Below are 42,920 nucleotides of genomic sequence, written 5' to 3'. Positions count from 1 at the left end.
AGGTGCCACTCCTCGCCGTTCACCTCGGCGCGCGCGAGCACGTACTCCTCCTCGGGGTGCACGGCGACGGCCAGGTTGGCCGGCAGGGTCCAGGGCGTGGTCGTCCAGATCAGCAGGGCGGCGTTGTCGGGCAGGTCCACCCCGGCCTCCGAGTCGTCCTCGACGGGGAACAGGACGAAGATGGAGGGGTCCTCGATCTCCTTGTACTCGACCTCGTGGTCGGCGAGCGCGGTCTCGCACCGGGGGCACCAGTTGACGATGCGCACGTCGCGGGCGAGGAGGCCGCGCTCGTGGGCGCGCTTGAGCGTGTACCAGGCGCCCTCGATGTACTCGTTGTCCAGGGTCATGTACGGGTGGTCCCAATCCATCAGGACGCCGAGACGCTTGAACTGCCTCGTCATGATCTCGACGTGCTTGAGGGCGAACTCCTTGCACTTCTCAACGAACCGGTCGACGCCGACCTTCTCCTCGATGTCCTTCTTGCACTCGATCTCGTCCGAGAGGACCTCCTGCTCAACCTTCACCTCGATCGGGAGGCCGTGGCAGTCCCAGCCGGGCTGTAGGCGGACCCGGTACCCGCGCATGAGCCGGTACCGGTTGACGGCGTCCTTGATGATCTTGTTCCAGGCGGTGCCCAGGTGGATCGAGCCGCTGGCGTACGGGGGCCCGTCCAGGAAGTAAAAGATGGGCCCGTCCCGGTTCCTCTCGCGGACCTTACCCAGCAGGTCCTCCCGCTCCCAGCGCTTCTGGATCTCGCGCTCCAGCTCGGGGCCGGGCTCCAACCCCAGACCCCCGTCGGGGGCGGTCCCGGTGGTCGTCGGGTCGGAGCTGCTGGACCTGATGCGGCGCGCCCACGAGGTGGCCCGAAAAAGGTTCGGTAACGTGGTCTCCTACTCGAAGAACGTGTTCGTACCGCTGACGAGGCTCTGCCGGAACCGGTGCCGGTACTGCACGTTCCGGCGGGAGCCGGACGAGGTGGAGTCCCCCTACCTCTCCCCGGAGGAGGTTTTCAAGATAGTGGAGGCGGGCCGGCGCGCCGGCTGCAAGGAGGTCCTGTTCACGTTCGGGGAGCGGCCCGAGGAGCGGTACGACGAGGCGCTGGAGTGGCTGGAGGAGCACGGGTACTCGAGCACGATCGAGTACCTGGTCGACCTGTGCCGGCGGTGCGTGGAGGAGTACCGCATGCTCCCTCACAGCAACCCCGGGGTGATCACCCGGTCGGAGATGCGGAAGCTGCGCCGGTGGAACGCGAGCCTGGGGCTGATGATGGAGATCCTCTCGGACCGGCTGTGCGGGGAGGGTGGGCCGCACGAGCGCTCGCCGGGCAAGCGGCCGGAGGAGCGGCTGCGGGTGCTCAAGCACGCGGGGCGGTTGAAGGTCCCGTTCACCACCGGGATCCTCATCGGGATCGGGGAGACGTGGGAGGAGCGGGTGGAGACGCTGGAGAGGATCCGCGAGCTGCACGAGCGGTACGGGCACGTGCAGGAGGTGATCGTCCAGAATTTCCGGGCCAAGCCGGAGATCCCGATGGAGGATCACCCGGAGCCGACGCCGGCGGACCTGCTCAGGACGGTGGCGTGGGCGCGGCTCACGCTCCCGGACGTGCCGGTGCAGGTGCCGCCCAACCTGAACCGGGAGACCGGGCAGCTGGCGCTGCTGGCGGGGGCCAACGACTGGGGCGGCGTCTCCCCGGTCACGAAGGATTACGTGAATCCCGAGGCCCCGTGGCCGGAGATTGAAGAGCTGAAAAGACTCACCGAGGAGGTGGGACTACGGCTACGGGAGCGCCTGCCCATATACCCGGAGTACGTGCGTAGGGGCTGGTACCATGCGAACCTCGCGGACCTCATCGAGGAGCTCGCGGACGAGGAGGGGTTCGCGGCGGGAGGATGAGGACGACGTGAGCGTGGACGAGCTGGTCAACATGGCGGTGTCGGGCGGGATCGACGAGGGGACCGCGCTGCGGGCGCTGGAGGGGAAGATCAACCCGTACAAGGTGCTGGAGGCCGCGCACGAGGCCCGGCTGAGGCTGGTCGGGGAGCAGGTTACGTTCGTTGTGAATCGAAACATTAACTTCACCAACGTGTGCATTAACCGGTGCAGGTTCTGCGCGTTCCGGCGGGACCCGGACGACCCGGACGCCTACATGATGTCGCCCGAGGAGGTGGGGGAGCGGGCGGCCGAGGCCCGGGACCGGGGGGCGACGGAGGTCTGCGTGCAGGGCGCGCTGCACCCTGACGCCACGTTCGAGTACTACCTGGAGATCCTGGAGGAGATCAAGTCGCAGGCCCCGGACATTCACATTCACGGTTACTCTCCGATGGAGGTCAAGTACTGCTGCCGGCTGGCCGGTGAGGAGCTCGAGGAGGTGCTACGGGAGCTGAAGCGGGCCGGGCTGGACTCGATGCCGGGCACGGCGGCGGAGATCTTCTCCCCCCGGGTTCGCAGGCGGATCTGCCCGGACAAGATCGACGCGGACGAGTGGGAGCGGATCGTTCGGACGGCGCACGAGATGGGCATCCCGACCACCTGCACGATGATGTACGGCCACGTGGACTCCCCGCGCGACTGGATCGATCACCTTAAGCGGCTTCGGAGCATCCAGGAGGACACGGGCGGGTTCACGGAGTTTGTCCCGCTCTCGTTCGTGCACGCGAACTCGCCGCTGTATCGGGAGGGTCAAGCCCGGCCCGGCGTCTCCGGGATGACCGACTTGCTAGTGCACGCCGTCGCGCGCCTGTACCTGGGACCCGTGATCCCGAACGTCCAGGCCTCGTGGGTCAAGCTGGGGGTCAAGCTCGCCCAGGCCGCCCTGCACGCGGGCGCGAACGACCTGGGTGGGACGCTCATGGAGGAGAACATCTCGCGGGAGGCGGGGGCGACCGAGGGCGAGCGTCTCGAGCCCGAGGAGATGGTTGAGATCATCCGCGAGGCGGGGTTCACCCCCGTGCAGCGCACCACGCTCTACGAGCCCGTGAAGGTGTACTAGCGGAGGTGCATCCCGTCATGACGAAGGTTGGGGAGTTCGTCCGAGTCCTGGACAAGGTGCTGAGCTCGGGCCCCGGCCGGAAGCTGATGAAGATGGGCGTCAAGCGGTGCGAGTCGTGTGGGGACGTGCGCATCAAGGTCGCGCTGGACGTGGCCTACGGCGACCGGGAGGACGCGTGCTGGAAGTGCAGGACCGCGGCCCGGCTGGTGCGGAAGTTCCTGGAGAAGACGGCCGGAGCGGTCGGCGTAGGGGAGGAGCGGCTCCGGGAGATGCTATCGGCGGACTCGTACCGGCGCGGGATCGCGGTGACGCTGCTGGGCATCTACCGGTACGGGGTCCGGAAACCCTTCGTCCCCTCCGCCCCGTACATGGCGATCTGGGACGTGACAGGGCTGTGCAACCTGCGCTGCAAGCACTGCTACTCGAACGCGGGCCGACCCGCGCCCGGGGAGCTGAACACCGAGAGGGCCCTTGAGGTCATCGAGCGGCTCTCTGGGTGGAACGTGCCAGGACTGGCGTTCTCCGGCGGCGAGCCCCTGATGCGGGATGACTTCTTCGAGCTGGCGGAGGCCTCCGCCGACGAGGGCATGTTCACGGCCCTCGCCACGAACGGGACCCTCATCGACCGGGACACGGCGGAGCGGCTGGAGGCCGCCGGCGTGGAGTACGTGGAGATCAGCCTGGACGGGGCCGATCCCGAGACGCACGACCGGTTTCGCGGCGTGAAGGGTGCCTGGGAGCGCGCGGTGGAAGGCATCCGCCACTGCGTCGAGACGGACATGATGACCGTCATCGCCTTCACCGTGCACCGAAACAACGTGAGCGAGATCCCAAGGCTGCTGGACCTGGCCGAGGACCTCGGGGTCGACGGCGTGGCCGTGTTCAACTTCATCCCCACGGGGCAGGGTCGATTCCGACGGGAGCTGGACCTGCCGCCGGAGCTGCGGGAGGAGGTGCTCCGCACGCTCGTCCGGGAGGCCTCCGATCGGGACATCCTGATCTACTCCACCGCGCCGCAGATGGCCCGCGTGAGCCTGGAGATGAACGAGGCGGGCGACTCGGAGATTCTCTACGGCACGCACTTCGCGTACGCGGGGAAGGGTAGGTGGATCGAGCCGCTGCTGGAGTTCCTGGGCGGGTGCGGGGCCGGTCGGTTCCTGATGGCCATCCGACCGAACGGCGACGTGCAGCCGTGCGTGTTCCTGCCGGTCAAGGTGGGGAACATCCTGGAGGACGACCCGGAGGATCTGTGGGATCACGAGGTCTTCTGGGCGTGCCGGGACCGCGACGGGCTGAAGGACCCGTGCGGTGAGTGCGAGTTCCGGTACGTGTGCGGCGGGTGCAGGGCCCGCGCCTACGCGATCACGGGCGACGTGCGCGGCCCGGACCCCGGATGCATCGTGACCGGGGGATCCGAGGAATGAAGGTGCTGCTCGTTCAGCCGCCGTTCGAGGACAACATCGCCCGGGTGCTCGGGGTCTCCTCGTTCCCGCTCGGGCTGGTGCACCTGGCCGCCAAGCTCGAGGAAGAGGGGTTCCACGTGGACATCCTGGACTGCCCCGCCGAGGGCGTCGGCATGGAGGACTTGCCCGGCGTGCTGAAGAAGTACGACGCGATCGGCATCACGGCCACCACCCCGGTGGCCCCGTCCGCCTACCGGGTCGCCAGGCTGGCGAAGGAGCTGGGTAAGTTCGTGTTCCTGGGCGGGCCGCACCCCACCTTCATGGACCGGGAGGCCCTGAGGGAGGGTCGAGCCGACGTGGTCATCCGGGGCGAGGGGGAGACGACGACCACCCGGGTGCTGGAGGAGGTGGACGGGTGGGGCGAGCCCGACTTTTCCGACATCGAGGGCGTCACGTACCGGGACGGCTCCCGGATCGTGCGGAACCCGGACCGAAGGAAGCCGGAGGACCTAGACCGACTGCCGATTCCGGCGTACGATAAGGTGAACCTGGATAACTACGCGGCGGATGGAGTCAGGTTCGCCCCGGTGATTACGAGCCGCGGGTGCCCGTTCCGGTGCATCTTCTGCGCCTCGTCCCGACTCTTCGGGCCGAGGTGGAGGGGGAAGAGCCCGGAGCTCGTGGTGGAAGAGCTGCGCTACCTGGTGGAGGAGCTCAAGGTGGACAGGATCGAGTTCGTGGACGACGTGTTCACCGTGTACAAGCGCCGGCTGAAGGAGATCTGCGAGGGAATGCGGGAGGAGGGGATCGACGTCCCCTGGGACTGCGGCGCGCGGGCGGACCTGCTCACGCCCGAGGTCGCCAAAATCCTGCGTGATCACGGGTGCACCGCGGTTTACGTGGGGGCGGAGTCGGCCAGCGATGAGACGCTGAAGAAAATTAACAAAGGGATCACGGTTCGAGATATTATTGGATGTAGAAAGGTGGCGAAGCGGTACGGATTAGAGATACTACTGTCGTTCATACTGGGGTTTCCATGGGAGGATAGGGAGGACGTTCTAAGGACGATTAAGTTCGCTCACCGAGTTAGACCAGACTACGTACAGTTCACGGTATGCACGCCTTACCCGGGCACCCCGTTGTACGATATAGCCGAGGAGAAGGGGCTAATCGAGGTGCGAGACTGGTCCAAGTACACCACGCTGGATCCGGTGATGAGGACCGAGCACCTGAGCCGGGAGGAGTTGGGTCGGCTGCTGCAGCGGGCGTACATTTCGTACTACCTCAACCCCAGGTACCTGCTGGATGCCCTGCGCGAGGGCAAGCTGTTCCTGTTCAAGCGGATAATCACGTCCGGGGCCCGGGCGGTGATAACGTACCTGCGGCGGCTCCTGTGAGGGGGTGTCAGCTCCCCGAAAATTCATCACGCGTCAGGCGCGGTCCGCGGTCATCATCCGAACGTTACGGTCTCACCACGGCGATGATCCTGGTGAGGCTTCGGTGCACGCGGTCCCGAACCTCCGCTTCCACCCGGGAGACGCCCTCCCTCACCTCCTCCCAGGCCTCCTCGGGGACCGTCAGGGCGATCTTGCCCTCGACGACCTCGGAGAGTGCGTCCAGGGTGTTCAGTAGCAGCCGCTCGACCGGGCCCCCCTCGATGTACGAGGACCGACCGTACGGTGGGTCCACGGCGGCGGCCTGCACGGGTTCTTCCAGGATCTCGTCCACCTCCTCCGCCCGTCCCGCGTGCAGCTCGTACTCCTCGATTCCGTAGTGCCTTAGGTTACGCTCCGCCCGCCTCACGAGTTCCCTTCGGACCTCCACGCCCACGGGCACGCAGCCGATCAGGCCGGCCTCGATGAGGATCCCACCCACGTTGCACATGGGATCGAGCAGCCTTTCCCCGCGCCGCGCCTCGGCCAGGTTGACCAGGGCGCGGGCGAGGAACGGTTCCGTGGAGTCGGGCATGAACTCGGGGCGTTTGTGCGGTTTGCGGTCCGAGAGCTTCTCGCGGCGGGCGAGCGGTCGGGCCGGGTGGACTTCGTCCCCCACCTTGAGCCTCCGCTCTCCTTCCCCCAGCCGGTAGACCGCGTGGGATCGCGCGAGTCGGCGGATGACGCGGCGCGCCTCCCCGTCGGTGAGTCCCCTCACCACCGCGACCCGGTCCCGAACCTCAATTTTCCCCTCGCCCACCTCCGCCCGGAGCGCGCCCTTTAATTCCATTAACGCCAGCTCGACGTTGTCCCCCGCCAGCAGGAACGCGTGCACGGGGGGTCCCCCTTGGGCAGGTACTTCGGGACGTCCGGGATCCGGGGTAAGGTGGGCGAGTTCCTGACGCCGGAGCTCGCGTTGCGGGCCGGCCGGGCGCTGGGTGAGTACCTGGGCGGTGGCGAGGTGGCCGTGGGCCGGGACGCTCGGGTGCACGGTCAGGCCATCGCCTCGGCGGTGATCGCGGGCCTGCTCTCTCAGGGTTGTCGGGTCGTGGACGTGGGCGTGGTCTGCACGCCCACGCTGGGCTGTTACGTGGTCGAGGAGGGGCTGGACGCGGGCGTGATGGTCACGGCCTCGCACAATCCCCCGGAGTACAACGGGATCAAGTTCTGGAACGAGGATGGGATGGCCTTCACCCCGGATCAGGAGCGCGAGATCGAGGAGCTCATGGACGGCGAGCTGAGCTACCCAGGGTGGCGGGAGTTTCGGGAGGCTGAGGGGGATGGAAGCGCGCCCCGCGTGCACGTGGAGCGGATCCTGGAGGAGGTGGGCGCGGACGGTGAGGGCCTGCGCGTGGTGGTGGACTGCGCGAACGGCCCGTCGGCCCTGGTCACCCCGGTGGTGCTGCGGGAGATGGGGTGCGAGGTGATCACGCTCAACGCGCACCTGGACGGGCACTTTCCGGGCCGGCACCCGGAGCCCCGGCCGGAGCACCTGGAGGACCTCATGCGGGCGGTGCGGTCGGTCGGCGCCGACCTCGGGATCGCGCACGATGGGGACGCGGATCGGGTCGTGTTCGTGACGGAGGAGGGCGAGTTCGCCGGGTACGACGAGGTGCTGGCGCTCGTGTGTCGTAGGATCCTGGAGGAGAAGGGCGCGGGCAAGGTGGCGGTCAACGTGGACGCCTCGATGGTGGTGGACGAGGTCGTGCGGGAGCTGGGCGGTGAGGTGGTCCGGACGAGGGTGGGCGACGTGTACGTGGCGGAGGCGATCAAGCGGGAGGGCTGCGTGTTCGGTGGGGAGCCGAACGGGACGTGGATTCACCCGGACGTGCACCTGTGCCCGGACGGCCCGCTCTCCGCGGCCTGGATGGTGAGTCTGCTCGTGGAGGAGGGTCGGCCGCTGTCCGAGCTGTTGGAGGAGGTGCCTCGGTACCCGACGCTGAGGGAGAGCGTGGAGTGCCCGGAGGAGCTTAAGCCTAAGGTGATGGAGTGCGTCGAGCGGCGCGTGCGGGAGGAGTACGATCGGATCGACACGGTGGACGGGGTTCGGGTTGAGCTGGAGGATGGGTGGGCCCTGGTTCGGCCGTCCGGGACCGAGCCGCTGGTCCGGGTCACGGTGGAGGCGGAGTCGAGGGAGCGTGCGGAGGAGTTGAGGGATGAGTTCGTACGGCTGGTGAGGGAGTGCCTGAGGGAGGTGGGAGGATGATCGGCGTCGTGCTCGCCGCCGGTGAGGGAACGCGGATGCGGCCACTGACGCGGACTCGACCTAAGGTGCTGCTGCCGGTGGCGGACCGCAGGCTGATCGATTTCTCCATCGAGGCGCTGGTGGGTGTGGGCGTGGAGCGGCTGGTGGTGGTTACGGAGTACCGGGCGGAGGAGGTGGAGCGGTACGTGGAGGATCGGTGGGGTGGCGAGGTCGAGCTCTCGTTCGTTCGGCAGGGGGAGCCGCTGGGGACGGCGCACGCCGTGTACGTGGCGTGGCGGGAGGTGGATCCGGACGAGCCCGTGCTCGTGACGAACGGTGACCTGGTGTTCGATCCCGCGCTCGTGGAGCGGACGGTGGAGGAGCACGAGGGTATCGCCTCGATGGCCCTGGTGGAGGTGGACGACCCCTCCGAGTTCGGCGTGGTGAGGCTGGAGGACGGGTACGTGCGGGAGCTGGTGGAGAAGCCAGATCCGGGGGAGGCGCCCTCGAACCTGGCGAACGCGGGCGTGTACGTGCTGGAGCCGGAGTTCGGGCGGTACCTGGAGGAGGTGAGGCTGTCCCCGAGGGGCGAGTTCGAGCTCACGGACGCGCTGCTGGCGGCGGCGCGGGAGGAGGGGGTCAAGGGCGTTCCGCAGGACGTGTACTGGCTGGACGTGGGTCGGCCGTGGGACCTGCTGGACGCGAACGAGTGGGCGCTCAGGAACGTCATGGGCCGGCCGGAGGTGGAGGGGGTCGTGGAGGAGGGCGTCGAGCTCCGGGGCCCGGTGTGGGTGGCGGAGGGCGCCGTGCTCAGGCCGGGCACGGTAGTGGAGGGGCCCGCGTACATCGGGCCGGGGTGCGAGCTGGGTCCCAACTGCTACGTGCGGCCCGCCACGACGCTGGTCGGGAACGTGCGCGTGGGGCAGGCGGTGGAGATCAAGAACTCGATCGTCATGGAGGGCACGAACGTGAGTCACCTCTCCTACGTCGGGGACAGCGTCATCGGGGCCGAGTGCAACCTGGGTGCCGGCACGGTGATCGCCAACCTCCGGCACGACGAGCGGAACGTGAGGGTGGTCGTGAAGGGCGAGCTGGAAGATACGGGTCGCCGGAAGTTCGGGGCGGTGCTCGGGGACGGGGTGAAGACAGGGATCAACACCTCGATCCTCCCGGGTCGGAAGCTCGGTCCGTACGCGGCCACGGCCCCGGGCGCGGTCGTGCGTAAGAACGTCCCGGAGGGTAAGATGCTGGTGGACGGCGTGCTCGTGGACTGGGACGGGCGCGGATGACGACGTCCCGCGCTGCTGATCGATGATGACGATTGGACCGCGGACGCGCCCCTAGCTCATCGCCCACCGGAGCAGCCTCTTCCCCCAGACCGTCAGCGAGCCGCGTAGCTCGCTCCCGTGCGCCCGGGAGACCGTTACGAGCTCCCGAAGCCACTCCATCGTTCCGCTCCAGATCCTGGAGAGGAGCTCGGCCAGCCAGGTGACCCGGACCCGGTACTCCGGGTTCACCTCCATCATCGCCAGGTGGAACTCCACCACGGCTCGGAGGATCAGCACGAGTCCGGACGCGGCCAGGACCGCCAGGAACCAGCGTCGGTCGATGAGGAACAGCGGGATCAGCACGGCGGCCGCCAGGAGGGGGTTCGGGTACCGGAGTCGGGCCAGGTTCACCAGCAGCAGCGCCAGTAGGCCCGCCCCTCGGATCGTCGCCGAGATGGGGGAGAGGGTCCGGTACGTGGACACCCCTATCACGAGCGAGGTCGTCAGCAGCAGCAGTAGGGTGGGTACCGCCCCCAGGGTTGCGATCGACAGGGCCACCAGGCCCAGGATCCAGGCGGCGCCCATCCCCACCGCAAACGAGTTCCAGAGCTGCTTCAACATCCCGGCCGGCACTCCCCGGAGGGGGTTTAATTGCTCGGGGGCTCGTTCTTAGGACTGCTAGCCGGCGTGCTCTCCGGGTACGTTCCGGGGCTGCACCCGAACACGTTCTTCTCGGAGTACGACCCGGGCCCGATGGGTCGCGACGACCTGTTATCGTTTGCCGTGACGGCTTCCGCGATCAACGCCCCGGTATCCAAGCTTGAAAGCATGTTTCTGGGCGTGCCGGACGATCAGACGACGACGGCCGTGCTGGTTCCGTTTCAGCGGTACGCGCTCGCCGGCCGGGCGGAGGAGGCCGCCCGGCTCTCCGCCCTGGGCACCCTGTCGACGGCCCTGATCACCGCACCGCTCGTGCTGGCGCTGTCCGGGGTGGCACCCAAGGTTTACGGGGCGCTCCGTCCGGCGGTGCCCGCGCTCGTGCTCGCGGTGATCGGGGTCCAGGCGGTGGACAACGGGCTGGACGGGCTGGTGGTCTCCGGGGCCAGCGCGGGCGTGGGTTGCCTGGCCCTGCTGTGGGGCTCGATGAACGTTCCGGGGCCGATCGAGTCGATGCTGACCGGGTTTTACGCGGTCGGTCCCGGGCTCTCCTGCGCGCTGAACCGGCCCGAGATCCCGGGGCAGGGTCGGGCGAGGCCGCGCGTCTCCGGCGTTGACCTGCTCCGCTGCGGCGTTCTGGGGACGCTCACCGGGGTGGTGCTAGGACTGCTGCCCGGGTTGGGGCCGGCGAACGTGGTGTCCCTCCTGCGGCGGCTGGGGATCCGGCGGGCGGACGAGTACATCATGGTGGTCTCCGGGGTGGACGCCTCCGACAACCTCACCTCCATCGTCGCGCTCTACGCGCTGGGCAACCCTCGGAGCGGGGCCTCGGTGTTCCTGCAGGAGCACCTGGGCGGGATGACGTGGGGAGAGGCGTTGGAGGCCGCCGGCCTGTACGCCGCGACCCTGCCGGTCGGGACGTGGTTGCTGGTGCGCTCCTCGCGGGTCTTCGGGGCGGTGCTGACCGGGGCCCGCGCCCAGGTGGCGACCGTGGTCGTGACCCTGGCGCTCCTGGCGCTGTCGGCGGGCCGGGGACCGGGCGCGCTGGGGCTCTGCCTGGTCTGCTCGGGAATAGGGATTTACGCGCTGAGGAGGGGCGTGGATCCGTCGGTGTGCAGCGCCGCGCTCGCCGTGCCCACGGCGCTGAGGCTCGCGGGGGTGTGGGGTTGAGCGAGCTCCCGGAGGAGGTGGACCTGGAGCGGCTGCTGGAGCACATCGAGGAGACGAACTTCTGCCGACGGCTGTTCCGGGAGGGCCCGGAGGAGTGGGAGGTGCTCCTGGGCCCGCTGCAGGGGGACGATGCGACGGTCCTGGAGGTGGGCGGCGAGCGCCTGGTTATCAACATGGAGGGGCCGTACCCGGCGAAGATCGGGCGGAAGACGGCGATCATTCACTCGGCCGCGGACGTGGTGGTGACGGGTGGGGAGCCACTGGTGGCCTTCGACTCCGTGCAGGCGGAGGACGAGGAGCAGGCGGAGGAGATCCTCGAGGACCTGCACCGGCAGGCGGAGGGGCTGGGGATCCGGATCCTGGGCGGGAACACGCAGTCCCATCCGGAGCTCGTCCCGTGCGTGTCCGTGACCGTGATCGGCCGCCTCGTCGCCGAGGAGCCGGTTCCGGACGGGACGGCGCGACCGGGTGACAAGCTGGTCTTCCTGGGCGAGCCGGTGCGCGGGGAGGTGGGGGAGCGGGTACGGCGGGCCCGGGTGAAGTTCAACGCCTTCCTAAGGTTCCTCCGGGAGGGGCTCGACATCAGCGCGGCCAAGGACGCCAGTCGGGGCGGGATCCTGGGTAACCTGTTGGAGATGCTGGGTAAGGCCCGCCGCGGGGTCGTGCTGAGGTCGATGCCTTACTCCACCTGGACGGGCTACCTGGGCGTCTTCATGGTGTGCATCCACCCGGACGACGTGGAGCGGGCGGCCGAGATCGCGTTCGAGGAGGACTGCCCGTTCACCGTGGCGGGGGAGATCGTCGAGGAGCCCGGGGTGTGGTTCGGGGATCGGGAGCTCGTCTCCCGGGAGGAGATGATCGAGGTTTTCAAGCGGTTGCCGTACAAGCCGCCGGGGTAGGCCCGGGTGCCGGCGGCCCTGCGGGTCGCCTACGACGGGTCCAACTACCACGGGTTCCAGTACCAGCCCGACGTGCCCACGGTGGAGGGGGAGCTGCGGCGCGCGCTGTCGGAGCTGGGGTTGGAGCTGGTCGGCTACGCCTCGAGGACCGACGCCGGGGCCCACGCACGGTACCAGGTGGTGACGGTGAGGGGCGAGCTCGAGCGGGCGGTGCCGGGGGCCCTGAACGCCCGGCTGCCGGAGGACATCCGGGTGGTGTCGTCCGCCCGGGTGGACCCGGACTTCGACCCGAGGCGGGACGCCGTGGCGAAGGAGTATCGGTACTTCCTGGGCCCGCTGAGGGACCCGGAGTCGGCCGAGGAGGCGGCGAGGAGGCTGTCGGGGGAGCACGATTTCTCCGCGTTCCGTCGGGAGGACGGTCGTGACCCGAGGGTGCGGGTCGAGGAGTGCGAGCTCGTTGAGTGGGCGCCCGGGGTTCACGTGCTGCGCGTGCGGGCCGAGCGGTTTCTGTGGGAGATGGTGCGGAGGATGGCGGGGTTCGTGTGGGAGGTGGGGTGGGGTCACCGGGAGCCGGAGGACGCGGACCGGCTCCTGTCGGGCGAGTACGGACCGGGGGAGAAGCCTCGGTGCCTGCCCGCCGAGGGCCTGGTGCTCTGGCGGGTGGAGTACCGCGAGGTCAATCTGGATGAGTGCGAGTGCTGGTTCCCTCACACGGATATAATACCGCACGGGGGTAAGTTATTACTAAGGGTCGGTGGGGAGGGCTGAGGGCATGCTCAGGGTCGTGGTCTGCCCCCCGTGCTACGATCCCGCCCCGGCGCTCCCGGAGGACGGTGAGGTTCTGGACGCGTCGCGCGCGTCCTCGCTCTCCGGGATCACGTCCGAGGTCGGGTCGGAGGAGAGGCTGGTGCTGCGCCACATCGACGTGCCGGCGGCCCACGAGTGGGTGGGATGCTCGGACGAGCACCCGCTGCGCGTGATGAGGTCGAAGGTGCACAACGTGCTTTCCGCGCTGATGAGGAGGGTCCGGAAGGCCTGGCTGCTGGTGCACTCTCAGGTGTTCCTGGACTTCATACCCTCGAGGCTGCACCGGAGGGTTGAGGTTGAGTTCGTGAGGTCGGACCGGGGAAGCGGGGACGAGCTGGCTTCCTGGCCCCCGCACGGGGTGTGTCCCGCGGTCGAGGGGCTGCGGGCGGAGGAGATGGAGCGGAACGTGCGCGCGTTCGTGCGAAGGACGGGGTCCGCGGTCCTGGGTCGGATCGCGAGGTGGGACGTGCGGAGGGTGCGCCTGGAGTACCTGTCGGCCACGGAGATCCTCCGGGGACTGTGCCCCGACCTGCGCAGGTTCAGTCTGGGGACCCGGCTCCTGGACGCATTGGAGGCGGCGGGCGTGCTGACGTCCAGGAACTCCGGGTACCGGATGTTCAGCTGGAGCCCTGCGGTCGTGTCTGGGAGAACCTCGGAGATCGTGATGGACCTCGTGAAGAGGGTCGTCGAGCTCGAGGGGGAGCTGCTGGATGCTGCGTCTCCCTGAGAACGTGCAGGAGCCTCCGGTGCGGTGCGACGGCCCGGAGATCGGGAGTAGAATGGAGGTAATGAGGCGCTCCCACGATGGGTACGTGGAGTTGGGTAGGGTGGCGGGGCTGGAGAAGTTCCGGACGATGTGCCTGGTGACGGTGAGGTCGAGGGCCGGGTACTACGCGGTGCCCGTGCGCGCGGAGGAGGGGGCGCTGGTGGAGCCGGTTCGGGTGCAGAAGGTGGGTCGGGGGATCGTCGTCCCCTCGATGGTTCCCCACCGCCGGGTGGGCGAGGTCTACCTGGACATTCGGCGGGTGGGGGGCCGGTACGTTCTGGCCTTTTTTGGTCGGAACTTCACGGTCAGGACGCACGAGAGCCTGGTCGTGACCGGGGAGAGGGACGGCGTTTGGATCCGGTGGGATCGGCTCGCGTTCAACCTGCAGTCGGGTTACCTGGAGGTGGACGGCGCGCGGTGTCGGCCGCTGGGATTCGTTCGTCCGGGCCGCATGATCGGGGTGACGGAGCGGCTGGAGGTGGTGGAGGCGTCGGAGTCCGGCGTGAGGTCGGTGGGTCGGGCCCGGGTGGTGGGCGATTACCTGAGGGTGCCCGTCGGGGAAGGGTGGCTGGAGCTTCACCTGGGTCTGCTCCGGGAGGAGGCCTAACGGATGGTGAATCGGGGAGGCTGAATCCACTCGGACTTGCACCGGGGGCACCGGGAGGGGGGTCGAACGCGGGCGCTCTTGAACACGTAGCCGCACTTGTTGCACCGGGCCGGTTCCATCAGGAGCCGCTTCCCCTCCTTCCGGACGGTCTTGGCGATGTGTTCCAGGTCCTCGATGATCTTCCTCCGGTCGTCCTCGCCGACCATGGCGGCGATCTCGTCGATGGTCAGGGGCTCGCGGGATTCCGTCAGCAGTTGAATGATCTTCTCGCGCCGGGTCCTCCACTCACTCACCCTCGCGGGCTCCCCTGGCGAGGCGCTTCAGCCGCTTAAACCCCTCCTCTCGACCGCGGACGATGAGCACGTCCCCGGCCCGGATCTCGGTGTGCTTATCGGGCCCCACGATCCAGGTCTCTCCCCGTCGGATGGCCACCACGTGCATCCCCGTCTCGCTGGCGAGCTTCAGCTCGCCCAGGGTGCGGCCGTCGAGCTCGGACCCCTCCTCGACGCGCACCAGCTTGAACTTCTCCTCGGACCTCTCGATCGCCTCCTTCACGATCGGGTGGGGTTCGGCCCCCATCGCGACGGTCTCGGCCACGTCGTTGGCCGCGTCGGTGATCACCTCCATGGCCTGTGCCAGCTCCATGATGGGGAGCAGCCGCTTCACGTCCTCCACGCTCCGAACCGCCAGCGCCAGCTTGGCTCGGAGGGCCAGGGAGAGCTCGTCGAGCCGGGACTCGATCCTGCTCACCTCGTCCGCCAACTCCTCGCTCCCGGACAGGAGGACGGCGTAGGAGAGGTCCACGGAGAGCTGCGCCAGGTTCTTCATCTCGATCAGCAGGTCGACGACGGTCCGGCGCTTGAGGATGTCCTCAATCCGCTTCAGGTCCTTCTCCTCCTCTCCCTTCCCTTCCCCGCTCAAGGAGACCTACCCCGGGGCCAGCAGCAGCGTGATCAGGATGCCGGCGGAGTCGGCCGCCGTCGTCACGACGGGTCCCACCACGTCATCGGGGTCGAGCCCCAGCCTCACGCTCGCGAAGGTGGAGACGACCGCGACGAGTACCGCGAGCAGGTACGTGAGGGTCGTGGAGAGTAGGACGGTGGTCACCAGGGAGGATCGGCCGGAGAACGTGAGCTTGACCGCAAGCGTGTACGCGAGCGTGACCAGGATCAGGGCGGACCCCTGGACGGCGGTGTCGTACGCGACCCGGCGGGCGCTGACCGTGCCGAGGTGCACGTGGGTGGCGATGCTGCTGCCGACGGAGGACGCCGCGGCTCCGGTCGCGGCCATGAGCACGGGGAGCACGGCGGCCAGCCCCGGGTTGTGCTCCAGCTTGGCCTCCAAGCGGGCGAGGAAGGAGCCCACGTAGGAGCTCCAGGCGGCCAGCAGGGCCGACACCGTGAGCATGGAGGTCAGCGCGCCCACCAGTCCGCGCCTCAAAGGAGGATCACCTCCGACAGCGTGAACAGGAAGACGACCGTGAGCACGTCCGACAGCGCCGTCGTGACGGCGGGCGCCACCCGGTCCGGGTCCGCGCCCAGCCGGAGGGAGAGCCGCACCACGCCGATCGTGGTCGGGGTCACCACCGCGGCCACCGAGACCACCGTCAGGAGCGCGACCGCGACGAGGGTACCCAGGTCACCGCCGTAAGACCAGCGCGTCACCAGGGCGATGACCGGGGGGATGAGGAGGCTCGCGAGCAGGGCGGCCACGGTGCTCTCCACCGCCCGGTCGGAGTCCCCCAGGTGCTCGGCCGTCGTCATGCGGGAGGAGTGGGCCAGGGCGATGTTCCCTCGGAAATCCATCAGCGCCGGTAGCATCGCCAGCAGCTCGGGGTGACGGGCCCACTTCGACTTCAACGCTTCCAGGGAGAACCCCGTGAACGACTCCATCGCCACGAGGGCGGCCAGGGAGGAGAGGGCCGCGAGGAGGTCCCGGGTGGGGTTCATCCTCGGAGCTCCTCCCGCAGCCGCTCTGCGGCCTCGTAGAAGGGCTCCACCACGCGGCTCACCGGTGGAGAGTACGAGTAGTCCCAGGACAGCAGGTCCTCCACCTTCGCCCCCAGTCGGATCGCCAGGGCGATCGCGTCCACGCGCTCTCGCACCCGCTCCCCGCCCACCGCCTGAGCGCCCACGATCCGATGGGTGTGGGCGTCGGCGACGAGCTTCACCGTGAGGTCCTCTCCACCCGGGTAGTACCGGGCCCGGGTCGTCGAGCTGACGGTCGCCGAGACCACCTCCATCCCGACGTCCCCGGCCCGGGCCTCGGTGAGCCCGCACCCGGCCGCCTCCAGATCGAACGCGCAGACCACCGCGGTGTTGAGCGTTCCCGGCCAGGTCACCCGGGGACCCTCCGCCGCGTTGAGTCCGGCGACGCGACCCTGGCGCACGGCCACGGTCCCGAGCTGGCTGGGGACCGGCTCACCCGTGATCGGGCACCAGTCGGCCGCGCAGTCCCCGGCCGCGTAAATCCCCTCGAACACGCCGCCGTCTTCGGTCTTCACCCGCAGGGCCGGGTCCACCTTGACCCCGAACGGGGTGACGGCGGCGTTCATGGCCTCGAAGAGCTCGATCCGGGGCCGAACCCCGGCCGCCATTATCACGAGGTCCGCCTCGAGCTCCTCGCCACCCACCACCACGGACTCCACCGACCCGTCCCCGCGGATCTCCTCCACGGGGTCGCCCAGCAGGACCCGGACGCCCTCCTTCTCCATGCGCTCCTGGAGCTCAGCGGCGAGATCGCGGTCCAGCAGCTGCGGTAGTACCCGGTCCAGCATCTCGACCAGCGTGACCTTCAGGCCGCGCCGGTGCAGCGCGTGCGCCATCTCCACCCCGATCGGACCGGCCCCGACCACGACCGCGCGCTCGGCGGAGCGAACGGCCCGCTCCAGTCGCTCGATGTCCGAGAACCGGCGCACGGTGAGCACTCCGTCCAGCTCCGCGCCCTCGATGGGGGGAATCAGCGGCTCACCTCCTACGGCGAGCACCGCCGCGTCGAACCCGATCGTCCCGTCCTCGGTCTCCACCACCCGCTCCTCCGGGTCCACCTCCTCCACCCGGGTTCGGAGGCGCAGGTCGATGCCCATGCGCTCGTAGTACTCGGGCGATCTCATGACGATGTCTTCCGCGCGCTCGATCTCGCCCGAGAGCACGAACGGGATGGCGCAGGGGGAGTAGGCGACGCGGTCGTCCTCGGTAATCAGGGTGACCTCCGCGCCCCGCTCCCGGGCGGTCCGGGCGGCGGTGATGCCGGCGGCCCCTCCGCCAACGACCACCACGCGCATCGCTCGGCCCGGCCGGGCCGACCGGGCCCGCTGATAAATCGTTTACAGGAGGCCGCGCCGGCGCAGGTCCCTGCGGATCCGGATCACGCCGCGCAGGTAGCGCAGGATCTGCCGCAGGTCCACGTTCGAGGAGCCGTGCTCCCGGGGCTGGAACGTGAACGGGATCTCCCGGACCCGGTACCCCATGTGGTGGGCCTTGGCCAGCGTCTCCACCTGGATCTCGAAGCCCTCGGAGACGAACGGTCGGCCCTCCTCCAGGATCTCGCGGCGGATGGCCCGGAACCCGCTGGTGGGGTCCCGGTAGGGGAGCTTCAGGAGGATCCTGGCGACGACCCGGGCGCCCCAGGAGTTGAGGCGCCGGTACCAGGGGAAGTTCTCCACCTGGGCCCCCTCCACGTACCGGGAGCCCAGTCCGAAGTCGCACGCCCCGTCGAGCACCGGGTTCACGAGGTTCGGGAGGTACTCGGGTGGGTGCTGACCGTCGGCGTCCATGCAGACGACGACGTCCCCCTCGGCCTCGCGGAAGCCGCGCCGGTAGGCCAGGCCGAGCCCCGGTCGCTCCTTGCGGACGATGACCCGGATGTTGCCGTACTCCTCCGCCAGCTCCCGGGCCACCTCGGCGGTGCCGTCCGGCGAGTCGTCGTCCACGACGAGCACCTCCGCGTCCCAGCCCTCCCGGTCGATCACCCGCTCGATCCTGGGGATGACGTGCGGGAGGTTGTCCCGCTCGTTGTACGTCGGCAGGATGACGCTCACTTCCACCGGTGAGGGCCCCCGAGCCTCGCGATCAGGGTGAACCCCTTCACGCCGGACCGGAAGGTGTGGACGGGTCGTTCGGGGTCCAGCATATGAAATGGTGTGGGCTCGCGGTGGACGTCCACGGTTTCCACCTTCATCAGCCGGAGGTCCTCGCGCAGCTCGGTGGGGAGCCGGGAGAGGTTCAGGAAGGTCTCGTCCCGGGTGCGCCGGTACCACTGGACCCGGAGGTCCAGCTCCTTCCAGACGTGCGTGGGGTCCGCCCGGATGCCGGTGAAGAAGGGGAGGGCGCGTCGAATGGGGGTGGTGCGGGCGACGTCGGCGCCGGACTCCCGGAGGAACCTGAGCGCCGCGGCGAGTAGCAGGTGGCCGATCTGGTACCGGCGTCGCACCCGGTGGGAGACGATCAGGCCGAACACGTTGTGCGGGTGGCGGGTGGTGTCGGGATCGGCCCCGACGCAGGCCACGGGTTGGCGCCGTCGGTGGGCGATCAGGACGCGGGCGTCGGGGGAGAAGAAGTCGGACTGGAGGAGGTCAACGGGGACGGTCTCCTTCAGCTCGCCCGGGGCGTCGGCGTCGAGCTCGGAGGCGAGCCGTCGCACGGTGGGTGCGGCCCGATCGGGTGGGAGGATCCGGACGGTGAGGTCCCCGACCCGTAGGTAGGTCCGCTCGCCCACTACTCATCATCCCTGGCCGGTCCGCCAGCAACCGCCTCTTCATCCGCGCCGGGGGTTTAGTGGTACGCCCGCTTGTACTCTCCCTCCTCCTCCCTGGTGCCCAGGACGCGCTCGACGGCCTTGATGAAGTCGCGCATGGTGACGACGTCTCGGTCCTCGCGGATGGCCATCATTCCGGCCTCGGTGCAGATGGCCTTGATGTCGGCGCCCGAGGCGCCCTCCGTCATCTTGGCCAGCTTCTTCAGGTCCACGTCGTCGGAGATGTTCATGTCCCGCGTGTGGATCTTGAAGATCTCGTAGCGGCCCTCCTCGTCCGGCAGCGGGATCTTGATGTGTCGGTCGAACCGGCCGGGTCGGAGGAGCGCCGGGTCCAGGATGTCCTTCCGGTTGGTCGCGGCGATGACCTTGATGTCGTCGAGCGGGTCGAAGCCGTCCATCTCGGCCAGGAGCTGCGTCAGCGTGCGCTGGACCTCGCGGTCACCGCTCGTGGCGTCCCGCATGCGTCGGGCGCCGATGGCGTCGATCTCGTCGATGAAGATGATGCTCGGGGCCTTCTCCCGGGCCAGCTCGAAGAGCTCGCGGACGAGTCGGGCGCCCTCGCCGATGAACTTCTGGACGAGCTCGGGCGCGGCGAGCCGGATGAACGTGGCGTCCGCGTGGTGGGCGACCGCGCGGGCGAGGAGGGTCTTGCCCGTGCCCGGTGGGCCGTAGAGGAGCACGCCCTTCGGCGGCTCGACGCCGACCTTCTCGAACAGCTCGGGCTCCTTGAGCGGCTTCTCCACGACCTCTCGGATCTCCTGGATCTGCTTGTCCAGCCCGCCGATGTCGTCGTACGTGACGTCCGGCTCCTCCTCCACCTCCATGGCCGTGACCCGCGGGTCCTTCTCCGAGGGTAGCACGTCGACGACGGCCATGCTCTGCTGGTTCAGGGCCACGTTCACGCCCGGCTGGATCTCGTCCCGGTCCACGGTGGGGCTCACGTTCGAGACGAACTTCGGGCCGGTGGAGCTCTTGACGATGACGCGACCGTCCTCGAGCACCTCCTCCACCGTGCCCACGATCAGGGGCGGCTTCTTCAGCCGCTGCAGGTCGTTGCGGAGCTTCTCGATCATGACCTCCTTCCGGCGCAGCTCCTCCCGCAGCTCGGCCTTCTCGTCCCGCTCCATCTCCAGCTCGCGCTCCAGCGTCTTCCGGCGCCGCGCCTCGATGCGGAGCTTCTCCTCCTGGGCCTTCAGCTTCCGCTCCAGCTCCTCCAGCCGCTTGAAGTACTCCTGCAGGAGCTCCTCCAGCCGCTTCTTCTCCCGCCGCAGGTCCTCGAACTTCTCCACGAGGTCCCGGAGGTTCTCCACCCCGGTCCGCTCCATCAGCGTGATCAGGTCGTCCAGCACCTCGGTCAGCTCCTCCAGGTTGGAGTCGGACTTGTCCGACAACTCCTCCAGCTCGTTCTTCAGGTTCTTAAGCGCGCTCAGGCTGACGCTCTCCGAGGTGTCGGGCAGCAGGCTATCCAGATCGTCCGCCAACGTCGCACCCCCACCTCACGTCAAGTCTGGGCGTTCGAAAGCCCGTGACGCGATCCGGGGACAGCACCGCGCCATCGCCCCGGCGCCTGACGACCCGGAACCCCAGGCGCAGGAGGGCTCGTAGGGTTTTCCTCTCCCGGATTATTAAGTCGAGGTCCGACCCGGGGTTCGCCACCCGCAGGCTCGTCCACCCGACTGGGTTCCCCACCGTCAGGTCGTGAAGCGGGGCGGCGCAGCCCACCGTCCCGACGACGCCCAGGTCGCGGATACCGGACCTCCACAGCACGGACAGGAGCTCCAGCACCCGGTACCCCACCTCGGGGTCGACCGGGTGGCCCGCGTCCTCCGGCGGCTCCAGCGCGTCGAGCCTGAGCCTCGGGCAGATCTCCCGGTAGGCGTCCCAGGGCGTTAACCTTCTTTCAACTCTCACCTCTCCCGGACTAAAAAACTTCCTATCGCCCCGGGCGGCCACCACCCTCGTCCCGTCCCCGCGCACCAGGAGCCGCACCGTCCGTCCCCACTGCTCCCCCACGCCACCGTCCCGGAGGATCAAGATACGGGGAAGCAAGGTCCCGGCCCCACCGAAGGAACAGTATCACGAGCCCGACCACCGTCACGTCCCCGGACGCGCCCGGGCTGACGCGGCGCTCGAGGCACTCCCGCACGAACGACCAGAGCTCCCGCCGGCCCCTGGGGGTCATCACCCCGCCCAGCCGCAGCACCCGGCGCGCCCGGCGCCGGACCCACCTTCGATCCCCCGGCGGGAGCCCCGCGTCCTCCAGCACGGCCATGCAGGCCAGGACCGACTGGACCACGGCCTCCTCGAGCGAACCGCCCCTTCTCAGCACCGAGACCAGGGTGGGGAGCGACACCATCCTGGCCGTCGCGAGCCCGGAGGCCGCCTCCCCGAAGATCCCGGCCAGCCCCTCCCGAACCCGCCTTCGACCGCACTTCGTTTCCGTCCGATCCCACAGGCGCTCCGCGCAGAACCGGCCCACCTCCCGGATCCGATCGACGGGCATGGGGTCCCGCTCCCACCCGGCCGAGTAACAGTGCACGGCCCCCAGGAACAGGACCCCGCGCACGGGGTTCGGGCCGGCGGAGGCGGTGAGCACGTCCACGTTCCAGGCGGGCAGGCGGCGCACGAGCTCCTCCACCGGTTTCCGACTCAGCCCGAGCTCCAGCGCCTCGCGCAGGCACCTCCCCAGCGCGGGCAGGCAGAGGCAGAACTCCCTGGGCCCCATGTCCGGGTGGGGGCTGGGGGAGACGGGGTCCACGAGCCCGGGCTTCGGGCCCGAGAGCGCCTCGATCGCGACGGCTCGGCAGAAGAGCTCCGGCAGCTCGCGCGGGTCGGCCACGCGGGTCACCCGGCCCCGAGCTCGGAGATCACGCTGCGGGCCGCCGGTCGCCAGGCGGACAGCGCCGGTCGGCCCTCCCGCACGACCAGCACGTCCCGGTACCGCACTTCCTCGGGCTCGCCGAAGACCTGCCGCCCTCCCCGGAAGGCGAGCACGGTGTCGCCGAGGCGTAGGTAGGCGCAGGGGCAGCACTCCCGGAACACGTCCAGGTTGCCCACGATCCTCCGCCGGAGCCGGCCCGGCAGCGGGCCGGAGAACGTGAACAGCGCGTGGAGGCCGACCCGGCGCGGTTCCAGCCTCAGCAGGTCCCGAAGCAGGCCCATCGCGCCCGCGTCCGCCACGATCGCGAGGACGTCACCGTCGCCCTCCGGCACGCGCGCCTCCTCCTCCCCGGACGCGGCCCCCCACTCCCCGGCCCGAACGGGCACGGTGATCACCCTCCCGTCGACCTCGCGGCCGCCCACCACCACCGTTTCCCGGAACCGCTCCCCGCGGGCCACGGTGCCGACCACCGCCGCCCGTCGCACCTCGCACCCCTCCAGCACGCTCCCGAGCACCAGCCCCTCCTCCACCTTCGTGTCGATGAGGACCGAGTCCCGGACGGGCACCGGCGGCCCCCCTACTTGGTCCTCAGGTGGAGCACGTGGAGGGGGAAGGTGAAGGGTCGGCGCGGGAGCTCGATCGCGTGCCCCAGTCGGACGATCCGCGGCCGCTCCTCGACGATCACCCCGAACTCCTCGGGGCGTCCCTCCTCGATCTCCAGCCCGCCGTCGGCGAGCCTGAGGTTGAAGGCGCGTCCCCGGCGTCCCTCGACCTTGAACTCCGAGCCGTCGAACTCGACCTCCACCCGCTCCGCGTCCACGACCACGCCGCGGGGCATCGCGGGGTTGCCCCCCACCACCCCGCGCCGGGGCACCCGCTCGGTCACCACGCTGTTCGGGAGCAGCACCGCCTCCTCGCCCACCTCGGCGCCGGGTAGGAGGGAGACGCCGGGTCCGACCAGGGCGCCCCGGCCGACGGTGGGGGGCTCGAGGTCCCCGCTGACCTTCAGCTGCCCCAGCACGGAGCCGTGGTGAACGGTGGCGCCCTCAGAGACCCGGCCCGTGACGGTGGTCCGGGCCCCCACTGCGCACCTCTCGAGCTCCGCGTTGTAGACCACGGACTCGCCCGAGATCAGGGCGCCGCGCAGCCTCGCGTCGGGGCCCAGCCGGACGCGCTCGCCGATCACGCAGTCCTCGCTCGCCCGCACGTCACCGAGGATGATCGTCGTGTCCGGGTCGGTCACGGCCGGGTGCTCGTCCTTGTTCCTCCGCGTCAGCGGCTGCATTCTCGGCCACCCTCAGGGTCGACAGGCCCGCTTTCACGCACCGGAGCACGTCGTCGACGGCGTGCTTCAGGGGCCCGAAGCCGTCGCCTCGCAGGTGGATGCGGCGGTCTCGCACGCGGCACCAGGGGTCCGCGTCCGGAATCAGGGCGAGGAGCACCGGGTCGGGCACCCGCAGCCGGAGGGTGGCGCGCACGCGGGAGGTCAGGCAGCTCACCCGTTCCATCACTCCCGCTCGGGTCGGAGTAGGCTTAGCTCATCATCCCTCCGCGTGCACGTCCTCGGGGTCGAAGGGGGGTGAGCACGCGACGAGCAGCCTCATCCGGCCCTCCACCTTGTGCCTTACCCCGGGCCTCACCACGATCACGTCTCCGGGGCGCACGTCCACGGGCCGCCCGTTTAGGTGGACGCGGCCGGTCCCCTCCAGCACGTAATAAACTTCCGTGGTCCGCTCGTGGTAGTGCTCCTCGCCCTCCCCGTCCACCTCGACCTCGGCCAGGGAGAGGCGCTCGTCCGAGTACAGCTCCAGGACCCGGCCGCACACGGTCTCCCGGCGGTCCCGTTCGACCCGCAGCTCCCAGCCCAACATCACCTCCCCGGGGCGGGTGGTCCTGCGCGGCGATCTAACGTTGACGGTGCGGTGGACGCTGCTGTCGCTGGCCCTGGGCGCCGTCGGCGGGCTGTGCGCCGCCACCATCACCTGGACCATCCTGACCGTGGGTCGGCTCTCCGGCGGGTCCGTGTGGGTGACGCCCGCGGTGATGGTGCTGGCCGGGGCCGTGAGTTCGCTGCACCCGGAGCTCCCGGGGACGGGGCTGGACAAGGCCCGGCAGGGTCGCGCCAGGGATCCGGTGGCCGGCGTGCTCAAGCTCCTGGTGGCGGGGGCCGTGATCGGGTCGGGCGGGAGCGGGGGTCAGGTGGGTCCCTGCGTGCAGTCGTGCGTGTCCATCGGCCGTTGGTGCGCCGAGCGGTTCGGCGTGAGGGGACTGCCCAGGTCGTGGGCGATCGTCGCGACCGCGTCCGGTGGGGTGTCCGGGGTCCTGTGCGCGCCGGTTTCCGCGGCCCTCTTCACGCTGGAGACGCTCGCCGGGGGGTTGGGATACCCGTGCCTGCCGCCGGCCATCATCGCCAGCGTTTCCGGGTACACGGTGTACTACCTGGTTCTGGGGAAGCACTACCTGCTGACGGCCCACGCCGGGTACGTGTACTCCTGGTGGGACCTGCCGGGGCTGACGGTGGTGGGCCTGGCGGCGGCCGTGGCGGCGTACGGTCTGGTGCGCTCGGTGCAGGTCGCGTACCGGTGGTTTCACCGGGTTCGGCGGGCGGAGGTCCGGGCGCTGCTCGCCGGGGTCGCGGTCGCGGCCCTGGGAGCGTGGGTGCCGCAGGCGGTCGGGCTGGGGCTGGACTGGGCGTCCCGGGCGGCGGTGGGTCGGATGGACCCGTGGTGCTCGGGACTGGCGTTCCTGGGTAAGGTGGCGGCAACGTCGCTCACGCTGGGGAGCGGGGTGCCCGCGGGCTTCGTCTCGCCGGTCGTGTGCGCCTCGATCTTCTTCGGGTCCGCCGTGCGGGCGCTGGTGGGGTTGCCGGCGCCGGCCGCCGTGGCCGCCTCCATGTCCGCGTTTCTGGCGGTGGCGTTCGACGCCCCGGTCTCGGCCGCGGTGCTCGTGATGGAGCTGTTCGGCATGGACTGCGCCGTGCCGGCTGCGCTGGGGGCGGTCCTGGGGTACCTGACGGTCAACCCGGGATTCCTCGGGGAGCTGCTGCGGGGGAGGGATCGTGTTCGAGGTGGAAGTGAAGATCGCCGTTGAGAACCCGGAGGAGGTGAGGGAGCGGCTTCGGGAGCTGGGGGAGCGTGAGGGGACGCTGGAGCAGGTGGACGTGTACTACCAGCATCCGTGCCGGGACTTCGGGGAGACGGACGAGGCGCTGAGGCTGCGCCGCACGGACGGTAGGGTCGTGTTGACGTACAAGGGGCCCCGGGTGGGTCGGGAGAAGTCCCGGGAGGAGGTGGAGGTTGAGGTGGAGGACGGGGAGCGGATGGATCGGATCCTGAGGCGCCTGGGGTTTCGGCCTCTGGAGCGGGTGAAGGTTAAGAAGCGTCGGGAGGTGTACCGGGTGAGGTTCGAGGGTCGGGACGTGACGGTGGCGCTGGACGAGGTGAGCGGGTTGGGGACGTTCCTGGAGTTGGAGTGTTCGGTGGGCGATCGCTCCGAGGTGGAGCGGGCGGAGGAGAGCCTCCTGCGGCTGGCCGAGAGGCTGGGCGTGAGGGGAGAGCGGGTGCGCGAGTCCTACCTGGAGCTCCTGATGGAGCGCGCGGGGGAGTGAGCGGTGTTCGATTGGATACGGCGGCATCGACGCACGATCGTGACGGCGGGTATCCTGTTCCTGGCCGGGATAATGGTGCTCTCGGCCATCCCCACGTTCACGCTCTCGGGACAGGCCGGCGGACGGGTGGTGGCGGCGCGGGCCGTCGTGAAGGCGAAGATCGTGCGCGACTACCAGGTGTCGATTGTTCGGGCGCTGGTCGTGCCGAAGCGGGGTGTCTCCGGGGAGGAGCTGCGGAAGGCGGTGGAGGGAGTGGAAAGCGTCGAGCGGGTCTCCGTGCAGAAGACCAAGATCAAGGGGTACGAGGTGTACGTGGTGGACGCGCTGGTGCCAAGCACGGTGGACCCGAGCCAGGCCAGGAGGGACGTGGAGAAGGTCCTCAAGGGCAAGTCGGTGGCGGAGCGGAGCGTGGTGGTGAAGGGGTCCGTGTTCCTGTTCCAGGCCTCGTACGACGGGAAGCCGGACAGGCGGAAGGTGGAGGAGGCGGTTCGCCGGGAGCTGGGTAACCGGGTCATGGACGGTCCGAGCGTGAAGGTACGGTACAACTCCGTGGTCGGTAGGGTTCTGTGCAACGTAAGTGACGGTAAGCACGTGGAGGTGAAGCGTCGGATCGAGCGGGCGTTGAGGAAGACGGGGGCCCGTGGGTGCCTGGTGCTGGAGCAGCTCACCGTGCAATTGGGTCGGATTCGGGTGGACCTCCTGGGTCCCGGGGAGGAGAAGGTGGGGACGCGGACGGTGAACTTTTCCGGGCGGACGGTGCCCGCGATGGTGCTGCCGGAGCACGCGAGGCAAGGAGAGGTGAGCCTGTGGTTCTGGATGTCCGTCTCCGGGGGTCGGCAGCGCGTCTTCCTGGTGGATCAGTCGGTTGTGCAGGGCCACTACACGGTGTTCTAGCTGTTCTAGCGCAGGCGCGGTCGGTCCGCGCCCAGTCCCTTCCACAGCTTTTTCACGATTTCCGGGCTGGATAGGGACAGCTTCGGTGGGACGTGGAGGAGCGCCTCCAGCAGGTCTTCCCGGGTGCCTTGAATCAGCACGGAGTCCCCGTCTCGGGTGACCCGGACGCCGTGGTCGAGAAGCAGTCGCAGGAGCTCCTTCGGGGGTTCCTCACTCACCCTGATCGTAACCTCTCCACGCGGTCGGCGAGCCACCGGATGAGGTCCCCGTCCGTGATGATGCCCAATAGGCGTCGTTCGTCGTCCACGACGGGCAGCTGGTTGTAGATGCCCTCGGGCGCGGAGCACATCTTCTTGATGACCGTGATCAGGTCGTCGTCCGGGCGCGCGACCACCACGTCCGTCTCCATGACCTCCTCCACGGTGGTTCCGGGCTCGTACCGGTCCTCCAGCAGGGCTCTCCCGAGGTCGGTTCGGGTTACGAGGCCGAGGAGGCGGTCCTCCTCGTCGGTGACCGGGAGGGCGCCCACGTCGTTCTTGATCATGATCTCGAACGCCTCGATAACGCCATCGTTGGGGGACGCGGTGATCGGGTCCTCCGTCATGAGATTCTCGGCCTTGCACCGTCGGAGCTCCTCGGTCAGGCGCATGCTTTCACCACCAGGACGCGCTTTTCGCCAGCTCCTTCTCTCCCTTCAGCAGCTTGGACGATATGTAGCTCACGATCTTCTCCACGGTCTCGTCGATGTGCTCGTTGTTGATCACCGGGATGTCGTGGTCCTCGGCGTCCTCGACGAGGAAGTCGTGGATCTTGCGGATCTCCTCGAAGTACTTCAGGTACCGCTCGGCCGGGCGGGATAGCTTGGTGTCCCGGGAGCGCGCGTAGAAGCGCCACTTGTGCGCCTCCTCGTCCTCCACGGCGAGCATGAAGGCGAACACGTTGGGGTAGTTGAGGATCTCCTTCTTGATGAGGCGCGGGACGATGTGCACGCCCTCGATGATCACGTGGATGCCCTCGTTGATCGAGCGGTTGACGACGCCCTCGATGCCGACCACGACGGGCTCGGAGTGGTCGAGGAAGCCGGTGATCACGGGGTCCTCGGCGGGCTTGTAGCGGAGGCGCTTCCAGGCGGTGTAGGAGGACTCGTAGAGGGTCGGGTACAGCTCCTTGGCCAGCACGCGGCGCATGACCTCTCGGATGGCGTCCGTGCCGATCACGTTCGTGATGCCGAGTCGGTGGCCGACCTCGGCGGCGATCGTGGACGTGCCCACGCCGGACGCGCCGCCGATCAGGACGATGATGGGCTCCTCCCGCTTCTTGATCCGGCGCCAGAGCTCGTATCGCTCCGCGAGGGACTCGTCGATCTCCTCGAGCTTCTGGCGGATGATGTCGGCCAGCTCGTCCGTGCTGATCTCCCGGACGCCCTCCCGCTGTAGCTCCCGCTTAATCTTCAGGGCGATCTCGTAGGCTTTGTGCGGCTCGATGCCGATGGCGGTGAGGGAGCGGGCGAGGACCCCGCGCGAGAAGGGCATCTCGTAGTGCCGTGACTTCACCGTAATCCGGTCCCCGCGCTCCCCCTCCTTCTCCCTCTCGCCGCCACCGCTACCTTTTTCCGCCAACCTGCTCGCACCCCCTGCGGGGGCCCGCGTGGGAGAGCAAGGAGGAGGTGAGGAGAAGGCGAGGAAGTATGATATGATCATCCCGTTAGGGGTCCCGGCTGATATCATCGCTGAAGTTGAGCGGCGGTGCGACGTGAAAGTCGTGCAGCGGGAGCTGGAGCGGGGTGGGATGAAAACCACCGTACTGGCGTTTAGGGGCACCAGGGAGGCGCTAAAAGAGGCTAAAAAGGTGATGGAGGAGCTGCTCGAGCGGCGGGTGGAGGAGTTCTCCGGCCCGGGCCGTCCTACCCGTCGTCGTCGCTCCGGATCCTCTTGAGCTCCTTCACGAGCGCCGGCAGGAACACGCCGACGTCGGAGACCACGCCCAGCGCCTGCGCCGTGCCCCGGTCCATGAGCTTGGTGACCACGGCCGGGTTGACGTCCACGCAGATCGTCTTCACCCAGGAGGGTAGTAGGTTTCCGGTGGCGATCGAGTGCAGCATCGTGGCCAGCATGAGGACGAGCGTGGCCCCGCGCAGGTGCCGTCGCATCTCCCTCTGCGCCTCCATCACGTCGGTGATCACGTCCGGGATGGGCCCGTCGTCCCGGATGGACCCGGCCAGGACGTAGGGCACGTCGTTCACGATGCACTCGTACATGATCCCGTCCTTCAGGATTCCCTCCTCCACGGCCCGCTTGAGCCCGCCCACGCGGCGGATCTCGTTGATGGCGTACAGGTGGTGGCTGTGCCCACCCTTCACGGGCTCACCCGTCTCCAGGTCCACGCCCAGCGAGGTCCCGAACAGGCTCGCCTCCACGTCGTGCACGGCCACTGCGTTGCCCGCGAAGAGAACGTCCACGTATCCGTTCCTGATCATCCAGGCGAGATGATCCCGGGCCCCGGCGTGAATGACGGCCGGGCCCACGACCACGACGATCTTACCGTCCCTCCGGTGCCGCTCCAGCTCCCGGGCGATCCGTCGGATCAGGGTGGGGGTGGGCTTCTCCGGGGACACGTCGCTGCCCATGAACCCGAAGATGCCGGTTCGACCTCGGGGGCGCTCCGGGGGCTTGACCTTAATCCCCCGGTCCCCGACGACGACCAGCTCGCCCTTCCGCACCTCCCGGATGGGCTTGGCCACGGCCCGCCTCTCCTCCGGGTAGATCACGATCGCACAGTCCATCTCGATGTTCTCCACCTCGATCCACTCACCGTCGAACTTAACGAAGGTCCGGTGGTTCGTGGTCGTGTAGAAGCCGCGCGGGCAGACGCCGTCATCGGGGGCCGGCTCCACCCTCACCTCGTCCGACTCGACGGGCACCGCCCCGTACTTCCTCAGCTCCGTGATGATCTCGCCGAGGTGGTCGGGGTCGTCCGCCTTCACGAGTATCCTGGCGTAGCTGGGGTCCGTCTTGCGCTTCCCGACCTCGAACTCCAGGATCTCGAAGTCCCCGCCCATCTCCATGATCGTGTCCAGCACCTTGGACAGGATAAGGGAGTCGATAATGTGACCTTTGAGCTCGATGACCTCCTCCGGCACGCGGCCCGCCCCGCCGTTACGTGCGGTACTCGGCGTTGATCTTGACGTAATCGTAGGTCAGGTCGCACCCCCAGGCGCGGGCGGACGCGCTCCCCGCGCCCAGGTCCACTACGATCCGCACCTCCCGGTCCGACAGGACCCGGGTGGCCCGACTCTCGTTGAACTCGACGGGTCCGCCGTCGTAGGTCACCACGCGGCCTTTGGAGCTTTCGAAGGAGATCCTAAGGGAGTCCGGGTCCACGTCGACCCGGGCGGCGCCGATCGCCGCCCCCACCCTCCCCCAGTTCGGGTCCTCCCCGAAGAGGGCGGCCTTGACCAGGTTGGAGGAGACCACGGCGCGGGCGGCCCTGCGGGCCTCCTCCTTGGATCGCGCCCCGCGCACCTCCACCTCCAGCAGCTTGGTCGACCCCTCGCCGTCCCGGGCGATCTCACGGGCCAGGTCCTCGCACACGCTCAGGACCGCGTCCTCGAACTCCGACTCCGGCACGTCCTTGCCCAGCTCGAGCCCGGAGGCCCCGTTGGCCATCAGGAGGACGGTGTCGTTGGTGCTCTCGTCCCCGTCCACGCTGATCATGTTGAACGTGTCCTCCACGGACTCCCGCAGCGTGGCGGCCAGCCCACGGGGCGAGGCCCGGACGTCCGTGATCAGGAAGGCGAGCATGGTGGACATGTTCGGGTGGATCATCCCGGCTCCCTTGGCCACGCCGAGGAGGGACCACCCGTCGCCCGAGTACGAGGAGAGCTTCTCCCGGGTGTCCGTCGTCATGATGGCCCGGTTGAAGGCGCGGACGTGTTCCGGGTCGGCCCCCATCCCGGACTCCCAGACCTTCTCCGCCAGGCGGAGGATGCGGTCCACGGGCGGGCGCTCGCCGATGACCCCGGTCGAGCAAACCAGGACCTCGTCGTCGGGCACGCCGAACAGCCGGGAGGCCCCGTCGGCCATCCGGAGCACGTCCTGCATTCCCTCCTCGCCGGTGAGCGCGTTCGCGTGACCGCTGTTGACGATGACCCCGCGGGCCCGCCCGCGGGCGCACACCTCCTCGGAGTACTCGACGGGGGCCGCGCGCAGGGTGTTGCGCGTGAACGTGCCGGCCACCGAGCACGGTTTCTCCGAGAAGAGCAGGCCCACCCCGACGTCGTCCTCCTTCACCCCGCCGAGGAGGAAGCCCGAGGGGACCTCCATGGGGCGCCCCGGGTCGGTCCCGGGGTCGGGGGCTTAAAGCTGTGACAGGGGTCACGCGGTGTCGGCCGGGACGGTCTCCCGCACCTCCTGCTCCGGGGTCAGGTCGCGCGGTCGTCCCTCGATCAGCTCTCGCGTGTAGTCCACGATGTCGACGGCCTTGTCCGCGATCCGCTCGATGTCCTTCGTCACACGGGAGACGGCGAACAGGTGTCGGGAGCGGGAGGGTGACTCCTCGGCCTCCCGGATCGCCTCGTCGCAGACCTTGACGATCAGGTCGTGAACGTCCTCCTCCAGCCGGTACACCCGGTCGGCCGCCTCCTTCACGCGGTCCTTAGACAGGGAGAGGAACGCGTCGTACGCGGTGGAGATCATGGACCGGGCGCGCTCGGCCGCCCGCTTGAGGTCGTCCCAGCACTCTAAGTCGGAGAGCGTGCCGATCCGGTCCGCGACCTCGGCGATGTTGCACGAGTAGTCCCCGACCCGCTCGATGCAGTGCGAGATTTCCAGGAGGAGCGCTGCGGTCTTGCCCGCCTCCTCGGACGGCTGGAACGTGGGTAGGGTGCGGACGTAGAGTCGGATTTCCTCATCCAGCCGGTTGACCTCCTCGTCCATCCTCACGATCTTGCGGGCCAGATCGGGGTCGCGCTCGACGGCCTGGATCGCGAGCTCCACCTGGGACTCCGTCAGGTCGATCATCCGCTCGAAGTAGGGGCGGACGTTCCTCAGGTGGGCCTCCAGGTCCTCGTGGATGTGCCGGCCCAGCTCCTCGAGCAGCTCGGGAAAGTGGCGGCGGAGCTTGGTCATGTCCACGGCGTATGTGCGGAACACCGCCCCCTTCTCTATCAGAGGCTGAAGGAGCTCCGTCACGTAACGGCGTGAGACGCCCACCTTCTCGGCGATCTCCTTCTGCGTGGAGGGGCGGTCCTTCAGGATCGTGCGCAGGATCGCGGCCAGGGTCGCCCTCCTTCCGCGGGGGTACAAGACGGTCTCACCTCCGGATTCACCGGGAGAGTCGGTCCTTCAGCAGGCTCAGGACCCTTTTCACCCTGGAGGAGCCCTCCCTGGAGAGGTCGGGCGTCGCCAAGGAGAGCTTTAAAGTCTCATCGCCCGTGTCCAGCTCGAACGTGAGGAACTCGACGTTGTCGTGGGAGGAGAGGACCCAGGGGTTCAGCAGCGTTCCCTCCGGCTTCTTCGACGGGCGGACCTGGAGCCTCGGGGGCTCCTCCCCGAGCAGCTCGAAGGGCTTGGTCAGGAGCTCCTTGGTCTTCTTGATCGCGTCCTCGCCGCTCATCGTCACCGCCGTGTAGAAGGCCCGAGTGGAAACCTGTATGCACCCCTTCTCCCCACAGAACTCCAGCACGACGTCCCCCTCCCGCTCGTGAACGTGCACGTTCAAGCGCTTTCCTCCCCGGGGTGAGGGGGTTGGCGGTCCGCAGAATCGAGATCGACCGGGAGCGGTGCGAGGGGGCCTCCTGCGCGCTCTGCGTGGAGGCGTGCGAGCGGGGGGTGTTGGACGTCAAGGGTGATGAGGTGGTGATCGTGAACCTGGAGGCCTGCGACGCGTGCGACGAGTGCGTGCGAGTGTGTCCGAACGACGCGATCGACCTGTATCGGTACCGGGAACGCCAGTTCTTAAGCGCGATGGTCAGGGCCATGCGTGGGGACGAGAAGGGCCTGGACGTGGCCCGGAAGGTGGTCATGCGCGGCCGGGACGTGTTCGGTGACAGTTGGTTCTACCTGGCGCGGGAGGTGGAGCGAACGAGCCGGATCGAGCGGATGGCGCGGCGGGAGGGGAAGCGGGCGCGGCTGTACGAGTGCAGGTGCAGACTGTGTGGCAAGCGGTTCAAGAGCAACAAGAAAGTCGACGTGTGTTCGGAGTGTGCCGGCAAGCGATCGCGTCAGGAGCGCGTTAGATGAGGGTGTACACGTAAACGATAAAGGGGAAGCGGCCCACGTACGGTATGGAGGCGGTGTCGCCATGCGCAGGCTCGGGAAGGCCCTTCACGTGACCCCGCGGGGCAACCTGATCGCCCGGGCCGATGAGGTGCCGCCGCTGGGCGCGCCCGTGGTGACCCGCCGCCGGGAGCGTGTGGGCATCATCGTGGACGTGTTCGGGCCCGCCGACCGCCCGTACGTGGCGATCCGGGACAAGTCTCGGGAGCGGTTGGAGCGGTTCGTGGGCCAGGAGCTGTTCATTCCGCCCCGACGCCGCCGCCGGCCCCCGAGAAGGGGGAGGCGCGGGCGACCGAGACCCCGGCGCAGGTGATGGGGTGTGCCGGCCATGCCTAATTCTGGTGAGGGTGAGAGGGTTGAGGAGATGGTGTGCCCGGCCTGCGGGTCTCAGGAGATCGTCTTCGACGAGGAGCGTGGTGAGTACGTTTGCGAGAAGTGCGGGCTCGTGCACGAGGAGCCCGTGATCGACCCGGGCCCGGAGTGGCGGCACTTCAACTCCGATCAACGGCAGCGTCGGTCCAGGACCGGGGAACCTGCCAAGGTGCGGCTTCCTGACAAGGGCCTGTCCACGATCATCGATCGGGAGCTTCGGGACTCCTCGGGTCGCAAGAACCCCCACATGCAGCGGCTGAGGACGTGGGACAACCGGATCAAGACCGCCAGCAGCCGGGAGCGCAACTTCCAGCAGGCGTTCCAGGAGCTGGAGGTGCTCGCCTCCAAGCTGCAGCTCCCCGAGCCCGCGAAGGAGCGGGCCGCCGCCATCTACCGGAAGGCGTACGAGAAGGGGATCGTGCGCGGGCGCGGGATCGAGAGCGTGCTCGGCGCGGCCGTCTTCGCCGCCTGCAAGGACACGCGGCACCCGCGCACGGCCCGGGAGATCGCCGAGGCACTGAACATGCCCGACGAGAACGAGATCCTCCGCGCCTACCGGGTCCTGCAGCGCCGGCTGGGCCTCCATCAACGCCCGACCGAGCCCTCCGACCACCTACCGCGCTTCGCGTCCAAGCTGAACGTCTCAGAGGAGGTGGAGGCCAAGGCTCAGGAGATCATCGAGAAGGCGAAGGAGAAGGGCATCACCGTGGGCAAGGGTCCCGCCGGCATCGCCGCCGCGGCCCTTTACATCGCCTGCATCCTCGAGGGTGAGCGCCGCACGCAGCGGGAGATCGCCGAGGTGGCCAAGGTGACCGAGGTCACCATCCGCAACCGGTACAAGGAGATCTGCGAGGCCCTGGGCATCGACCTTCACCCGTGAAGCAGCCGGTGCGCCGCCTCCCTCAACGCCCCCTCCTCCTTTTTCGGGATCGGGTACGCCCGGGCGTCCAGCACGTAGCGGACCCTCTCCCTCGCCACCCGCGGGTCCGGGCGGCCCAGGTCCAGCACCGTCAGCACCTCGGCCACCAACCTCGGGTCCCGACTGGTCAAGAAGTCCCGAAACGACAGGTGCCGGGACCGCAGGAAGCGCCCCACGTCGCTGCACCGCATCATCTCGCAGAAGTCCACCAGGGCCCGCCAAGGCTCCCTCCCGTACTCCCTCAGGATCTCCCGGCTCACCCGCTCGGGACCCACCTTCCTCGCGTACCCTCGTAGCCCGTGGATTACCCCGTACTTGCGGGCCCACCTTAGGTGCCTCCACGCCCACGCCTGACCCGCGATCCCGGTGATGAGCCCGGGCACGCCCCCGCGCACGAACTCATCCGGCATGAAGATGCGCCCGGCGCCCTCCTGCAGGACGACCGCCCACAGGTTCCTCACCGTTAGTTCTTCCTCGTCCATCCTCACCGCGCGCACGAGGACGACGGGTGGCCAGTCCGGCACGAGGTGAACCGACCAGCCCGGACGATCGACCAGCAGCTCGTGCTTCCAGAGCAACGTCTTTCGGGGCACGATGTCCACGACCGCCAGGCTCGGGTCACCGAGCTTAACCCGGAACCCGTAGAGCTCCGTCGGGTACCCTGGCCCCTCCGGCCGGGTCCCGTACACCACGTACGGCGGGATCAGGGCCAGCAGCAGGACCGCCAACGCCGCGCCAGCCCGACGCATCCACCCTCACCTCCTTCCGGTCCTTGTACGACTCCACCCGGCCCAGGGCCCGGATCCTCTCCCCGGGTGCGGGCACCCGCGCGCGGGCGGCCGACTCCGTGAGGAACACGGGGATCGTGCCGTCACTTACCTTCACCCGCGCCAGGCACCCATTTCTTAAGGTGGTGAGCCCCACCACCGTTCCGTCCACGAGCACCAGGGTCCCGTCCGGCGCCCGCTCCAGGCTCGCGACCGTGACCTTCTCTTCCGGGGCCCCGTGGGACGTCCAGAGGAGTAACGCCCCCATTAGGATGCACGCGATCGCCAGCGCTCGCTCCAAGCCGCTGCCCGGGGCGATCCCCTCGTCCGACCTTTAAACGGGCCGGGTCTCGGCGGTGGTGGGTATGGGCAGGACGGGATCGATACGCAGGGAGACCGAGGAGACGCGGGTCCGTGTGAGGGTGGACCTGGACGGGTCCGGGGTCGCCGACGTGGAGACCGGGCTGCCGTTCTTCGACCACCTGCTGGAGCAGCTGGCGGTGCACGGGGGCCTGGATCTGGAGGTGAGGGCCGAGGGGGACCTGGAGGTGGACGATCATCATCTGGTGGAGGACGTGGGCATCTGCCTGGGCCGGGCGCTCGATGAGGCGCTGGGGGATCGGAGGGGCATCCGCCGGATGGCCTGGTCGGCGGTGCCCATGGACGGGTCCCTGGTGCTCTGCGCCCTGGACCTGTCCGGTCGGGCCTACTTCCGGGTGAGCGGGTTCCGGCCCTCGCGCCCGGGGATCGGGGAGCCGCCCCTCTCGCTGGAGAACGTGCCGCACTTCTGGCGCAGCCTCTGCGAGCACTCCGGCACCACGATGCACGTGGAGTTCCGCGCCTGGGACAACGATCATCACGCGGTGGAGGCGATGTTCAAGGCGGTGGCCCGGGCGTTGCGGGAGGCGGTGGAGGTGGTGGGGGAGAGCGTGCCGTCCACCAAGGGGAGGCTGGGGCGTGGGTAGGCGCGCGTTCTCGCTGGTGGAGCCCTCCCCAGCGAAGAACCTGCTGCCCGTGTTCGAGCGGCTGGAGCGGGAGGGATGGGACGTTCGGGTGTACGGGCACGGGCGCGGCGCGGAGGTGCTGAGGTGGGAGGGTCGGGACGCGCCCACGCTGGGCCGGTCGCGGCGGGGCGAGGGGTGGCGCGGGTACCTGGGCTTCGCGGTGGATCTGGCGAGGGTGGCGGCGAGGATGGCGAGGGATCGCCCGTCGGTCGTGTTGTCCTCGGGGAACACCGGGGACGCTCGGAAGTCGCTGCTGGCGGCCGCGGCGCTGCGCGTGAGGTCCGTGCACGTGGAGATGGACGTGTACAACCCGGTGGAGGCCGTGAGGTTCGCCTCCCGGGTGCTGGTGCCGTTCTCCCGGGAGTTCGCCCGGAGGTTGCGTCGCCGGGTGCGGGTGGAACCGGAGGTGATCCCGGGCCCGCCGTTGGCCCAGTACCTGGCCGAGCGCCACCTGCGGGGCCGGGTGCCCGGGCCGGTTCCGAGGGAGTGCGAGGGTCGCGTGCTGGTGTGCCTGGGTGGGGACGTGACGACTCGGGGGGCGCGGCGGTTGCTCGAGCGGTTGTCCGAGCATGAGCCGCTCGTGGTGCCGTTCCGCGTGGACGCGCCGTCGTGGTGCGATCGGGTGGAGGGATTCGTGGACCTGCCCGGGGCGATGATGGTGGCGGACGTGGTCGTGTTCTCGGGCGGGTTCGGGGTGACCATCGAGGCGTGCGTGGTGGGGCGGCGGGCGGTGAAGGTGTGGGAGCGGCACCCGCGGCACTTGAGTCACTGGATCGCCCGCGAGTCGGGCGTACCGGTGTTGAGCCTGGAGGAGGCGGTAGAGGTGGATCCCGTGAGCGTGGCGGAGCGTCCCGAGGGCCGGTGGCTGGTGCGCGGTGGGGAGGAGGCCGTTGACCGGATCCTGGCGGAGGTGGAGCGCTGACCGGTGCCTTCGGGTGGCGGGCGCGGCGCTGCTGGGGCTCGCGGCCGTTTTGGTGCTCACGGACACGCCGCTCGACGCGGTGGTGCGGGAGTTCTTCTACCCGGTGCTGACGGGTTCCACGGAGGCGAAGCCCGCGCTCCTGCTCGCTCACCTTGGCCTGGCGTGCCTGTTGCTGGCCCGGGGACGGGCGCCGGTTGAGGTCGGGGATCGGATGGCGGGCGCGGTGGTGGCGCTCGTCCCATCCCTCCCGTACGTGGGGCAGCTGGCGATTCAGCTGCACACCCCGTACCGGCTGAAGGCGGGCACGCTCGTCATCGTGACGGGCGGCGGGTCGGTGGGTGAGACGACGTCGCTCACGCACACGCACGCGCTGAAGGCGTGCGTGGGCAAGCTCCTGCGGTGGGCGCTGGATCACGTGCGCACCAAGTACCACTACGGTTCGGTGCTCGCGAAGTACGTCCCGTGGTACCTGGCCGTGACCCTAGCGCTGGCCACGGGGCTGGCTTACCTCGTCCTGGCCCTCCTTCACCCGTTGAGCGTGCGGGCTCGGAGGGGTACGGTGCTGGAACCGCTCCTGCTCTCGCTGGCAGGGTTCCTCACCGTGCTCGGGGCGGTTGACGGTGGCTTCATGTGCAAGCCGATGGTGATCGGACTGGGTCTCTACCTGGTCTGGGCGTTGGGCCCGGGGGCGGGCGGCTGGCGCGGGTTCCCCGGTGCCGTGGCGGTGGGGTTGACCCCGATGCTGATTCAGGCGGTGGTACGGTCACTGTGGTACCTGGCGGCCCCGGTGGCCCCGAACTCCGTCGCCTGGGCGGCCGCTCTGTCGGCGCTCATGGCGCTGGCGGTGGGCAGGGGGTTGTGACCGTGCGGGCCGCGAAGGTGGCGGTCGTGGTGCTAGCGGCCGGGCTGGTGGGAGCGCTCTCCGGAGTGCTGTCCTACCAGTGGATCGCCCTGCACAAGGGGGCCCAGGTAGCCTGTTACCACGTGGTCGTGTGCAACCTGAAGCCGGGGTTGAAGCCGGGGGAGGTGCGTCGGGCGCTGCTGCGCGCCCCGTACGTGGTCCGGGTGGGAGGGGTCAGGACCGCGCCCTCCGCCGTGGAGGCGTGCGTTATCGTGCGGCTCCCGCGACCCATGTCCAAGTGGGAGTTGGGCCAGCTGCTCAGTCAGTCTCTGCGCCGCGAGGGGCTGGGTAAGGCCCCGGCGGTCTTCCTCGACCGGGTGAACGCGTACATCGTGGAGGTGAAGGTCCGGAACCCGGCGGTGGACCCGCGGGTCGTGGCCCGTAGGCTGGAGCGGGCGCCGGCGATCCTGGCGGTGTTCCGGGCGGAGCGGCGTGGGTCTATCTACGCGTTTGAGGTGGCGTCGCTGGACGACGAGTACCCGGTCGCGTACGCGGTCACCGGGGTGCTTCAGGCGGAGAATTTGAAGCCGATATCGATGGCCAACGTGACCCCGGTGAAGTGGGGCTACGTGCTGTAAGGGGGTGCAGGGATGGGCGAGCGGGTCCTGGTGACGACGGCCCTCGCCTACACCAACGGTCCCCTGCACATTGGTCACGTGCGCAGCACCTACCTGCCCGCGGACGTGTACACCCGGTTCCTCAAGATGCGCGGCGTGGACGCGATCCACGTGGGCGGCACGGACAATCACGGGGTCCCGATCGCCCTGCAGGCCGAGCTGGAGGGTAAGCGCCCGGAGGAGATCGTGCGGAAGTACCATCGGCGGATCGAGGAGGACCTGAAGCGGCTGGACATCGAGTTCGACGAGTTCTCGTGCACGTGCCGGGAGTTCAACGAGGAGCACGTGCGAATGACCCACTGGTTCTTCGAGCGGCTGTACGAGCGGGGCTACATCGAGGAGCGGGAGGTGGAGCAGCTGTACTGCCCCGAGTGCGAGCGCCCCCTGCCGGACCGGTACGTGGAGGGTCGGTGCCCGTACTGCGGCGCCGAGGGGGCGCGGGGCGATCACTGCGAGGCGTGCGGTCGGCACCTGGAGCCCACGCAGCTGGAGGAGCCCCGGTGCGTGATCTGCGGGTCGGAGCCGGAGGTGCGGAGGACCCGGCACCTGTTCTTCAAGCTCAGCGAGTTCGAGGAGGACCTCAGGGAGTGGATCGAGGGTAACGAGGACCTGCCCAGGAACGTGCGGAACTACGCGCTGGAGTGGCTCAAGGAGGGGCTCCGGGACTGGGACATCACCCGGGACCTCGACTGGGGTGTGCCCATCCCGCTCGAGGGGTACGAGGACAAGGTGTTTTACGTGTGGTTCGACGCCCCCATCGGGTACGTCACGTTCACGAAGCAGTACTGCGAGCGGGAGGGCTGCGACTGGCGGGAGTACTGGTTCGATGAGGGCACCAAGATCGTCCACTTCATCGGCAAGGACATTATCGTGCACCACGTCCTGTTCTGGCCGGCCATGCTGATGGGGGTGGGGGCGAACCTACCCCACACGGTCGTGGCGGGGGAGTACCTGACCCTCGAGGGACGGAAGATGAGCACGAGCCGAGGCTGGGTCGTCTGGGTCCGCGACTTCGTGGAGCTGTTCCCGGCGGACTACCTGCGGTACTACCTGATCACGATGAGCCCGTTGACGAAGGACGCGGACTTCTCCTGGGACGAGTTCCGAGACAAGATCAACAACGAGCTGATCGCCAACCTGGGCAACTTCGCGTACCGTACCCTCTCGTTCATCCACCGGTTCCTGGACGGCGAGATCCCTGACGTGGAGGCGGAGGGGGAGGTCGTGGAGGCAATCGAGAGGTACCACGAGCGGGTGACCGAGCTGCTGGAGCGCTTCCGGTTCAGGCAGGCCCTGTACGCGGTCCTGGACCTGTCCGGCTTCGGGAACGAGTACTTCCAGGACCGGGAGCCGTGGAACCTGAGGAAGGAGGATCCCGAGGAGTGCGAGCGCGTCCTGAAGGGCTGCGCGCGGATCGTGAAGGCGCTGGCCGTGATGCTGGCCCCGTTCCTGCCGAGGAGCGCGGACAGGCTGTGGCGCGGCCTGGGGTACGAGGACTCCGTTCACGATCGGGGGTGGGAGGAGGCCCTCCGTGACGTGCGGGCCGGCCCGATCCCGCGGCCGGAGCCCGTGTTCCCGAAGGTGACGGAGGAGGAGCTGGAGCGGGCCAAGGAGCTGCTGCCGGAGGACTAGTCGCCGAGGATCTCCCGCAGCGCGAGCTCCTTCACCAGGTGGATGAGCGGATCGGTCGTCGGGTGCACCTCTATCACCTCGAGCCGGCGCGGCCCCTCGCTCAGGGCGAGGTCGGCGTAGTGCAGGAACGCCGACGCGTGCGGGCCCACCGTGAACAGCTCCGTCCGCTCCCCCCTCCTTCTACCCAGCAGCAGCCCCCCGAGCCCCCGGGCGAAGAGCCAGAAGGACGGTCCCCCGGCCGGGGCCTCTCGGTGGCCCTCCCAGGCCGTTCTCACCTCGGTTCGACCGATGTCCCGGAGGAGCCTCACGACCCTCGGCATCGGCGGGTGACCGCGTCGAACCCGGTGTCCGAGCGCGTTCAGCGCGGCGATCAGACCCTCGTACCGGGCCACCGGGGTCAGGTACGGCGGGCCGGTGACGTCGCCCGCCGCGTACACGCCCGGTCGCGAGGTCCTCATGCGCTCGTCCACCACGACGGCCCCGTCCTCGTTCACCCGGATGCCGGAGCGGACCGCCACCTCGGAGTTCGGCCGCAGCCCGGTCCCCAGGAGCACGACGTCCGAGACCGTGAACCCGTGCTCGAACTCGCACTCCAGCCCGCTGCTCGTCTCGCGGATCTTCCTCAACCCTCCCCCGCGCACCACCTCAACGCCCACGAGCTCCAGGTCCCGGAGCGCCTCGCGGACCACTCTCCTAGGATATCCGGGGAGGAGCCTCGACCGGTACACCAGCGTGACCTCGGCCCCGAGCGCCGCCAGCACGAACGCGAGCTCCAGCGCCGTGGGACCGCCCCCGACCACGCAGACCTCACCGGGCAGGTCGAGGCTCAGTAGGTCCCGGTACGTCACCACGCCGTCCAGGTCCACGCCCTCCACGTCCGGCACCCGGGGCCGCGAGCCGGTCGCCAGGAACACGTGCTCCGCCTCCACGCGGTCCCCGTCCACGACGACCGCCGGACCCTCCTCCACCCGCTCGACCTCACCGCGAGTCAGCTCCACGCCGGCCTCCCGGAGCTCCCGGATCAGACGAGACCTCACCCGGGACAGCGCCCTCCTCAGTCCCCGGGCGAGCTCCCGGTAGTCCACCTCCACCGACAGCTCGATCCCAGGGATGCCGAGCCGGGACCACGCCACTAGCCGCGCGACCTCGATGAGGGCCCCCACCACCGTGCACGCCTCGTTCAGGCACTTCCCTCCGACGCCCTTCCTACCCTTACGATCAATTAGTAACACCTTTTTACCGGCCTTACTCAGCACCAGCGCGCACGTCCTGCCGGCCGGACCGGCGCCCACGATAACGTCCACCGACCTCCCCACCCGGCCTCTCTCACGGATTCACCCGGGGAGTGGGTCCTTGGACATGACGCAGGTCCCACTCCTCCTTATGACCTTGGGAGCCGCGATGATCGCGGCGGACTTCCTGGCCAACACCGGCGTCGTCTCCGTGATCGGGGTCGCGCTCCTGTGGCTGGGCAGCTGGCTCAAGGATCACCGGCTGCTCCTCGTCACGGGGCCGCCCGGGGCGCTGGTCCTGGCGATGCAGGTCTGGGGTGTGCTCCGGCGCGAGACCCGGGCCCGGCGGTCAGGAGTCGGACCCCGGGACGCGAGGCAGCTGGTGGGCGAGGAGGGCGTGGTCATCTCGGAGGATCCGCCCCGGGTGGAGGTGGATGGTGAGGTCTGGGACGTCGTGTCCGAGGTGGAGCTCACCGAGGGCGATCGGGTCGTGGTGAAAAGGGTGCTGGGCAGCCGGTTGGAGGTGGAACCGGTCAAATCGGGACGATCCCACCGCAGGGAGGACGTCTAATGGTCTGGTGGACGTGGCTGGCGGTCGGGATCGGGGCGGCGCTGCTGCTGTTCGCCTCGTCCGTTCGGGTGGTGAACGAGTACGAGCGCGGCGTGGTCCTGAGGCTGGGTCGGTACGTCGGTACCCGGCCGCCGGGACTGAACCTGATCGTGCCGGTGATCGATCGGATGATCCGGGTGGACCTGCGGGTGGTCACCCGGGAGATCCCACCGCAGGAGGTGATCACCCGGGATAACGTGCCGATCAAGGTGGACGCGGTGATCTACTACCGGGTGGTCGACCCGGCTCAGGCGGTGCTCAACGTGGGCGATTACGAGAGCGCGGTGTTCAACCTGGCCCAGACGACCCTGAGATCGGTGCTGGGCGAGGTGGAGCTGGACGAGGTGCTGGCGAAGCGGGAGGAGCTGAGCGAGCGGATCAAGGGGATCATCGACGAGAAGACGCGGGACTGGGGCGTTCGGATCGTGGACGTGGAGATCCGGGACGTGGTGCTGCCCGAGGAGATGCGGCGGGCGATGGCCCGGCAGGCAGAGGCGGAGCGGGATCGGCGGGCCCGCATCATCCAGGCGAGGGCCGAGCGGCAGGCCGCGGAGGATCTGAAGGCGGCGGCCGAGCGGCTGGGCGTGGATCCGGGCTTGCTGAGAGTCCTGCAGACGCTGTCGGAGGTGGCGTCGGAGGAAAACGTCACGCTGGTCATGCCGGTGCCGATCGAGCTGCTACGGGTCTTGAAGGAGTCGGAGTAGCCAGTCGCCCGCGATCCTCGTTCGGCCCCGCTCCAGCTCCACCTCAAGTATGACCCCCTCCAGCGGCAGCAGCTTCTGGTCCGACCGGTCCCCGTAGACCAGGCAGTTCCGGGTGAAGCCCAAGATTCGGCCGCGGATCCCGTGGTGGGGTCGGGACCGGGCGCGTACGACCCTGAACTTTTTGCCGATTAGGTGCTCGGGCTCCGGGGGGTGATCCGTGGAGGTCACGTACCGGGGCCCCCTGGAAAGGGAGCGGTTGTACCTGCCCCGGGAGGCGTTTCCCAGCTCGGCCCGGGACGCGTTTCGGAAGCGGGAGCAGGTGGGACGGTTGCTGGAGCTGCTGTGCACGTGGATCCGGCCCGGGGACGTGATCGTGGACGCCGGGTGCGGGCGCGGGGCGCTGACCGCGGCGCTCGCGCTGTCGTGCCCGTCGTGTGAGGTGGTGGGGTTCGACGTGCGGGAGTTCCGGTCGTGGCCGGTCCTGGAGGGGTACCTGGAGTCGGTCGGTGCGGGCAACCTCCGGTTCGAGACGTGGGACCTGCACGAGGTGGTCTCGGGCCGGGTAGGGTTGGGCGTGGATCGGGCGGACGTGGTGGTGGGGCTGCACCTCTGCGGCACGTTGACGGACAGGATGTTGGAGCTGG

Annotated in this window: 53 protein-coding genes (1 of these 53 cut by a window edge); 26 read left to right on the top strand and 27 right to left on the bottom strand. The window is 69.1% G+C overall.

What is annotated here, in order from left to right; all coding sequences use genetic code 11:
• Positions 1-782 (bottom strand): class I tRNA ligase family protein (locus ACXJJV_RS05765; protein ID WP_456467221.1); only part of this gene is annotated, 782 nt, incomplete at its 3' end.
• A gap of 28 nt (positions 783-810) precedes the next feature.
• Here ACXJJV_RS05765 and cofG point away from each other — a divergent pair.
• Genes cofG through ACXJJV_RS05745 form a run of 4 tightly spaced genes read left to right on the top strand, consistent with a single transcriptional unit; the run spans position 811 to position 5,789 of the window.
• Positions 811-1,893: a 7,8-didemethyl-8-hydroxy-5-deazariboflavin synthase CofG gene (cofG, locus tag ACXJJV_RS05760; RefSeq protein ID WP_456467220.1), complete on the top strand. Its 1,083-nt coding sequence runs from the start codon at positions 811-813 to the stop codon at positions 1,891-1,893.
• A 7-nt stretch (positions 1,894-1,900) separates the two neighbouring features.
• Positions 1,901-2,989, top strand: coding sequence for a 5-amino-6-(D-ribitylamino)uracil--L-tyrosine 4-hydroxyphenyl transferase CofH (gene cofH / locus ACXJJV_RS05755; RefSeq protein WP_456467219.1), 1,089 nt, complete (start codon positions 1,901-1,903; stop codon positions 2,987-2,989).
• Between the two features lie 17 nt (positions 2,990-3,006).
• The gene (gms, locus tag ACXJJV_RS05750; RefSeq protein ID WP_456467218.1) at positions 3,007-4,413 is read left to right on the top strand and encodes a glycerol monoalkyl glycerol tetraether synthase; all 1,407 of its coding nucleotides are present in this window, start codon (positions 3,007-3,009) and stop codon (positions 4,411-4,413) included.
• Positions 4,410-5,789 (top strand): B12-binding domain-containing radical SAM protein, encoded by a 1,380-nt coding sequence (locus ACXJJV_RS05745; protein ID WP_456467217.1) that lies wholly within the window; start codon positions 4,410-4,412, stop codon positions 5,787-5,789. Before gms ends, ACXJJV_RS05745 begins: the two co-directional genes overlap by 4 nt.
• Before the next feature lie 64 nt (positions 5,790-5,853).
• Here the strand turns inward: ACXJJV_RS05745 and ACXJJV_RS05740 are convergent, their stop codons facing one another.
• Positions 5,854-6,660 (bottom strand): TRM11 family SAM-dependent methyltransferase, encoded by an 807-nt coding sequence (locus ACXJJV_RS05740; protein ID WP_456467216.1) that lies wholly within the window; start codon positions 6,658-6,660, stop codon positions 5,854-5,856.
• A 12-nt stretch (positions 6,661-6,672) separates the two neighbouring features.
• Here ACXJJV_RS05740 and glmM point away from each other — a divergent pair, with 12 nt between their 5' ends.
• Entirely contained in the window at positions 6,673-8,031 is a 1,359-nt protein-coding gene (gene glmM, locus ACXJJV_RS05735; protein WP_456467215.1) for a phosphoglucosamine mutase, read from the top strand.
• Entirely contained in the window at positions 8,028-9,299 is a 1,272-nt protein-coding gene (gene glmU, locus ACXJJV_RS05730; protein ID WP_456467214.1) for a bifunctional sugar-1-phosphate nucleotidylyltransferase/acetyltransferase, read from the top strand. Before glmM ends, glmU begins: the two co-directional genes overlap by 4 nt.
• A gap of 51 nt (positions 9,300-9,350) precedes the next feature.
• Here glmU and ACXJJV_RS05725 read toward each other — a convergent pair whose 3' ends face one another.
• Positions 9,351-9,899: a hypothetical protein gene (locus tag ACXJJV_RS05725; RefSeq protein WP_456467213.1), complete on the bottom strand. Its 549-nt coding sequence runs from the start codon at positions 9,897-9,899 to the stop codon at positions 9,351-9,353.
• 30 nt (positions 9,900-9,929) lie between these two features.
• Between ACXJJV_RS05725 and ACXJJV_RS05720 the strand changes: the two genes are divergently transcribed.
• The 5 genes from ACXJJV_RS05720 to ACXJJV_RS05700 are packed head-to-tail and all read left to right on the top strand — an operon-like array spanning position 9,930 to position 14,184.
• Positions 9,930-11,105 carry a tripartite tricarboxylate transporter permease gene (locus ACXJJV_RS05720; protein ID WP_456467212.1) on the top strand — a complete coding sequence of 392 codons (1,176 nt, stop codon included), beginning with the start codon at positions 9,930-9,932 and terminating at the stop codon, positions 11,103-11,105.
• On the top strand, positions 11,102-12,004 hold the full coding sequence (locus ACXJJV_RS05715; protein WP_456467211.1) for an AIR synthase related protein: 903 nt from the start codon (positions 11,102-11,104) through the stop codon (positions 12,002-12,004). Before ACXJJV_RS05720 ends, ACXJJV_RS05715 begins: the two co-directional genes overlap by 4 nt.
• A gap of 6 nt (positions 12,005-12,010) precedes the next feature.
• On the top strand, positions 12,011-12,772 hold the full coding sequence (truA, locus tag ACXJJV_RS05710) for a tRNA pseudouridine(38-40) synthase TruA (RefSeq protein WP_456467210.1): 762 nt from the start codon (positions 12,011-12,013) through the stop codon (positions 12,770-12,772).
• 4 nt (positions 12,773-12,776) lie between these two features.
• Positions 12,777-13,538, top strand: a complete 762-nt coding sequence (locus ACXJJV_RS05705; RefSeq protein ID WP_456467209.1) for a hypothetical protein — start codon at positions 12,777-12,779, stop codon at positions 13,536-13,538.
• Positions 13,522-14,184: a hypothetical protein gene (locus ACXJJV_RS05700; protein ID WP_456467208.1), complete on the top strand. Its 663-nt coding sequence runs from the start codon at positions 13,522-13,524 to the stop codon at positions 14,182-14,184. The genes ACXJJV_RS05705 and ACXJJV_RS05700 overlap by 17 nt, the downstream gene beginning before the upstream one ends.
• On the opposite strand, the gene ACXJJV_RS05695 is transcribed toward ACXJJV_RS05700, so the two are convergent.
• From ACXJJV_RS05695 to ACXJJV_RS05630, 14 genes are all read right to left on the bottom strand, one after another.
• Positions 14,181-14,477: a transcriptional regulator gene (locus ACXJJV_RS05695; RefSeq protein WP_456467207.1), complete on the bottom strand. Its 297-nt coding sequence runs from the start codon at positions 14,475-14,477 to the stop codon at positions 14,181-14,183. The two genes, ACXJJV_RS05700 and ACXJJV_RS05695, sit on opposite strands and share 4 nt — an antisense overlap.
• Entirely contained in the window at positions 14,470-15,105 is a 636-nt protein-coding gene (locus ACXJJV_RS05690; RefSeq protein WP_456467206.1) for a potassium channel family protein, read from the bottom strand. The genes ACXJJV_RS05695 and ACXJJV_RS05690 overlap by 8 nt, the downstream gene beginning before the upstream one ends.
• Before the next feature lie 6 nt (positions 15,106-15,111).
• The gene (locus tag ACXJJV_RS05685) at positions 15,112-15,624 is read right to left on the bottom strand and encodes a magnesium transporter (RefSeq protein WP_456467205.1); all 513 of its coding nucleotides are present in this window, start codon (positions 15,622-15,624) and stop codon (positions 15,112-15,114) included.
• Positions 15,621-16,133, bottom strand: a complete 513-nt coding sequence (locus ACXJJV_RS05680) for a magnesium transporter (protein WP_456467204.1) — start codon at positions 16,131-16,133, stop codon at positions 15,621-15,623. The genes ACXJJV_RS05685 and ACXJJV_RS05680 overlap by 4 nt, the downstream gene beginning before the upstream one ends.
• Positions 16,130-17,467 (bottom strand): FAD-dependent oxidoreductase, encoded by a 1,338-nt coding sequence (locus ACXJJV_RS05675; protein ID WP_456467203.1) that lies wholly within the window; start codon positions 17,465-17,467, stop codon positions 16,130-16,132. The genes ACXJJV_RS05680 and ACXJJV_RS05675 overlap by 4 nt, the downstream gene beginning before the upstream one ends.
• A 42-nt stretch (positions 17,468-17,509) precedes the next feature.
• Entirely contained in the window at positions 17,510-18,229 is a 720-nt protein-coding gene (locus ACXJJV_RS05670) for a polyprenol monophosphomannose synthase (protein ID WP_456467202.1), read from the bottom strand.
• Positions 18,220-18,900, bottom strand: a complete 681-nt coding sequence (locus tag ACXJJV_RS05665; RefSeq protein WP_456467201.1) for a hypothetical protein — start codon at positions 18,898-18,900, stop codon at positions 18,220-18,222. Before ACXJJV_RS05665 ends, ACXJJV_RS05670 begins: the two co-directional genes overlap by 10 nt.
• 56 nt (positions 18,901-18,956) lie before the next feature.
• On the bottom strand, positions 18,957-20,189 hold the full coding sequence (locus ACXJJV_RS05660; RefSeq protein WP_456467236.1) for a proteasome-activating nucleotidase: 1,233 nt from the start codon (positions 20,187-20,189) through the stop codon (positions 18,957-18,959).
• 211 nt (positions 20,190-20,400) lie between these two features.
• The gene (locus ACXJJV_RS05655; RefSeq protein WP_456467200.1) at positions 20,401-20,850 is read right to left on the bottom strand and encodes a hypothetical protein; all 450 of its coding nucleotides are present in this window, start codon (positions 20,848-20,850) and stop codon (positions 20,401-20,403) included.
• Positions 20,851-20,872: 22 nt separating this feature from the next.
• Positions 20,873-21,778, bottom strand: coding sequence for a triphosphoribosyl-dephospho-CoA synthase (locus ACXJJV_RS05650; RefSeq protein WP_456467199.1), 906 nt, complete (start codon positions 21,776-21,778; stop codon positions 20,873-20,875).
• 5 nt (positions 21,779-21,783) lie between these two features.
• Complete coding sequence (locus ACXJJV_RS05645) at positions 21,784-22,386, bottom strand: hypothetical protein (protein ID WP_456467198.1); 603 nt, start codon at positions 22,384-22,386, stop codon at positions 21,784-21,786.
• Positions 22,387-22,397: 11 nt separating this feature from the next.
• Entirely contained in the window at positions 22,398-23,105 is a 708-nt protein-coding gene (locus ACXJJV_RS05640) for an acyltransferase (protein WP_456467197.1), read from the bottom strand.
• Complete coding sequence (locus tag ACXJJV_RS05635; protein ID WP_456467196.1) at positions 23,029-23,328, bottom strand: hypothetical protein; 300 nt, start codon at positions 23,326-23,328, stop codon at positions 23,029-23,031. Before ACXJJV_RS05635 ends, ACXJJV_RS05640 begins: the two co-directional genes overlap by 77 nt.
• 33 nt (positions 23,329-23,361) lie before the next feature.
• Positions 23,362-23,688 carry a cupin domain-containing protein gene (locus ACXJJV_RS05630; RefSeq protein ID WP_456467195.1) on the bottom strand — a complete coding sequence of 109 codons (327 nt, stop codon included), beginning with the start codon at positions 23,686-23,688 and terminating at the stop codon, positions 23,362-23,364.
• Positions 23,689-23,737: 49 nt separating this feature from the next.
• On the opposite strand from ACXJJV_RS05630, the gene ACXJJV_RS05625 reads away from it, so the two are divergent.
• From ACXJJV_RS05625 to ACXJJV_RS05615, 3 genes are read left to right on the top strand one after another with little or no spacing between them, the layout of a single operon-like run.
• Positions 23,738-24,910 carry a chloride channel protein gene (locus ACXJJV_RS05625; protein WP_456467235.1) on the top strand — a complete coding sequence of 391 codons (1,173 nt, stop codon included), beginning with the start codon at positions 23,738-23,740 and terminating at the stop codon, positions 24,908-24,910.
• Positions 24,879-25,427 carry a class IV adenylate cyclase gene (gene cyaB / locus ACXJJV_RS05620; protein WP_456467194.1) on the top strand — a complete coding sequence of 183 codons (549 nt, stop codon included), beginning with the start codon at positions 24,879-24,881 and terminating at the stop codon, positions 25,425-25,427. The genes ACXJJV_RS05625 and cyaB overlap by 32 nt, the downstream gene beginning before the upstream one ends.
• Positions 25,428-25,430: 3 nt before the next feature.
• Positions 25,431-26,321 (top strand): hypothetical protein, encoded by an 891-nt coding sequence (locus ACXJJV_RS05615; protein WP_456467193.1) that lies wholly within the window; start codon positions 25,431-25,433, stop codon positions 26,319-26,321.
• A 5-nt stretch (positions 26,322-26,326) separates the two neighbouring features.
• On the opposite strand, the gene ACXJJV_RS05610 is transcribed toward ACXJJV_RS05615, so the two are convergent.
• The 3 genes from ACXJJV_RS05610 to ACXJJV_RS05600 are packed head-to-tail and all read right to left on the bottom strand — an operon-like array spanning position 26,327 to position 27,940.
• Complete coding sequence (locus tag ACXJJV_RS05610; protein ID WP_456467192.1) at positions 26,327-26,539, bottom strand: hypothetical protein; 213 nt, start codon at positions 26,537-26,539, stop codon at positions 26,327-26,329.
• Positions 26,536-26,970: a CBS domain-containing protein gene (locus tag ACXJJV_RS05605; protein WP_456467191.1), complete on the bottom strand. Its 435-nt coding sequence runs from the start codon at positions 26,968-26,970 to the stop codon at positions 26,536-26,538. The genes ACXJJV_RS05610 and ACXJJV_RS05605 overlap by 4 nt, the downstream gene beginning before the upstream one ends.
• Positions 26,971-26,974: 4 nt before the next feature.
• Positions 26,975-27,940 carry a 2-phosphoglycerate kinase gene (locus ACXJJV_RS05600; protein WP_456467190.1) on the bottom strand — a complete coding sequence of 322 codons (966 nt, stop codon included), beginning with the start codon at positions 27,938-27,940 and terminating at the stop codon, positions 26,975-26,977.
• A gap of 28 nt (positions 27,941-27,968) precedes the next feature.
• Between ACXJJV_RS05600 and ACXJJV_RS05595 the strand changes: the two genes are divergently transcribed.
• Entirely contained in the window at positions 27,969-28,256 is a 288-nt protein-coding gene (locus ACXJJV_RS05595; RefSeq protein WP_456467189.1) for a hypothetical protein, read from the top strand.
• Here the strand turns inward: ACXJJV_RS05595 and ACXJJV_RS05590 are convergent.
• Genes ACXJJV_RS05590 through ACXJJV_RS05575 form a run of 4 tightly spaced genes read right to left on the bottom strand, consistent with a single transcriptional unit; the run spans position 28,225 to position 32,039 of the window.
• The gene (locus ACXJJV_RS05590) at positions 28,225-29,460 is read right to left on the bottom strand and encodes an ornithine cyclodeaminase, nickel-pincer nucleotide-dependent (RefSeq protein ID WP_456467188.1); all 1,236 of its coding nucleotides are present in this window, start codon (positions 29,458-29,460) and stop codon (positions 28,225-28,227) included. The two genes, ACXJJV_RS05595 and ACXJJV_RS05590, sit on opposite strands and share 32 nt — an antisense overlap.
• Before the next feature lie 16 nt (positions 29,461-29,476).
• Positions 29,477-30,643 carry a bifunctional glutamate N-acetyltransferase/amino-acid acetyltransferase ArgJ gene (gene argJ / locus ACXJJV_RS05585; protein ID WP_456467187.1) on the bottom strand — a complete coding sequence of 389 codons (1,167 nt, stop codon included), beginning with the start codon at positions 30,641-30,643 and terminating at the stop codon, positions 29,477-29,479.
• 51 nt (positions 30,644-30,694) lie between these two features.
• Complete coding sequence (locus ACXJJV_RS05580) at positions 30,695-31,624, bottom strand: PhoU domain-containing protein (RefSeq protein WP_456467186.1); 930 nt, start codon at positions 31,622-31,624, stop codon at positions 30,695-30,697.
• A 19-nt stretch (positions 31,625-31,643) separates the two neighbouring features.
• The gene (locus ACXJJV_RS05575) at positions 31,644-32,039 is read right to left on the bottom strand and encodes a hypothetical protein (protein WP_456467185.1); all 396 of its coding nucleotides are present in this window, start codon (positions 32,037-32,039) and stop codon (positions 31,644-31,646) included.
• Positions 32,040-32,065: 26 nt separating this feature from the next.
• Between ACXJJV_RS05575 and ACXJJV_RS05570 the strand changes: the two genes are divergently transcribed.
• The 3 genes from ACXJJV_RS05570 (at position 32,066) to ACXJJV_RS05560 (ending at position 33,848) form a co-directional block, all read left to right on the top strand.
• Complete coding sequence (locus ACXJJV_RS05570; RefSeq protein WP_456467184.1) at positions 32,066-32,560, top strand: 4Fe-4S binding protein; 495 nt, start codon at positions 32,066-32,068, stop codon at positions 32,558-32,560.
• A gap of 61 nt (positions 32,561-32,621) precedes the next feature.
• Positions 32,622-32,909, top strand: a complete 288-nt coding sequence (locus ACXJJV_RS05565; protein WP_456467183.1) for an H/ACA ribonucleoprotein complex subunit GAR1 — start codon at positions 32,622-32,624, stop codon at positions 32,907-32,909.
• A gap of 15 nt (positions 32,910-32,924) precedes the next feature.
• Complete coding sequence (locus tag ACXJJV_RS05560; protein WP_456467182.1) at positions 32,925-33,848, top strand: transcription initiation factor IIB; 924 nt, start codon at positions 32,925-32,927, stop codon at positions 33,846-33,848.
• Here ACXJJV_RS05560 and ACXJJV_RS05555 read toward each other — a convergent pair.
• Positions 33,839-34,636, bottom strand: a complete 798-nt coding sequence (locus tag ACXJJV_RS05555; protein WP_456467181.1) for a hypothetical protein — start codon at positions 34,634-34,636, stop codon at positions 33,839-33,841. The two genes, ACXJJV_RS05560 and ACXJJV_RS05555, sit on opposite strands and share 10 nt — an antisense overlap.
• A gap of 383 nt (positions 34,637-35,019) precedes the next feature.
• Here ACXJJV_RS05555 and hisB point away from each other — a divergent pair, with 383 nt between their 5' ends.
• From hisB to metG, 5 genes are read left to right on the top strand one after another with little or no spacing between them, the layout of a single operon-like run.
• Complete coding sequence (gene hisB / locus ACXJJV_RS05550; protein WP_456467180.1) at positions 35,020-35,619, top strand: imidazoleglycerol-phosphate dehydratase HisB; 600 nt, start codon at positions 35,020-35,022, stop codon at positions 35,617-35,619.
• Positions 35,612-36,580: a glycosyltransferase family 28 protein gene (locus ACXJJV_RS05545; protein ID WP_456467179.1), complete on the top strand. Its 969-nt coding sequence runs from the start codon at positions 35,612-35,614 to the stop codon at positions 36,578-36,580. The genes hisB and ACXJJV_RS05545 overlap by 8 nt, the downstream gene beginning before the upstream one ends.
• Positions 36,549-37,442, top strand: coding sequence for a hypothetical protein (locus ACXJJV_RS05540; RefSeq protein WP_456467178.1), 894 nt, complete (start codon positions 36,549-36,551; stop codon positions 37,440-37,442). Before ACXJJV_RS05545 ends, ACXJJV_RS05540 begins: the two co-directional genes overlap by 32 nt.
• Before the next feature lie 2 nt (positions 37,443-37,444).
• Positions 37,445-38,059: a hypothetical protein gene (locus ACXJJV_RS05535; RefSeq protein WP_456467177.1), complete on the top strand. Its 615-nt coding sequence runs from the start codon at positions 37,445-37,447 to the stop codon at positions 38,057-38,059.
• A 12-nt stretch (positions 38,060-38,071) separates the two neighbouring features.
• Positions 38,072-39,730 carry a methionine--tRNA ligase gene (gene metG / locus ACXJJV_RS05530; RefSeq protein ID WP_456467176.1) on the top strand — a complete coding sequence of 553 codons (1,659 nt, stop codon included), beginning with the start codon at positions 38,072-38,074 and terminating at the stop codon, positions 39,728-39,730.
• Here the strand turns inward: metG and ACXJJV_RS05525 are convergent.
• On the bottom strand, positions 39,727-41,034 hold the full coding sequence (locus ACXJJV_RS05525; RefSeq protein ID WP_456467175.1) for an FAD-dependent oxidoreductase: 1,308 nt from the start codon (positions 41,032-41,034) through the stop codon (positions 39,727-39,729). The two genes, metG and ACXJJV_RS05525, sit on opposite strands and share 4 nt — an antisense overlap.
• A gap of 55 nt (positions 41,035-41,089) precedes the next feature.
• Here ACXJJV_RS05525 and ACXJJV_RS05520 point away from each other — a divergent pair, with 55 nt between their 5' ends.
• Both ACXJJV_RS05520 and ACXJJV_RS05515 read left to right on the top strand, forming a co-directional pair.
• Complete coding sequence (locus tag ACXJJV_RS05520; RefSeq protein ID WP_456467234.1) at positions 41,090-41,533, top strand: NfeD family protein; 444 nt, start codon at positions 41,090-41,092, stop codon at positions 41,531-41,533.
• Positions 41,533-42,276: a slipin family protein gene (locus ACXJJV_RS05515; protein ID WP_456467174.1), complete on the top strand. Its 744-nt coding sequence runs from the start codon at positions 41,533-41,535 to the stop codon at positions 42,274-42,276. The genes ACXJJV_RS05520 and ACXJJV_RS05515 overlap by 1 nt, the downstream gene beginning before the upstream one ends.
• Here ACXJJV_RS05515 and ACXJJV_RS05510 read toward each other — a convergent pair.
• Positions 42,250-42,399, bottom strand: a complete 150-nt coding sequence (locus ACXJJV_RS05510; RefSeq protein WP_456467173.1) for a hypothetical protein — start codon at positions 42,397-42,399, stop codon at positions 42,250-42,252. The genes ACXJJV_RS05515 and ACXJJV_RS05510 overlap by 27 nt on opposite strands.
• Before the next feature lie 94 nt (positions 42,400-42,493).
• On the opposite strand from ACXJJV_RS05510, the gene ACXJJV_RS05505 reads away from it, so the two are divergent.
• Positions 42,494-42,920, top strand: the 5' portion of a protein-coding gene (locus ACXJJV_RS05505) for a methyltransferase (protein WP_456467172.1). 290 nt of this gene lie beyond the right edge of the window; 427 of the gene's 717 nt are visible here — the first part of the coding sequence; the start codon lies at positions 42,494-42,496; its stop codon lies off the right edge, out of view.

This window comes from Methanopyrus sp. (assembly GCF_053997775.1).
This window is presented reverse-complemented; position numbering and strand designations above follow the sequence as displayed.

Coding starts and splice junctions, on each gene's coding strand:
- metG (WP_456467176.1), top strand. CDS start 38,072: ATGGGCGAGCGGGTCCTGGTGACGACGGCCCTCGCCTACACCAACGGT.
- ACXJJV_RS05560 (WP_456467182.1), top strand. CDS start 32,925: ATGCCTAATTCTGGTGAGGGTGAGAGGGTTGAGGAGATGGTGTGCCCG.
- ACXJJV_RS05705 (WP_456467209.1), top strand. CDS start 12,777: ATGCTCAGGGTCGTGGTCTGCCCCCCGTGCTACGATCCCGCCCCGGCG.
- glmU (WP_456467214.1), top strand. CDS start 8,028: ATGATCGGCGTCGTGCTCGCCGCCGGTGAGGGAACGCGGATGCGGCCA.
- ACXJJV_RS05515 (WP_456467174.1), top strand. CDS start 41,533: ATGGTCTGGTGGACGTGGCTGGCGGTCGGGATCGGGGCGGCGCTGCTG.
- ACXJJV_RS05605 (WP_456467191.1), bottom strand. CDS start 26,970: ATGCGCCTGACCGAGGAGCTCCGACGGTGCAAGGCCGAGAATCTCATG.
- ACXJJV_RS05635 (WP_456467196.1), bottom strand. CDS start 23,328: ATGGAACGGGTGAGCTGCCTGACCTCCCGCGTGCGCGCCACCCTCCGG.
- ACXJJV_RS05555 (WP_456467181.1), bottom strand. CDS start 34,636: ATGCGTCGGGCTGGCGCGGCGTTGGCGGTCCTGCTGCTGGCCCTGATC.
- argJ (WP_456467187.1), bottom strand. CDS start 30,643: ATGGAGGTCCCCTCGGGCTTCCTCCTCGGCGGGGTGAAGGAGGACGAC.
- ACXJJV_RS05640 (WP_456467197.1), bottom strand. CDS start 23,105: ATGCAGCCGCTGACGCGGAGGAACAAGGACGAGCACCCGGCCGTGACC.
- ACXJJV_RS05700 (WP_456467208.1), top strand. CDS start 13,522: ATGCTGCGTCTCCCTGAGAACGTGCAGGAGCCTCCGGTGCGGTGCGAC.
- ACXJJV_RS05565 (WP_456467183.1), top strand. CDS start 32,622: ATGCGCAGGCTCGGGAAGGCCCTTCACGTGACCCCGCGGGGCAACCTG.
- ACXJJV_RS05745 (WP_456467217.1), top strand. CDS start 4,410: ATGAAGGTGCTGCTCGTTCAGCCGCCGTTCGAGGACAACATCGCCCGG.
- gms (WP_456467218.1), top strand. CDS start 3,007: ATGACGAAGGTTGGGGAGTTCGTCCGAGTCCTGGACAAGGTGCTGAGC.
- hisB (WP_456467180.1), top strand. CDS start 35,020: ATGGGCAGGACGGGATCGATACGCAGGGAGACCGAGGAGACGCGGGTC.
- ACXJJV_RS05725 (WP_456467213.1), bottom strand. CDS start 9,899: ATGTTGAAGCAGCTCTGGAACTCGTTTGCGGTGGGGATGGGCGCCGCC.
- ACXJJV_RS05680 (WP_456467204.1), bottom strand. CDS start 16,133: ATGAACCCCACCCGGGACCTCCTCGCGGCCCTCTCCTCCCTGGCCGCC.
- ACXJJV_RS05675 (WP_456467203.1), bottom strand. CDS start 17,467: ATGCGCGTGGTGGTCGTTGGCGGAGGGGCCGCCGGCATCACCGCCGCC.
- ACXJJV_RS05520 (WP_456467234.1), top strand. CDS start 41,090: ATGACGCAGGTCCCACTCCTCCTTATGACCTTGGGAGCCGCGATGATC.